At 62.5% G+C, this 56,063-nt stretch carries 53 protein-coding genes and 2 pseudogenes (1 of these 55 running past the window's edge); 29 read left to right on the top strand and 26 right to left on the bottom strand.

The window, feature by feature from the left end; all coding sequences use genetic code 11:
- Together CHB88_RS13325 and CHB88_RS13320 are read left to right on the top strand one after the other, a co-directional pair.
- A protein-coding gene (locus CHB88_RS13325; RefSeq protein ID WP_089399826.1) for a hypothetical protein crosses the window boundary here: on the top strand, positions 1-132 show its 3' end. The gene continues 480 nt to the left of window position 1, outside the view; the window shows 132 of its 612 coding nt (coding positions 481-612); its start codon lies beyond the left edge, outside the window; the stop codon is at positions 130-132.
- Positions 129-317 (top strand): hypothetical protein, encoded by a 189-nt coding sequence (locus CHB88_RS13320; RefSeq protein WP_089399825.1) that lies wholly within the window; start codon positions 129-131, stop codon positions 315-317. The genes CHB88_RS13325 and CHB88_RS13320 overlap by 4 nt, the downstream gene beginning before the upstream one ends.
- Before the next feature lie 202 nt (positions 318-519).
- Here CHB88_RS13320 and CHB88_RS13315 read toward each other — a convergent pair whose 3' ends face one another.
- The 6 genes and pseudogenes from CHB88_RS13315 to CHB88_RS13290 form a co-directional block, all read right to left on the bottom strand.
- Positions 520-1,506 (bottom strand): ABC transporter ATP-binding protein, encoded by a 987-nt coding sequence (locus CHB88_RS13315; protein ID WP_089399940.1) that lies wholly within the window; start codon positions 1,504-1,506, stop codon positions 520-522.
- An 11-nt stretch (positions 1,507-1,517) separates the two neighbouring features.
- Positions 1,518-2,318, bottom strand: a pseudogene (locus tag CHB88_RS13310) (ABC transporter ATP-binding protein); the annotation flags it as partial.
- On the bottom strand, positions 2,318-3,223 hold the full coding sequence (locus tag CHB88_RS13305) for an ABC transporter permease (RefSeq protein ID WP_245844958.1): 906 nt from the start codon (positions 3,221-3,223) through the stop codon (positions 2,318-2,320). The gene CHB88_RS13305 and the pseudogene CHB88_RS13310, both read right to left, overlap by 1 nt.
- Complete coding sequence (locus CHB88_RS13300) at positions 3,220-4,194, bottom strand: ABC transporter permease (protein WP_089399823.1); 975 nt, start codon at positions 4,192-4,194, stop codon at positions 3,220-3,222. Before CHB88_RS13300 ends, CHB88_RS13305 begins: the two co-directional genes overlap by 4 nt.
- A gap of 37 nt (positions 4,195-4,231) precedes the next feature.
- A complete protein-coding gene (locus CHB88_RS13295; protein ID WP_089399822.1) occupies positions 4,232-5,812 on the bottom strand; it encodes an ABC transporter substrate-binding protein in 1,581 nt (526 codons plus the stop codon).
- 144 nt (positions 5,813-5,956) lie between these two features.
- Complete coding sequence (locus CHB88_RS13290) at positions 5,957-7,015, bottom strand: alkene reductase (protein ID WP_089399938.1); 1,059 nt, start codon at positions 7,013-7,015, stop codon at positions 5,957-5,959.
- A gap of 305 nt (positions 7,016-7,320) precedes the next feature.
- Between CHB88_RS13290 and CHB88_RS13285 the strand changes: the two genes are divergently transcribed.
- From CHB88_RS13285 to CHB88_RS13260, 6 genes are all read left to right on the top strand, one after another.
- Positions 7,321-7,824: a hypothetical protein gene (locus CHB88_RS13285; RefSeq protein ID WP_089399821.1), complete on the top strand. Its 504-nt coding sequence runs from the start codon at positions 7,321-7,323 to the stop codon at positions 7,822-7,824.
- Between the two features lie 12 nt (positions 7,825-7,836).
- Complete coding sequence (locus CHB88_RS13280) at positions 7,837-8,346, top strand: DUF421 domain-containing protein (RefSeq protein ID WP_089399820.1); 510 nt, start codon at positions 7,837-7,839, stop codon at positions 8,344-8,346.
- 235 nt (positions 8,347-8,581) lie between these two features.
- Positions 8,582-10,981, top strand: a complete 2,400-nt coding sequence (locus CHB88_RS13275; RefSeq protein ID WP_176442459.1) for a hybrid sensor histidine kinase/response regulator — start codon at positions 8,582-8,584, stop codon at positions 10,979-10,981.
- A 571-nt stretch (positions 10,982-11,552) separates the two neighbouring features.
- Positions 11,553-12,854, top strand: a complete 1,302-nt coding sequence (locus tag CHB88_RS13270) for a dicarboxylate/amino acid:cation symporter (protein WP_089399818.1) — start codon at positions 11,553-11,555, stop codon at positions 12,852-12,854.
- A gap of 108 nt (positions 12,855-12,962) precedes the next feature.
- Positions 12,963-14,777 (top strand): sensor histidine kinase, encoded by a 1,815-nt coding sequence (locus tag CHB88_RS13265; protein WP_089399817.1) that lies wholly within the window; start codon positions 12,963-12,965, stop codon positions 14,775-14,777.
- Complete coding sequence (locus CHB88_RS13260) at positions 14,761-16,113, top strand: sigma-54-dependent transcriptional regulator (protein WP_089399816.1); 1,353 nt, start codon at positions 14,761-14,763, stop codon at positions 16,111-16,113. Before CHB88_RS13265 ends, CHB88_RS13260 begins: the two co-directional genes overlap by 17 nt.
- 188 nt (positions 16,114-16,301) lie before the next feature.
- On the opposite strand, the gene CHB88_RS13255 is transcribed toward CHB88_RS13260, so the two are convergent.
- Positions 16,302-16,775, bottom strand: a complete 474-nt coding sequence (locus tag CHB88_RS13255) for a hypothetical protein (protein ID WP_143131264.1) — start codon at positions 16,773-16,775, stop codon at positions 16,302-16,304.
- A 364-nt stretch (positions 16,776-17,139) separates the two neighbouring features.
- Between CHB88_RS13255 and CHB88_RS13250 the strand changes: the two genes are divergently transcribed.
- The 3 genes from CHB88_RS13250 to CHB88_RS13240 all read left to right on the top strand — a co-directional run bounded on the left by CHB88_RS13250 (position 17,140) and on the right by CHB88_RS13240 (position 19,685).
- Positions 17,140-18,576, top strand: a complete 1,437-nt coding sequence (locus CHB88_RS13250; protein WP_143131263.1) for an SEL1-like repeat protein — start codon at positions 17,140-17,142, stop codon at positions 18,574-18,576.
- An 88-nt stretch (positions 18,577-18,664) separates the two neighbouring features.
- Positions 18,665-19,252 carry a hypothetical protein gene (locus CHB88_RS13245; RefSeq protein ID WP_143131262.1) on the top strand — a complete coding sequence of 196 codons (588 nt, stop codon included), beginning with the start codon at positions 18,665-18,667 and terminating at the stop codon, positions 19,250-19,252.
- 55 nt (positions 19,253-19,307) lie between these two features.
- Complete coding sequence (locus tag CHB88_RS13240) at positions 19,308-19,685, top strand: hypothetical protein (protein WP_143131261.1); 378 nt, start codon at positions 19,308-19,310, stop codon at positions 19,683-19,685.
- A 355-nt stretch (positions 19,686-20,040) separates the two neighbouring features.
- Here CHB88_RS13240 and CHB88_RS13235 read toward each other — a convergent pair whose 3' ends face one another.
- The 5 genes and pseudogenes from CHB88_RS13235 to CHB88_RS25995 form a co-directional block, all read right to left on the bottom strand.
- Positions 20,041-21,192 (bottom strand): zinc ribbon domain-containing protein, encoded by a 1,152-nt coding sequence (locus tag CHB88_RS13235; RefSeq protein ID WP_089399811.1) that lies wholly within the window; start codon positions 21,190-21,192, stop codon positions 20,041-20,043.
- An 8-nt stretch (positions 21,193-21,200) separates the two neighbouring features.
- The gene (locus CHB88_RS13230) at positions 21,201-22,322 is read right to left on the bottom strand and encodes a zinc ribbon domain-containing protein (protein ID WP_143131260.1); all 1,122 of its coding nucleotides are present in this window, start codon (positions 22,320-22,322) and stop codon (positions 21,201-21,203) included.
- A gap of 54 nt (positions 22,323-22,376) precedes the next feature.
- A complete protein-coding gene (locus CHB88_RS13225) occupies positions 22,377-23,072 on the bottom strand; it encodes a hypothetical protein (RefSeq protein ID WP_089399809.1) in 696 nt (231 codons plus the stop codon).
- A gap of 88 nt (positions 23,073-23,160) precedes the next feature.
- A complete protein-coding gene (locus tag CHB88_RS25615; protein ID WP_143131259.1) occupies positions 23,161-23,814 on the bottom strand; it encodes a hypothetical protein in 654 nt (217 codons plus the stop codon).
- A gap of 627 nt (positions 23,815-24,441) precedes the next feature.
- Positions 24,442-24,585 (bottom strand): annotated as a pseudogene (locus CHB88_RS25995) (double zinc ribbon domain-containing protein); the annotation flags it as partial.
- Positions 24,586-25,639: 1,054 nt separating this feature from the next.
- Between CHB88_RS25995 and CHB88_RS24485 the strand changes: the two are divergent.
- Together CHB88_RS24485 and CHB88_RS13215 are read left to right on the top strand one after the other, a co-directional pair.
- Entirely contained in the window at positions 25,640-25,873 is a 234-nt protein-coding gene (locus CHB88_RS24485; RefSeq protein ID WP_143131258.1) for a hypothetical protein, read from the top strand.
- Positions 25,874-25,995: 122 nt separating this feature from the next.
- Positions 25,996-26,664: a hypothetical protein gene (locus CHB88_RS13215; RefSeq protein WP_143131257.1), complete on the top strand. Its 669-nt coding sequence runs from the start codon at positions 25,996-25,998 to the stop codon at positions 26,662-26,664.
- 45 nt (positions 26,665-26,709) lie between these two features.
- Here the strand turns inward: CHB88_RS13215 and CHB88_RS13210 are convergent, their stop codons facing one another.
- The 4 genes from CHB88_RS13210 to CHB88_RS13195 all read right to left on the bottom strand — a co-directional run bounded on the left by CHB88_RS13210 (position 26,710) and on the right by CHB88_RS13195 (position 28,998).
- A complete protein-coding gene (locus tag CHB88_RS13210) occupies positions 26,710-27,369 on the bottom strand; it encodes a hypothetical protein (protein WP_143131256.1) in 660 nt (219 codons plus the stop codon).
- A 79-nt stretch (positions 27,370-27,448) separates the two neighbouring features.
- Positions 27,449-27,865: a secondary thiamine-phosphate synthase enzyme YjbQ gene (locus CHB88_RS13205; RefSeq protein WP_089399805.1), complete on the bottom strand. Its 417-nt coding sequence runs from the start codon at positions 27,863-27,865 to the stop codon at positions 27,449-27,451.
- A 193-nt stretch (positions 27,866-28,058) separates the two neighbouring features.
- Positions 28,059-28,595 (bottom strand): glycine zipper family protein, encoded by a 537-nt coding sequence (locus CHB88_RS13200; RefSeq protein ID WP_089399937.1) that lies wholly within the window; start codon positions 28,593-28,595, stop codon positions 28,059-28,061.
- Positions 28,596-28,617: 22 nt separating this feature from the next.
- Positions 28,618-28,998, bottom strand: a complete 381-nt coding sequence (locus CHB88_RS13195) for a hypothetical protein (protein ID WP_089399804.1) — start codon at positions 28,996-28,998, stop codon at positions 28,618-28,620.
- A gap of 695 nt (positions 28,999-29,693) precedes the next feature.
- On the opposite strand from CHB88_RS13195, the gene CHB88_RS13190 reads away from it, so the two are divergent.
- Entirely contained in the window at positions 29,694-30,218 is a 525-nt protein-coding gene (locus tag CHB88_RS13190) for a chemotaxis protein CheW (protein WP_089399803.1), read from the top strand.
- Positions 30,219-30,250: 32 nt separating this feature from the next.
- Entirely contained in the window at positions 30,251-32,005 is a 1,755-nt protein-coding gene (locus CHB88_RS13185) for a methyl-accepting chemotaxis protein (RefSeq protein ID WP_089399802.1), read from the top strand.
- Between the two features lie 461 nt (positions 32,006-32,466).
- Here CHB88_RS13185 and ilvD read toward each other — a convergent pair whose 3' ends face one another.
- The 3 genes from ilvD to CHB88_RS13170 form a co-directional block, all read right to left on the bottom strand.
- Entirely contained in the window at positions 32,467-34,329 is a 1,863-nt protein-coding gene (gene ilvD / locus CHB88_RS13180) for a dihydroxy-acid dehydratase (protein WP_089399801.1), read from the bottom strand.
- A 1,232-nt stretch (positions 34,330-35,561) separates the two neighbouring features.
- Positions 35,562-36,761, bottom strand: coding sequence for a Gfo/Idh/MocA family protein (locus CHB88_RS13175; protein ID WP_089399800.1), 1,200 nt, complete (start codon positions 36,759-36,761; stop codon positions 35,562-35,564).
- Positions 36,762-36,796: 35 nt separating this feature from the next.
- Positions 36,797-37,327, bottom strand: a complete 531-nt coding sequence (locus CHB88_RS13170; RefSeq protein WP_089399799.1) for a MarR family winged helix-turn-helix transcriptional regulator — start codon at positions 37,325-37,327, stop codon at positions 36,797-36,799.
- A gap of 322 nt (positions 37,328-37,649) precedes the next feature.
- On the opposite strand from CHB88_RS13170, the gene CHB88_RS13165 reads away from it, so the two are divergent.
- Positions 37,650-38,909: a Rieske 2Fe-2S domain-containing protein gene (locus tag CHB88_RS13165; protein ID WP_089399798.1), complete on the top strand. Its 1,260-nt coding sequence runs from the start codon at positions 37,650-37,652 to the stop codon at positions 38,907-38,909.
- Between the two features lie 34 nt (positions 38,910-38,943).
- Complete coding sequence (locus CHB88_RS13160) at positions 38,944-39,666, top strand: class II aldolase/adducin family protein (protein ID WP_245844957.1); 723 nt, start codon at positions 38,944-38,946, stop codon at positions 39,664-39,666.
- Between the two features lie 129 nt (positions 39,667-39,795).
- Here the strand turns inward: CHB88_RS13160 and CHB88_RS13155 are convergent, their stop codons facing one another.
- Positions 39,796-40,227: a DUF1810 domain-containing protein gene (locus tag CHB88_RS13155; protein ID WP_089399797.1), complete on the bottom strand. Its 432-nt coding sequence runs from the start codon at positions 40,225-40,227 to the stop codon at positions 39,796-39,798.
- A 168-nt stretch (positions 40,228-40,395) separates the two neighbouring features.
- Here CHB88_RS13155 and CHB88_RS13150 point away from each other — a divergent pair, with 168 nt between their 5' ends.
- A complete protein-coding gene (locus CHB88_RS13150) occupies positions 40,396-40,980 on the top strand; it encodes an SRPBCC family protein (RefSeq protein ID WP_089399796.1) in 585 nt (194 codons plus the stop codon).
- 1 nt (position 40,981) lies between these two features.
- On the opposite strand, the gene CHB88_RS25175 is transcribed toward CHB88_RS13150, so the two are convergent.
- Together CHB88_RS25175 and CHB88_RS13145 are read right to left on the bottom strand one after the other, a co-directional pair.
- A complete protein-coding gene (locus CHB88_RS25175) occupies positions 40,982-41,149 on the bottom strand; it encodes a hypothetical protein (protein ID WP_176442457.1) in 168 nt (55 codons plus the stop codon).
- A gap of 553 nt (positions 41,150-41,702) precedes the next feature.
- Positions 41,703-42,110: a hypothetical protein gene (locus CHB88_RS13145; RefSeq protein WP_089399795.1), complete on the bottom strand. Its 408-nt coding sequence runs from the start codon at positions 42,108-42,110 to the stop codon at positions 41,703-41,705.
- 231 nt (positions 42,111-42,341) lie between these two features.
- Here CHB88_RS13145 and CHB88_RS13140 point away from each other — a divergent pair, with 231 nt between their 5' ends.
- From CHB88_RS13140 to CHB88_RS13120, 6 genes are all read left to right on the top strand, one after another.
- Positions 42,342-42,965, top strand: a complete 624-nt coding sequence (locus CHB88_RS13140) for a hypothetical protein (RefSeq protein WP_089399794.1) — start codon at positions 42,342-42,344, stop codon at positions 42,963-42,965.
- A gap of 200 nt (positions 42,966-43,165) precedes the next feature.
- Positions 43,166-44,092: an ATP-binding protein gene (locus CHB88_RS13135; protein ID WP_089399935.1), complete on the top strand. Its 927-nt coding sequence runs from the start codon at positions 43,166-43,168 to the stop codon at positions 44,090-44,092.
- Positions 44,089-44,595: a siphovirus Gp157 family protein gene (locus CHB88_RS13130; protein ID WP_089399793.1), complete on the top strand. Its 507-nt coding sequence runs from the start codon at positions 44,089-44,091 to the stop codon at positions 44,593-44,595. Before CHB88_RS13135 ends, CHB88_RS13130 begins: the two co-directional genes overlap by 4 nt.
- An 18-nt stretch (positions 44,596-44,613) precedes the next feature.
- Positions 44,614-45,066, top strand: coding sequence for a single-stranded DNA-binding protein (locus CHB88_RS13125; protein WP_089399792.1), 453 nt, complete (start codon positions 44,614-44,616; stop codon positions 45,064-45,066).
- A 13-nt stretch (positions 45,067-45,079) separates the two neighbouring features.
- The gene (locus tag CHB88_RS24480) at positions 45,080-45,313 is read left to right on the top strand and encodes a hypothetical protein (protein WP_143131255.1); all 234 of its coding nucleotides are present in this window, start codon (positions 45,080-45,082) and stop codon (positions 45,311-45,313) included.
- A 1-nt stretch (position 45,314) separates the two neighbouring features.
- Entirely contained in the window at positions 45,315-45,740 is a 426-nt protein-coding gene (locus CHB88_RS13120) for a c-type cytochrome (RefSeq protein WP_089399791.1), read from the top strand.
- Positions 45,741-45,777: 37 nt separating this feature from the next.
- Here the strand turns inward: CHB88_RS13120 and CHB88_RS13115 are convergent, their stop codons facing one another.
- Positions 45,778-47,520, bottom strand: a complete 1,743-nt coding sequence (locus CHB88_RS13115) for a sensor histidine kinase (RefSeq protein WP_143131254.1) — start codon at positions 47,518-47,520, stop codon at positions 45,778-45,780.
- A 509-nt stretch (positions 47,521-48,029) separates the two neighbouring features.
- Positions 48,030-48,629 (bottom strand): NADAR family protein, encoded by a 600-nt coding sequence (locus tag CHB88_RS24475; protein ID WP_143131253.1) that lies wholly within the window; start codon positions 48,627-48,629, stop codon positions 48,030-48,032.
- Positions 48,630-48,744: 115 nt separating this feature from the next.
- Here CHB88_RS24475 and CHB88_RS13105 point away from each other — a divergent pair, with 115 nt between their 5' ends.
- Entirely contained in the window at positions 48,745-51,459 is a 2,715-nt protein-coding gene (locus CHB88_RS13105) for a UvrD-helicase domain-containing protein (RefSeq protein ID WP_089399788.1), read from the top strand.
- 318 nt (positions 51,460-51,777) lie between these two features.
- Complete coding sequence (locus CHB88_RS13100; protein WP_089399787.1) at positions 51,778-52,107, top strand: hypothetical protein; 330 nt, start codon at positions 51,778-51,780, stop codon at positions 52,105-52,107.
- A gap of 51 nt (positions 52,108-52,158) precedes the next feature.
- Here CHB88_RS13100 and CHB88_RS13095 read toward each other — a convergent pair whose 3' ends face one another.
- Positions 52,159-52,653, bottom strand: coding sequence for an HAD domain-containing protein (locus CHB88_RS13095; protein ID WP_089399786.1), 495 nt, complete (start codon positions 52,651-52,653; stop codon positions 52,159-52,161).
- A gap of 226 nt (positions 52,654-52,879) precedes the next feature.
- Here CHB88_RS13095 and CHB88_RS13090 point away from each other — a divergent pair, with 226 nt between their 5' ends.
- From CHB88_RS13090 to CHB88_RS13080, 3 genes are all read left to right on the top strand, one after another.
- On the top strand, positions 52,880-53,359 hold the full coding sequence (locus CHB88_RS13090) for a hypothetical protein (RefSeq protein ID WP_089399785.1): 480 nt from the start codon (positions 52,880-52,882) through the stop codon (positions 53,357-53,359).
- A 24-nt stretch (positions 53,360-53,383) separates the two neighbouring features.
- Positions 53,384-54,013, top strand: a complete 630-nt coding sequence (locus tag CHB88_RS13085) for a 5' nucleotidase, NT5C type (protein WP_143131252.1) — start codon at positions 53,384-53,386, stop codon at positions 54,011-54,013.
- Between the two features lie 285 nt (positions 54,014-54,298).
- Complete coding sequence (locus tag CHB88_RS13080) at positions 54,299-54,505, top strand: hypothetical protein (protein WP_089399783.1); 207 nt, start codon at positions 54,299-54,301, stop codon at positions 54,503-54,505.
- A gap of 114 nt (positions 54,506-54,619) precedes the next feature.
- Here the strand turns inward: CHB88_RS13080 and CHB88_RS13075 are convergent, their stop codons facing one another.
- The gene (locus CHB88_RS13075; protein WP_089399782.1) at positions 54,620-55,396 is read right to left on the bottom strand and encodes an SDR family NAD(P)-dependent oxidoreductase; all 777 of its coding nucleotides are present in this window, start codon (positions 55,394-55,396) and stop codon (positions 54,620-54,622) included.
- Between the last annotated feature and the right edge of the window lie 667 nt (positions 55,397-56,063).

The raw sequence follows: 56,063 nt of genomic DNA, 5'->3' as shown, positions 1-56,063 counted from the left end.
TTCCTGCGCGACATGATCAGCTGGCGCCTGCTCCGGCGCCAGCCGCAGACTCAGCAGCCGGCCCTGCTCAGGCCGGCGCCGGAATTCAATCAATCCCGTCCGATGTTGAAACGATTCAGGAGAAGTTCATGAACAACGATCTGCAAGGCAACCCCAATCCCTCCAAGGCCGACAAGGCGGGTCCGCGGCCTGCGCGCACCGAGGAGAATGCGATTGGGGTGGATGATATTGGGCTGGAGTCGGGGATTCAGGCGGAGGAGGCGAGGCAAATCGAGGAAATCCGCCCGGAGCAAGCAAAGAGAGAAAGCGGAAATTAATTATTGAAAGCCTGGTCTGTACCAGAGCGGCATCGTTCGAAAAGAGGATGATGCTTTTCTTCAGCGGCATCCAATTCACCGAAGAATATCTACCAAGGGAACATTTTCAATACGCATTGTGACCTAAAACATCCTGGTGTCTTGCGACATCGTTGAAGAGCTGCCTTGAAAAAGCACCTGGCGCGTGAAAAAGGTTCGATAACTATTCGTGCGCGTCAGTGAGATGACATGCCGCCCAATGCCCCGGCCTCACTTCCCTTAGCGCCGGCGCTTCGGCACGGCACCGCGCCATCGCATGCGAACAGCGCGGATGGAAATGGCAGCCCGAGGGTGGCTGCACAGGCGAAGGAATGTCACCCTTGATCGGAACGTAGCTGCGTTTCTTCACTTCCAGCGTCGGCGCAGCCGCCAGCAGCGCCTGGGTATAGGGATGAAACGGCGAGGCGAACAGATCGCGCGTGGGCGCGATCTCGACGATGCGGCCGAGGTACATCACCGCCACCCGATCGCTCAGATGCCGCACCACCGAGAGGTCGTGGCTGATGAAGAGATAGGTCAGGCCGAGATCCTCGCGCAGCTTCAGGAACAGGTTGAGGATCTGCGCCTGGATAGACACATCCAGGGCCGCCACCGCTTCATCGCACACCAGGAATTCGGGATTCACCGCCAGCGCGCGGGCAATGCCGAGGCGGGCGCGCTGGCCGCCGGAGAACTGGTGCGGGAAATTGCGCATCACCGAGGGATCGAGGCCGACGCGCTGCAGCAGCGAGGCCACCAGCGCTTCCTGTTCCCTTGCAGGTATGAGGCCGTGCGCGACCGGCGCTTCGCCGATCAAGTCCCGCACCCGCAGGCGCGGGTTGAGCGAGGCGAACGGGTCCTGGAACACCATCTGCATCGCCAGCCGCATCTCGCCGCTGGCGAGCGCTTGGTCCTTCCACCTGCGCTCGCCGCTACTGGCATCGAGCAGGCCGACGGCAATCCGGCCAAGGGTGGACTTGCCGGAGCCGGATTCACCCACCAGCCCCAGCACTTCGCCGGCATGCACGGTCAGGCTGACGCCATCCACCGCATGCACCACCGTTTCCTTCTCGCCGGCGCCAAGCAGCCGGGCGGCCTTCGCCGCCAGGTCGAGACGGCGCGCGAAGCGCTTCGATACGTTGCGCAGTTCAAGCAGCGGCTTGCTCACGATGCCGCTCCCAGCAGCGGCCGGCCCGGCGTGCCGGCCGAGGGCAGGGCGGCGAGCAGCGCTCGGGTGTAGGGATGCTGCGCATGATTGATCACCGCATCGGTCGTGCCCTGTTCCACGATGCGGCCGGCGCGCATCACCGCCACCTCCTCCGCCAAGCCGGCCACCACGCCGAGGTCGTGGGTGATCCACAGCAGGCTGGTGCCGGATTCGGCGCACAGCTGCTGCATCTGGTTCAGGATCTGCTGCTGGATCGTGACGTCGAGCGCAGTGGTCGGTTCGTCGGCGATGATGAGGTCGGGCTGGTTGATCATGGCGATGGCGATCGCGACGCGCTGACGCATGCCGCCGGAAAACTGGTGCGGGTAGGCGCTCAGCCTTTCCGCCGGCGCCGGAATGCCAACCCGTGCCAGCATGTCGCGCGCGCGTTCACGCGCCGCCGCGCGGCTGACGCGATGATGGGCGCGCACCGCCTCGATCATCTGGGTGTCAATGCGCAGCACCGGATTGAGCGACATCATCGGGTCCTGAAAGATCATGGCGATGCGGTTGCCGCGCAGCCGGCGCATCTGCTCCGCGTTCAACGCCAGCAGATCCTGCCCTTGAAACAGGATGCGGCCGCCGACCACGCTCGCCGGCGGGTCGATCAGGCCCATGATGGAGTTGCCGGTCATGGACTTGCCGGAGCCGGATTCGCCCACCAACCCCAGCACCTGCCCCGGCGCAATAGCAAAGCTCACTCCGTCCACCGCCTTCACCGTGCGCTCGCGGCCGATGAAATGCGTCTGGAGATTTTCGACGACCAGGGTGCGCATCACGACTCCCCGCGCGGATTGAGCACGTCGCGCAGGCGGTCGGCGACGAGGTTGATGGCGACGATGGTGGCCAGCAGCGCCAAGCCGGGGAAGAAGCTAATCCAGTATTTGCCGGTAAGGATGTACTGGAAGCCGTTGGCGATCAGCAGGCCGAGCGAGGGCTCGGTCACCGGCAGGCCGACGCCGAGGAATGACAGCGTCGCTTCCAGGCTGATGGCGGCGGCGATCTGCAGCGTGGCAACCACGATCAGCGGCGGCAGGCAGTTCGGCAGCAGGTGGCGGAACAGGATGCTGGCGCGCGACAGGCCGAGCAGGCGGGCGGCGTCGATGTACTCCTTGTTCCGCTCCACCATGGCGGCGCCGCGCGTGGTGCGTGCGTAGTAAGCCCATTGCACCGCCACCAGGGCGGCGATGATCTTGCCGGTGCCCTTGCCGAGCAGGGCCAGCAGGATCAGCGCGATCAGGATGGCGGGGAAGGAAAGCTGCAGGTCGGCCAGGCGCATCACCGCCGCATCGGCCTTGCCGCCGAAGAAGCCGGCAATGAGGCCCAGGGTGAGGCCGATGGCCAGCGCCAGCAGCGTCGAAGCAACGCCGACCAGCATCGAGACCCGCAGGCCATAGAGGATGGCGGAGAGCATGTCGCGGCCCTGGTCGTCGGTGCCGAGCCAATAGGAGATATGGCCATCGAAAGCGCTGGCGCCGGGCGGCTGCCGTGCATCCATGATGTCGATCTGCGCCAGGTCGTAGGGATTCTGCGGCGCGAGAAACGGCGCCAGCAGCGCGGCCAGCAGGATCAGCAGGAGCACGCCGGCGGCGGCCAGGGCCAGCCGGCTTTCGCCGTAGGCGGCGAGGAAGCGGCGCAGCGGATGTTCCGCGCGCGCGCGCATGGCGGGAATGGCGCTCATTCGGCGCTCCCGAGCCGCACCCGGGGATCGAGCAGCGAGTACAAGATGTCGACCGCGAGGTTGATGGCGAGATAGAGCGTGACGGTGAGCATGAGGTAAGCCACGATCACCGGCCGGTCGAGCTGGTTGATGGAGTCGAGCAGCAGCTTGCCCATACCCGGCCAGGCGAAGATGGATTCGGTCACCACCGCGAAGGCGATCAGGGAGCCGAACTCCATGCCGATCACGGTGATGATGGGAATCAGGATGTTCTTCAGCACATGCACGCCGACGATGCGCGCATTCGACAAACCCTTGGCGCGGGCGAAGCGCACGTATTCCTGCTGCAGCGCTTCCTGGGTGCCGGCGCGGGTGAGGCGGATGATGAGCGCCAGCTTGAACAGCGCCAGGTTCAGCGCCGGCATCAGGATGTGCTTCCAGCCGTCCGCCGAAAGCAGCGACAGCGGCAGGCCAAGCACCTCGACGGTCGGACCGCGGCCGCTGGATGGCAGCCAGCCCAGCTCGACCGAAAACAGCATGATCATCATCAGGCCGACCCAGAAGGTGGGCAGCGAAAAGCCGAGGATGGAGACCGCCATGATGCTCTTGCCGATGACCGAGCGCGGCCGCAGTCCGGCCCACAGGCCGAGGGGGGTGCCGAGCAGCACCGCGATCAGCATGGCGCACACCGCCAGTTCCATCGTCGCCGGCATGTGTTCCAGGATGAGGCCGAGCGCGGGTAGGTTGTGGACGAAGGACTTGCCGAGGTCGCCGGCAAGCGCATGCTGCAGGAAGAGGCCGTATTGCACCCACAGCGGCTTGTCCAGCCCGAGCGCGGCGGTGGCGCGCTCGATCTCGGCCTGGTCCGCCTGCGGATTGATGAAGATGTCCACCGGGTTGCCGATGGCATAGACGCCGGCGAACACCAGCACCGACATCGCCAGCAGCACGAAGCCGGTCTGCAGCAGGCGCCTGAGGATGAAGGTCAGCATCGCTCAGGCATCCTTGAGCCGCCTTTGCCGATGCGCGTCATTCAGGCCGGAACTGGTGGGCGAAGGTGAATTCGTCGGTGCGCGCCGCGTAGCGCACGCCCTTGCGCACCGCCCAGGTCGCCATCTGGTGATGCAGCGGGATCACCGCATAGTCCTTCAGCGCGGCGGCGGCCGCCTCCTTCGCCAGGTCGGCGCGCTTCTTTTCGTCCACCGAGCCGAGCGAGGCGCGCACCTGCTCGTCCAGCTTGGGATTGCTGTACTTGCCCCAGTTCCAGGTGCCCCAGCCGCTGTTCGGATCGGGCGTGCCGACCAGGGAGCGCAGCGCGAAGTCGCCCGCCAGCGAGCCCCAGCCGAGCAGCGCCATGCTGAATTCGCCGGCGCGGGCGCGGCCGAAATAGGAGGAGAGCGGCATGGTCTCGACCTTGGCTTGAATGCCGATGCGCGTCAGGAACTGGGCCACCGTCTGCACCACCTGGTCGTCGTTGACGTAACGGTTGTTCGGGCCGTGCAGGGTGATGCCGAAGCCATCCGGATAGCCGGCGTCGGCGAGCAGTTTCTTGGCGCCGTTGGGATCGTAGGCTTCCGGCTTGATCGCGTCGGCGTGGCCGAGAATGCCGGGCGCGACGATATTGGATGCCGGCACCGCCAGCCCCTCCATGGTCCGTTCCACCATCGCCTGGCGGTTGATCGCCTTGGAGATCGCCTGGCGCACCCGCACATCCTTGAGCGGGTTCTTGTCCAGCGGCTTGCCGGCCTTGTCGGTGATGAAGGGCGACTTGTCGCGCGACTGGTCCATGTGCCAGAAGATGGTGCGCCAGGAAGTCTTCTGCTCCAGCCTGTATTTCGGATTCGTCTTCAGCTTGGCGATGTCGGCGGTGGGCACCGCCTCGATGGCGTCGACGTCGCCCGACAGCAGGGCGGCCAGGCGCGGCGTATCGGAGGTGATGATGCGAAAAGTGACCTTGTCCCAGGCCGGCTTGTCGCCCCAGTACTGGTCGTTGCGGGTGACCTCGATGCGGTCGCCGCGCTTGAAGCTGGCGAACTTGAAGGGGCCTGTGCCGACCAGCGCCTTGCCGCTGTTGAAGTCTTCGGTGGAGGCGCTCTGTGCGGCCTTCTTCGAAACGATGAAGATGGAATTCAGATCCAGCGGCAGCGGGCCGTAGGGCATGGCGGTCTTCAACCGGACGGTATAGGGATCGGTTGCCTTGGCGTCGGTGATCTGCTTGGTATAGCTGGTGAATGGGCCGGGGCTGCTGGTCAGCTGCGCCGGCCGGGCGATGGAAAACACCACGTCGTCGGCGGTCAGTTCGGAGCCGTCGTGGAACTTCACGCCGCGCCGCAGCTTGAATTCCCAGGTGGTCGGGTCGACGGCGCGCCAGGAGGTGGCGAGTCCGGGGATCAGCTTGCCATCCGGATCAACATGCACCAGCGCGTCGAACAGGTGCTGCGAGAACGCGATGTTGGGCGCGATGTTGACGAAATGCGGGTCGAGCGAGGAGACATCGGCCGACAGGCCGAGCTTGAGTTCGGCGGACAGCGCCGCCGGACCGGCCAGCATGGCGGCGGCCAGCGCAAGGCCGGCAGCCCAGGCGGCACGGCGTTTCGGGTTTCCGGGCATGGTGGTACTCCTCGATGGTGCAGGACGATGCGAAGGAAATATACAGCAGGACGGGCGCCCGGCCGGCAGCATGACGCCAGCCGCCTGCGCCAACGCAAGCGGCTGTTCGCCGCCGGAACGGGCGCCGATGACAATCCGGTCCGATCAGGCGGCCAGCGCCGGATAGTCGGTGTAGCCCTCGGCCGTCGAGTGGTAATAGGTTTGCGGGTTTGGTTCGTTCAGCGGCGCATTCAGCTCGAAGCGCTTGGGCAGATCCGGGTTGGCGATGAACAGCTGGCCGAAGGCGACGGCATCGGCTTCGCCTGCCTTCAGCAATCGTTCGGCCGTCTCGCGGGTCATCTTCTCATTGGCGATGTAGGCGCCGCCAAACGCCTGCTTGAGCTGCGGGCCGATGCGGTCGTCGCCAATGGCCTCGCGGGCGCAGATGAAGGCGATGCCGCGCTTGCCGAGTTCGCGCGCCACGTAGGTGAAGGTGGCGAGGCGGTTGGAGTCACCCATGGCATGGGCATCGCCGCGCGGCGCCAGGTGCATGCCGACCCGGCCGGCGCCCCAGACCTCGATGCAGGCATCGGCGACTTCCAGCATCAGCCGGGCGCGGTTTTCTATCGAGCCGCCGTAAGCGTCGGTGCGCTTGTTGGTGCTGTCCTGCAGGAACTGGTCCAGCAGGTAGCCGTTGGCGCCGTGAATTTCCACGCCGTCGAAGCCGGCCCGCTTCGCATTCTCGGCGCCCTTGCGGAAGGCGGCGACGATGCCGGGAATCTCGGCGGTTTCCAGCGCGCGCGGCGTGACGTAGCCGCGCTTCGGGCGCACCAGGCTGACATGGCCTTCGGCGGCAATGGCGCTCGGCGCCACCGGCAGCTCGCCGTTCAGGAAGACCGGGTCGGAAATGCGGCCGACATGCCAGAGCTGCAGGAAGATGCGTCCGCCGGCGGCATGCACGGCATCGGTGATCTGCTTCCAGCCGGCGACCTGCTCCTCGGACCAGATGCCCGGGGTATCGGCATAGCCCACGCCCTGCGGCGTGACGGCGGTGGCTTCGGACAGGATCAGGCCGGCCGAGGCGCGCTGCACATAGTATTCGCGCATCAGCGCGTTCGGCACCCTGCCTTCGCCGACGGCGCGGGCGCGGGTGAGGGGAGCCATGAAAATGCGGTTGGGAAGCTCGAGATCGCCGAGCTTGATCGGATCGAACAATGTGGTCATGGGTCTTTCTGCGGAATGGGATGGCGCGCGGCCATCGTTGAACGAGTGTTGAAGGCATGCATCCATGCTGACGGGCGGACCGGCGCCGGTTGCCTGCCGCATGGAAAGAATTGCATGTCGTTCCCGCTATGGTACGCGATGCCGACGAAGCCTGCAGGCGGGCGGCCGCTTGCGGCGGGCAACGTCCATGGCGGTTTTTGGTGACAAAACGACAAGATTGTTGTCCAAGCTGAAACCGGCGCGGAGGGTTCTGCCCGATGCCGTGCCGCCCAATCATTCACGCATTCACACAGGGGAACCGACGAATGGTCAAACGTACCGATTTTCCGGGGCTGGAACTCGAGGTCGACCCCCGGCAGCAAAGGCTGGAGGGCGTGGTGGAACGCGTCGCCTGGGTTGTGCTGGCCGCCTTCCTGATGGCGATCGCCTTCGGCTTGTTCGGCCGGGGCGGCCCGTTGAGCGACTCGGAGGCGGTCTCCGCCGACCGCGATATCGGCATCGAGTACCAGCGCTTCGTGCGCCACCACACCTCGGATACGCTGCGCATCCGGGTGGATGCGAAAGCCGATACCGTACGCCTGAAAGTCAGCGCGGACTACCTGCGGCGCATCCAGATCGAACAGGTGACGCCGCCGCCGCAGCGGGTGGTGATGGAGAAGGGCGCGCTGGTCTACGAGTTCAACGCCCGGCCGGGAAGCATTCACGACATCACTTTCGACTTCATGCCGGAAGGCATAGGCAGCCTGCCGGGATGGATTGCCCTGGAGGGCCGTTCTCGCCTCTCCTTCGAGCAGTTCGTCTATCCGTAAACGGAGACCGCCATGGAAATCATTCTGCGCGCCGCGGCCATCTATTTCTTCCTGCTTGTCCTGTTCCGCCTCACCGGCACCCGCACCCTGAGCGAGCTGACCACCTTCGACATGATCCTGCTGCTGATCCTCAGCGAGGCGGTGCAGAACGCGCTGGTGGACGAAGACAAGTCGGTGGTGACCGGCATCGCGGTGGTGACGACTTTCGTGATGATGGACCTCGGCTTGTCCATCCTGAAGAAGCGCTTCCGCGGCGTTGAGAGGATCGCCGAAGGCGTGCCGGTGGTGCTGGTGGACCGCGGCAAGCTGCTGGAGGAACAGCTGGCCCGCACCCACGTCACCCGCACCGACATCCTGCAGACGGCGCGCCAGGATCACGGCATCGCCGAAATGAGCCAGATCAAGTACGCCGTGCTCGAAACCAGCGGCGGCATTTCCATCATCCCGGTCGAGAAAGACATGGAACAGATGCTGGAAGAGAAGATCGAGGCGGCGCTGCGCCGGGTGCTGGCGCAAAAATAAGGATGCGCGGCTTGGCAAATTCCTTTGTCCTCGTCCGGGCCGCTCGAGCGCGCGAACGGCCTTGAACCACAGGCGGGCGAGGGATGAAGCCGCGCCAGGTTTGTCGTGCATCAACGCCGGCCATGGCAGCCCGACTAAGATGCCTGCGACATTTGCTCCCGTGCTGTCGTCGCCATGCAGGTCGACTATACTGGCGAGTGACCTATCGGCGCCAGTTCCGCGGAGCAAACCAACAATGAAACAACCCTATGCAGCCGCTTTCCTCAGCGGTGGAGGAGAGACCGGCCAGCTCATGCGCACGCACGACTGGAGCCGTTCCCCGCTCGGCGATCCGTCGGGCTGGCCGCAATCGCTGCGTACCGTGGTCAGCCTGATCCTGAACTCGAAATTTCCGATGTTCGTGGCCTGGGGCAAGGAGCTCATCTTCCTTTACAACGACTCCTATGTCGAAGTCCTGGGCAACAAGCATCCTGCCGCTTTCGGCCGCCGCTTTTATGACATCTGGTCCGAGATATGGGAAGACATCAGTCCCATCATCGACCGCGCCATGGCCGGCGAAGCCAGCTTCCACCAAAACCTGCCCTTGCTCATGCATCGCAAGGGCTTCGACGAGCAGACCTGGTTCACCTTTTCCTATTCGCCCGTGCTGGATGAAACCGGCGCCGTGGCCGGCATGTACTGCGCCTGCACCGAAACCACCCAGCAGGTGCTGCTGGAGCGGCATCAGAAGGAAGAGAACGAGCGGCTGCGCCGGCTGTTCCAGCAGGCGCCCGGCATCATGGCGGTACTGCGCGAGCCGAGGCATGTGTTCGAGCTGGTGAACGATGCCTACCTGCAGCTGGTAGGCCGGCGCGAGCTGATCGGCAGGGAAGTGCGCGATGCGCTGCCGGAAGTTGTCGGCCAGGGCTTCGTCGAGCTGCTGGACAAGGTGTACGCCACCGGCGAGCCCTTCGTCGGGCGCGGCATCCCGGTCAAGCTGCAGCGCCAGGAAGGCGACGTGCTGGAGGAGCGCTTCGTCGACTTCGTCTACCAGCCGATCCGCAACTACACCGGCGAGGTTACCGGCATCTTCGTCGAGGGCCATGACATCACCGAGGCGGTACGCGCCAGCACCGCGCTGCGCGAGAGCGAGCAGCGGCTGCGGCAGCTGGCCAATACCATCCCGCAGCTGGCCTGGATGGCCCATTCCAACGGCCACGTTCACTGGTACAACGATCGATGGTATGAATACACCGGCACCACCAACGAGGAAATGGCTGGGTGGGGCTGGCAAAAGGTGTACGACCCGCAGCAGCTGCCCGAGATACTGGAAGCCTGGAAGCATTCCGTTGCCACCGGCACGCCGTTCGAAGCCACCTTCCCGATGCGCTCGGCCAGCGGCGAGTTCCGCACTTTCTACACCCGGGCCGCGCCGCTGCGCGATGCCCAGGGCGAGATCGTGCAGTGGTTCGGCACCAACACCGACGTCACCCAGATCGAGAAGGCGCAGGAAGAGCTGCGCGCGGCGAACCGGCGCAAGGACGAGTTCCTGGCGATGCTGGCGCATGAGCTGCGCAATCCGCTGGCGCCGATCAGCACCGCCGCGCAGCTGCTGAAGCTGAGCGACTTGGACCCGGAGCGCATACGGCGAACCAGCGCCATCATCACGCGGCAGGTGCAGCACATGACGGAGCTGGTGGATGACTTGCTGGATGTCTCGCGCGTTACGCGCGGCCTGATTTCCCTGCAGAAGGAAAGGATCGGCCTGCGCACCATCCTCAGCGATGCGGTCGAGCAGGTGCATTCGCTGATCGAGACCAAGCGCCAGCAGCTGTCGCTCGAGATTGCGGGCGAGATGCCGTCGGTGATGGCCGACCGCACCCGCCTGATCCAGGTTTTCACCAACATCATCAACAATGCCGCCAAGTACACGCCCGAGCATGGCCGCATCGCCGTGCGGGTGAAACAGGACGCCGACCGGGTGCTGGTCGCGGTGGAGGACAACGGCATCGGCATTTCGCCCGAACTGCTGCCTCATGTGTTCGACCTGTTCACCCAGGCCGAGCGTTCGCCCGATCGGGCTCAGGGTGGCCTCGGCCTTGGCCTGGCGCTGGTCAAAAGCCTGGTGGAGCTGCATGGCGGCACGGTATCGGTGACGAGCGCAGGCACCGGGCGGGGAAGCTGCTTCATCGTCAGCCTGCCGGTGGCGGATGGCGGCGATGCCGGCGGCGAAAAGCTGCGCTCCGAAAGCGCCGAGGCGCGAACCGCCAGCGGCCTGACGCTGCTGGTGGTGGACGACAACGTCGATGCCGCCGAAACCCTGGCCCTGCTGCTCGAAACCCAGGGTCATCGCGTGTTGGTGGAGCACAGCGCCCAGCGCGGACTGGAGCGGCTTCATGAAGCGGCGCCCGACCTGATGTTCCTGGACATCGGCCTGCCCGACATGGACGGTTACGACATGGCGCGCCGCATCCGGTCGCTGCGTCTGCCACGCCAGCCGGTACTGGTGGCGGTCACCGGTTATGGCCAGCCGCAGGACAGGGAACAGGCGCTGGCCGCCGGCTTCGATCATCATCTGGTCAAGCCGGTGCAGTTTTCCGCCATCATGGGGCTGATGGCGCAGCACGCCAGCCCGGCCGATGAGGAGTGTCGATGAACGACGTCCTCGACCAATCCGCTTTTCTTCTTCTCCCTGCTGGCGCATTCGGATAGCCACACCGCGCCGGTGCCCTTTCCGCTGCGGGAAGCGAGCCGGGCGCTGCAAGCGCTGCGGTAGGGGCGCCTCCAGAGCGCTGCGGAGCTCCGGCCCTAAGCCGGATTCCAGAAATCTGGACTTCGGGATGGGGCGATTCCGGCGATCCGGACGTCCTTGTCTCTCTCGAGCGTGAATACCACATATAACTCAAGCACTTAGCGCTCTTCACGCGGCGGGCATGCGGATTGCACAAGCTCCGCTGCGCCGCCATGGCCGCCATTACCAGAAACCAGAGGAAACGCCTTCGCCCAAAGCTTCCGCGCCGTCATGCGGCATCGCCCTGATGCTCCATGTCTGCGATGGAAGCCGGACCATGCAACGGACGCGCCGCGCGGCGCTGCCGGCAATGCCGCGAAGCTTCGCCGGGTGATCAGGATGGCGGCCGCCCCATGCGAATGGGCCGGCGGACCGGCAACGACTGATCCGGCGCGCACCGCGTGCCGTCACCATCCATGAGCGAGGAGGCTCGACAATGCAATCCAAGAAACCCTTTTACCGGATCCTGTACGTGCAGGTCCTGATCGCCATCGCGATCGGCATCCTGCTCGGCCATTTCCGTCCCACCCTCGCCGTCGAGATGAAACCTCTCGGCGACGGCTTCATCAAGCTGATCAAGATGGTGATCGGCCCCATCATCTTCTGCACCGTGGTGGCGGGCATTGCCGGCATGCAGGACATGAAGAAGGTCGGCCGCGTCGGCGCCAAGGCCCTGCTGTACTTCGAGATCGTGTCCACCGTCGCGCTGGTGATCGGCCTGGTGGCGGCGCACCTGTTCCAGCCGGGCGCCGGCTTCAACGTCGACATCTCCACGCTCGACGCCAAGGCCATCGCCCAGTATGCCGAGAAGGCGGCCCACGGCGACAGCATGGTCACCTTCCTGCTGAACCTCATCCCCAACACCTTCGCCGACGCCTTCGTCAAGGGCGACATCCTGCAGATCCTGATCCTGGCGCTGCTGTGCGGCTTCGCGCTGGCCATGGTGGGCGAGCGGGGCAAGCCGGTGCTGGACCTGATCGACCGCATCGCCACCGTGATCTTCCAGGTGGTGCACATCATCACCAAGGTCGCGCCGCTCGGCGCCTTCGGCGCCATGGCCTTCACCATCGGCAAATACGGCATCGGCTCGCTGCTGCCGCTGCTCAAGCTGATGGGCACCTTCTACTTCACCGCCGCGCTGTTCGTGCTCGTGGTGCTGGGCGGCATCGCGCGCATGGCCGGCTTTTCCATCACCCGCTTCATTGCCTACATCAAGGAAGAACTGCTGATCGTGCTCGGCACCAGCTCCTCGGAAGCGGCGCTGCCGCACCTGATGGAAAAGCTGGAGCGCATCGGCTGCTCCAAGTCGGTGGTCGGCCTGGTGGTTCCGACCGGCTATTCCTTCAACCTCGACGGCACCAACATCTACATGACCATGGCGGTGGTGTTCATCGCCCAGGCGACCAACACCGATCTGACCCTGACCCAGCAGCTGACCCTGCTGGCGGTGGCAATGCTTACCTCCAAGGGCGCCAGCGGCGTGACCGGCGCCGGCTTCATCACCCTGGCCGCCACCCTGGCGGTGGTGCCGACCATCCCGGTGGCCGGCATGGTGCTCATCCTCGGCATCGACCGCTTCATGAGCGAATGCCGCGCGCTGACCAACTTCATCGGCAACGGCGTCGCCAGCGTGGTGGTCTCCGCTTGGGAAAAGGAGCTGGACCGCAAGAAGCTCGCGTCGCTGGTCGGCACCCGCGCCTCCCGCACCGACGCCGCCCTGGCGAAGGAAACCGCGTAACGCTACGGCGGGCGCCCGCCCGCCGCGTCTGGCCGGCGCATTCTGCTATGATCGGGCCTCGTCCGTGCCACGCCTCCGGACCTCCGTCTGCGTCCACCTCCATCCAGAATGCGCCGCGCTTTTCCCATCGTCGTCCTTTGCGCCGTTCTCGCCGCAACCGGCGGACTTGCCTACCTGTTGAGCTGGCAATATGGCGTATCGGCGGCGAAGCAGGCGGCAACAGTGGATGTCGCCCGTTATGCAGACAACCTCAAGGGACGCCTGGAGCGCAATGAGCTGTTGCCCTACCTGATCGCGCAGCAAGCGCAGGTGCGCGATGTGCTGCAATCCCCATCCCCGGGCCGCGTGGCTGCTGCCAACGCCTATCTGGCCGAGGTCAATCAGCGCGCCCGGATGACCGCGCTCTATGTCATCGCCGCCGACGGCACCGCCCTGGCCGCCAGCAACTGGAACCGCCCCGACAGCTTCGTCGGCGGTCGCTTTGCCTTCCGCCCCTATTTCCAGGCCGCCATGCAGGGCGGCACCGGCCGCTTCTACGGCATCGGCACCACCGTCGGCGAGCCCGGTTATTTCGTGTCGCAGCCGGTGCGCGACGGGGGCCGCATCATCGGCGTGGTGGCCGCCAAGATCAACCTCGAGTGGTTCCGCAATCTCGGCGACGACCGTTCGGCGCCGCTGGTGGTCAGCGACGAGCACCGCATCATCTTCCTGTCCTCGCTGCCGCAATGGCAATATCGCGCGCAGCAGCCGCTGCCGCCCGACGTGCTGAAAACGGTGCAGTCCACCCGCCAGTACCATTCGCAGCAGATCCGGCCGCTGTCGTTCGACGTGCAGCAGCGGCTCGACGGCCACAGCGACATCGTCGCCATCCCGGCCGGCAGCGGCCGGCATTTCCTCGCCGCCCACCACCAGCTCGATCAACCGGACTGGCAGGTGACCTACTACGTGCCGCTGGCGCAGGTGAGGATGAACGCGCGCATCGCCGCACTGGCGGCCGTCTTTGCCGTCGGCCTGGCCTGCGCGCTGGCGTTCACCTGGCGCCAGCGCCGCCAGCGCACGGCGGCGATGAAGCGCTCGCGAATCGAACTGGAACAGCGGGTGGCGGAACGCACCGCCGACCTGAACGACAGCAACCGGCGCTTGCAGCAGGAAGTACAGGAGCGGGTGCGCGCTGAAAGCGAGCTGCGGGCGGCGCAGAGCGAGCTGGTCCAGGCCAGCAAGCTGGCGGCGCTGGGCCAGATGGCGGCCGGCATTACCCATGAGCTGAACCAGCCGCTGGCCGCCCTGCGCAGCTTTTCCGACAATACCCGCATCCTGCTGGAACGGGGCGAGCAGGCCGAGGTGAAGGAAAACCTGCAGGCCATCGCCGACCTCACCGACCGCATGGGCAAGATCACCGGCCAGCTGCGCCAGTTCGCCGGCAAGTCGCGGCCGCGCGATGTCAGCGCCGATCTCACGCAAGCGATCAACAATTCGCTCTCGCTGCTGCGTGGCCGCCTCCACGGCATCGAAGTCGCCGTCCAGCCAGAAAAGGGGTTGCAAGATGCGCGCGTCTGGTGCGACCCGCTGCAGCTGGAACAGGTGCTCATCAACCTGATCGGCAATGCGGCCGAGGCGCTGCGCGAAGGCCAGTCAGGGCAGAACCTGCGCATCGAAGTCATCGTCGACGCCGAGTTGGAAACGGTGCGCATCCGGGTGCGGGACAATGGACCCGGCATCGCGGCCGATGCGCTGCCGCGCCTGTTCGAGCCTTTCTTCACCACCCGCCAGGGCGGCCTGGGACTGGGCCTTCCCATCTCGTCGAGCATCGCCCAGGAATATGGCGGCCAGCTGGAGGCCCGCAATACCGGAAGCGGCGCCGAATTCATTCTCAGCCTGCGCCGCGCGGCGCTGACGCAAGACCAACATGACATCATCCTATAACGGCCTGCAGATCCTCTTCGTCGAGGACGACCACCTGGTGCGCCGCGCCACCCTGCAAAGCCTGCGCATCGCCGGTTTGCAGGCGCTCGGACTGGAATCGGCGGAAGTGGCGCTGCAGCACCTGCGCGCCGACTTTCCCGGCATCCTCGTCACCGACATCAGGCTCGGCGGCATGGACGGCCTGCAGCTTCTGGCGCATTGCCGGCAATCGGCGCCCGACATGCCGGTCATCCTCATCACCGGCCATGGCGACATCTCCATGGCAGTGCAGGCGATGCGCGCCGGCGCTTATGATTTCATCGAAAAGCCGTTCGCGCCGGATCGCCTGGTGGAGTCGGTCAAGCGCGCGCTCGACAAGCGCGTGCTGACGCTGGAAAACCAGGCGCTGCGGCGCGAACTGGCAGTGCAGGGCGGTAACCCGGTGCCGCGCATCATCGGCCGCAGCCCGGCCATCGACCGGGTGCGCCGACTGGTCGCCAACATCGCCGCCACCGAGGCGCCGGTGCTGATCGACGGCGAGACCGGCGCCGGCAAGGAACTGGTCGCCACCAGCCTGCATGAGCTCTCGCCGCGCCGGGACAAGCCTTTCGTCGCCCTCAACTGCGGCGCGATGCCGGAGCAGCTCTTCGAGAGCGAGATGTTCGGCCATGAGGCCGGCGCCTTCACCGGCGCGGCCAGGCGACGCATCGGCAAGCTCGAATACGCCAGCGGCGGCACCCTCTTCCTCGACGAGGTGGAGAGCATGCCACTGACGCTGCAGGTGAAGCTGCTGCGGGTGCTGCAGGATGGCGTGCTGGAACGTCTCGGCGCCAACGAACCGATCAAGGTGGATGTGCGGGTAGTGGCGGCCGCCAAGGGCGACATGGAAGCGCGCATCCGCGCCGGCAGTTTCCGCGGCGACCTTTACTACCGGCTCAACGTGGTGTCGATTTCGCTGCCGCCGCTGCGCGAACGCCGCGAGGATATTGCGCCGCTGTTCGAGCATTTCCTGCTCGACGCCGCGGTGCGCTACGGCAGGCCGGCGCCCATCCTCACCGACGCCCAGCGGCAGGCGCTGGCGCAGCGCGACTGGCCGGGCAATGTGCGCGAGCTGCGCAATGCGGCCGACCGCATGGTGCTGGGCTTGGCCGAGGCAGAGGAGGGCGGCCCCGACGCGCCGCAGTCGCTGAAGGCACGCCTGGAAACGTTCGAACGGGCGGTGATCCAGGAGGCGCTGCAGAAGCACAAGGGCGCGGTGCTGCAGGCGGCCGAGGCGCTGCAGGTATCAAAGGCGTCGCTGTATGAAAAGATCAAGCGCTATCAGCTGCAGACGAGGGAAGGGCAGGAAGAAGGGTGAGGCCTTATAACCTGCGATGCTAACCAAAGCACGAAACAATATTGGCGGATGCATCGGCCTTTCGCTTACCATGGCCCTGTCTCCTCCAACGCCTGATGTTGGAATTTGCCTGGTCCCATCGCGGGACCAGGCTTTTCTTGTGCCCTCCGCTTCGCAGGCGCCCCAGCAAGAAAACTCGAGCGGCTACATCAGCCATAAACCACTTCATCGAACAGGCCGATCTGCACGATGCAATCCGCCGCTTCCGCATCGATATCGGTCGGATCGCCGGTTTCGACGGCCGCACGGATGATTTCGCGGATGGCCGGCGCGACGTCGGTTTCGCCGCCCAGGATGCGCTCGATCGCATCGGCCACGTCCTCCAGGTCCAGCGTGCCGCCCTGGCTCGGATCCTTGGCTACCAGGAAGGTGGCCTCGGTATAGAAGGTCCCGTCGTCATCGTCATCTTCCTCTTCATCGTCCCGGCCATCCTCGTCCTCGGTATAGTCGGACAGGTCGAAATCGCGAATGCGGTCGCTACCCCCGGCCTCATTGCGCTCGCCGCTGGCATCGGCCCAGTAGGAAGAACCGCCCTCGACGGCAAGCTCCAGGACGTGGGAAAGGAATTCGTCGCTCAGTTCATAGGTATCGCCATCGATCGATACCGTCTTCAACGTAGTCATCGGCTTTTCTCCACATGAGTCCGACTGCTAAGCATGCACTCCGCAAGAATATATGCATGCTGCAAGGCAATCGCGGGATGCGATTGGCAGATATGCATCGTGTCTAGCGCTATGAATGGAAATTCCGCGATTCGTTCTGCTTTTATCTATTGGAAGGGCAATAACACACCGGCTGTAAATCAATGAAGGAGTTCGAAGACACCTGCCTGACTACCCAATAGGCGTTATTGCGTTTAAGAAATTCCATGATAGACTCGTTGCCACTTTAGTCATTAAATTTCAGGAACGAAACCATCGACAGATTTCGTTCCTGATCTACGACGTGACCCACGTGGCGGAAACTTAGACAGTCTTTGATCAATCCATGTCGTCGATGCCAAACAGTTCCCGCGCCAACGAGGCCCGCGCCCCCAGCATCGCGGCGAGCCAAGGCGAAGACATGCCCGGCCGGGCGGAAATCCACCTGGATGCGGCGGATTCCGGCAATGTTGATCGATTGCGGATGAAGCTCGGCGTCGTCGTCGCCGGCGGCGTCTTGGTCATCGCTGCGGCGATGCTGACGGCATGGCCATCCATGCACAAGAAGGGGTTTCTGCACGCGTCCACCAAGGCGGCCGGCCAGACGTCATCAAACGCTCCAGAGGCGACTGACGCACATTTCGACAAGGCACTGCGGTTGGTGCGAACTTTCTTCGACAGGACGCACGAACTCCCCGATCCTAACCCGCTGGCGACCAATCCTGAGCTGGTAGATATACGCAATGCCCTCCAGGAGTCGATGAACCGCAACAGCGGCGAAGCGAAATATCTGATGGGCCTGCTGGCTTATCTTAGCCGTGAGCGGGCGTTGCAGCAGAAAGGGGCTGCCTTGATCCAGGCAGCGGCCGACGAAGGCTTGTTTATTGCCCGCCTCGACAGCGCTATCCTGCTGAAGAAATCGTATCCGCTGGATGATCTGCATTTCCGTGCAGCGCTAAAGGCGGCCAATGCCGGCGTGAAGGTGGCACAGATAGAAGCCGCGCGCTATTTCGCTTCCTTCGGCAGGAAAGATCAGGCTGCCGAATGGGCAATCAAGGCGCTGGCCAACACCCATGTCGGCGATCCGTCCGATCCCCTGTTCGCGTTTCGTATGGCGTTGGGCGGCGCGACGACATCAACTGTGCTGAAGCAGTACGAGGCATTGGCCAAGTACCTGCTTGCGGCGGTGCGGATGGAGAGAGCAAACACCGTCGAACAGCGTAGCCAAGCCTTGGCGCTGCTGGAGGAAGCTTCCCTGGGCGGCATCCGGCAAGCAGGCTTGGATTTGGCAAGGATGAAGCTGTCGGACAAGTCCGAACGCGCGCATCCGGAACAGGCACTTGCGCCGCTGCAGCGGATCGCCGGCAGCCCGCCTGGGCGAAACGGCTGCCTCGTGCATTTCGAAGAGTGCGCCGAAAGCCATCGCCAGGAGGCGATGTACCTGCTGGCGGTGAACCAGATCGGCGGCACGCCCGGATTCGACTCGGTCGGCAATCCCTTCCCCATGCTGGAAGAGCTGACGTCTCTGCAGTTCAATCCGGCCAAGGCCCTGCTTGGCTGGTGCCTGGTCAATGGCATCGGCATTCCCAGGGAAGCGCGCCGGGGGATCGGTCTTCTCAATGAAGCCGCCGCCGCAGGCGACAAGGATGCCAAATACTGGCTCGGCCGCGCTTTCCTGGAAGGCAAAGGCCAGGCGGTCGACAAGGACAAGGGCCGTGCCCTGATCAAGGAAGCAGCCGACCTCGGCAATCCGAATGCCGCCGCATTGCTCGACTCCCATTAACTCTCATGCCGATGCGCCATCCATGAACAAGCACTTCAATCTCCTTCTTTGCCTGCTTTCAAGCATTGTTCTCGCAGCCTGCGCGAACATGAACAATGCCCAGCAGGGCGCCCTTGTCGGCGCTGGCGCCGGCCTCGGTGCCGGCCTGCTCGCCTCGGAAGTCCTGTGCAACAAGAATGATGTCGCCTGCAGGAACAGGACGATGGCGGCTGGCGCTGTCGTCGGCGCATCGGTCGGGTACATCACCGGCCATGAGCGCGATCTGCAAATCGCCGAGCAGCTTGCCGTCAACCTGCGCGGACAGGGCTATACGGTGCGCACCGAAACTCAGGTGGTCGAGGTTGCGGTGCCAGTGGATTCCCGTACCGGCGCGGAAATCCCGAACGCGCAGCTTGCCGGCGTGCCGAAGGAAATGGTGGTGAACAAGCCGAAGAAGGTCAATGCGATCAAGAGCCTGACAGTGGTGCCGAAGAACCCGCACGATGGCAATGAAAGAATGCGCCTGAGCCGGGAACTGCTTGCATCAGCCGGTCGGATGAGCGGCAGGACGCAGCTGATCGTGGCCGTACCCTCCAACAAGCGGGAGCGGCAGGAACTTACGGCGCTCGCACGGGAAAAGAATGCGGTCGTGCGCGAGGACAGGGCAGCCAGCGGTGTGACCCTGGCCGCATTGTGAAGCGCTTCGTCAATCCGCCGGTCGATTGCCGGCGACTTTCGAGGAGGGCATTGCCATGATTGGGCCGAACAGAACCGAACCGGCGGGCAAGGCTAACCTCGGCGACTTCGTGCGCGAATATGTGCTTCCCTACAATACGCTGTTTGCGTTTTCTTCCTTTACCGCTGCCGCCTGCGGTTACCTGTCGTCCGCTTTGCTGGTGTTGCTCGCGCTGACGCTGGCCGTGGCGGTGTGCCAGCTTGTCGTCCTCGATCTGTGGGCTCGCAAGGAAATGGCTGAGCTCATCCATGCCCGCCCGGGACGCGCGGCAAGCGTGGCGCAACTCTTGTGGCGCAGTCCGCAGGCGTCTCTTTTCTCATCGTCGGTCTTCTGGGCGATCGTCGCGATCGCCGGCGGGGTAGGCGTGTACGCCTGGACGACGGCCATCGCCTGAATCTGTCGAGGTTGGCGGGATTGGCGAATCGAGGCCATCATGGGCACGCAATTTATCGAGTCCAGGGAGGAAAGCGTTCAATTTCATTCAACGCGACTTGCCTTGGGATTGCCGGATAAGTCTTGCCGAAGGTTCCCTGGACAAAGGCTGGGAAGTTATTGATGTTTTGATGACGGCGCGAGTTCGCAAATCGCTCAAGTGCGCAATCTCGCCGGCATACGGAAGCCCCGGGTTCTGCCGACCCTGTCAGCGGTCGTTCCGTCATGATTGGCTGCAGAATATTGCGATCGTCAACCCGGAAGAAGCAGATGCGGACCGGCGAAGTGCCGCCTCCTGCCGGCACCCGCCAACCCGCTTACTGTACTCGCGACAGCCTGATGCTGCCGAGGCCCATGTCGAAAGCCACCGTGTCCGAATCGATGATCTTGAAGGTCAGGCCGCCGCCAGGGCCGTTCTCCAGCGTCACTGTCACCAAGTCGCCATTGACTTCATAAGTTGCCTTGGTGGTGCGGCCATTGTCGATGAAGCCATCCCGCGTGAATTCAAGCACGGCGACGCCCGTAGGATCGCGCCACTTGCCGATCAACGGATTGGAGCCGCCAAATGAAAAGAATTTCTTCAAGGTCGCCATGATGCCTCCCGAGGCTGCGGCGGACGAGGTCGCCGTCTCGGCCTTGAAGCCACTCAGCATGCCGCCCATGGGTTCCTTGCCGATGCCTTCGCCTGCAAGCTTGCGCTCCGTGGCATAGTCGACCACTTGCCATTTTTTATCCTTGATGGCCAGCGGCAGTTCCACCCGTCGCTGCAGCACCGGACTTTGCGCCAAGATGGTTTCCCGCTGCGCCGATTTTTGCAGCCAGGCTTCCTCGTCGCTGATCTTCAGTTTGGCGCTGGCATGGGCCATCGGGGTCGATCCGCTTTTATTCACCCGGTCGAAGCCTTGCACTTCCGTGGCGGCCAGTTTTGACCCCAGGCATAGCCGGTCATTGCGCACCGATTTCTTGCCAGTCTCCGACATCGTGTAAACATACTGCGTCTGCGACACAAAGCTGCCGACGACTTCCGCCGCCGGTGGGGCGAACACGCCGGCATTCACCAGCAGGTCCATCCACTTGCGGGTGACGGCATCGTATTCGGCCACCCGGATCGGCTTGCCGGGATTGTATGGAAGGTTCCCGAGGCAGAGCACCTGATCGTTGGCGACGCCGCGACCCGCATAGAACGCATCGATTGCACGCGTGAAGGCGGCCTCCGAAGCACCCTCCGGTGCGAGCAGGTAGGCCGCTGCGCCGCCGCCTGCGCCGAGCACCGCCAGCGCAATGCCGCCGATGATCAGCCCGCGACGGCCGACGGTAACAGGAAGCCGCGTTGCGGCCACCGCGGATGCAGAAGAGGGCGAGGCGGCTGCCGGGCCAACGGCGGACCGGTTGAGCGCATTGCCGCAGCCGTCGCAGAACGCGGCGTCTTCAGCCGCGGGGGTGCCGCATCGAGTGCAGAAGCTGGCCATGGCTGCTCCTACTTCAGCTTGTGGCCGCAATGGCCGCAGAACACATCATCGGGCGTCACCATGCCGTGGCAGGAAGGGCAGGCCGGTAAGCCGGCTGCGGCCGGTCCGGCAGCGGCGGTAGCCAGCGGTGCTTGGGGCGCCAACTGGCGCGCCCGCTCGCGCGCTTCCTCTGCCTTGCGGCGTACCGTCTGCAGCCCGCCCTCAAGCTGGGCTTCGGCCTTTGAAAAATCGATTCCATTGGCTGCGCCGACATAAATCACGCACAGGCCCTTGGTGTACATCAGCACCGGCACCACCGCCGCCAGCGCCAGCAGAAAGCCGCCGCCGATGCCGCCGGCAATCAGGTAACCCGAACCGCCGCCCATGCCCGACATGCCGCCCACCAGACCGGCAACGAAATTCATGCCGCCGATGTTGAGGATGCCGGCCGACATGCCGGAGACGCTCATCATGCCGCTGGAGACGATACCCATCAGCACGGCGGCGACGAACATCACGATCATGCCGAGAATGAACTGCTGGATGATCACCGGCACCAGCTTGTGTCGGGCAATTCCATTGAGCCGGGCCACCACCTGCATCAGGCTGCTGCCGGACCAGACGGCGGGACCCGCCAGCGGGAACATAATGAAGAACAGGGCGAACAGGCAAACGCCCATGATGATGGCTGTTACCGGCAGAACGACAGTGAACAGGATCGGCCCGAGGAAAGGAATCTTGCAGACGAACAGGACGACGGCGATGACCAACACGATCCCCAGCAGGATCAGCCCCTCCAGCAGCATCACGCCAGCCAGCCGGTGGCTGCTGAACAACGAAAGCAGCACCGCGTCCTTCATCGACACGGCCGGCTGCTGCTCCACCTGCCGCATCAGCAGGATGCCGACGGCGTTCAGTCCATAGAAGGTAACGACCATCGCGAGCAGCCCGCCGATGGCGCCGAGGCCGAAGCTGCCGGCGCTGGCCCCCATCGCGCTGAACAGCCCGAAGAGGGCGATGGCGGCGATAAAGGTAATGCCAAGCAGGCCGATGGCCCGCACGTTGCGATAGGCGTCGGTGACGCCGAGCAGGGAATCGAACACGGACATTAGCGCGCCGGAGGGCTGAGTGCTGGCGTTTTCAGTAGACATGGCTTTCCTCGGTTGGGTGGGGTTTCTGAGCATGGGCAGCGGATATTGCGGGCATCAGCGAGCCAATGCCAAGGTCGCAGCGCCTTCCTCCTGCGCCCGGACGATCTGCAGACGGCCCTCCCTGGCATTCACTTTCTCGCCGTTCAGATAAAGCGCCGTCTTCACCGGATACACGCCTTGCGGTACACCCTGCGGCATCGGGATGGTGAAGCCGCCCTGGAAGGCGCCGCTGCCGCTAGTGCCGGCGACCGGCTTGCGCACCGTCTTGAGCAGCTTGCCGTCCGGATGGTAGAGCGACATTTCTTCTTCAAGCTTGGGCGCGGCGTCATTGCGGCCTTGAATGATCTCGATGTAGGAAACCGTCTTGGCCTGCTGGCCCGGCCTGATCGCCTTCGGGTTCACTTGGGTGTCGTACTTCACCAGCGTGCTCTTTTCCGGCAGTTGGCCCTTGTTAGCCGTCTTGTAGTCGTCTTGAACCTGCTTGGCCGATTTCACCTGTTCCGCCTGGTAGTTCACCACCATGCAGGCAATGGCGCCCAAGCCGGCGCCGATGGCTGCTCCCTTCGCAGAATCGCCGATCAGCACGCCGAGCGCGGCGCCGATGCCGGCGGTGACGGCGGCATTGCATTCTGAACCGTTGACGACGCTGCCAACTTCGCTGCTGCCATTTGGCGTGGCGCAGCCGGCGGCGAGCATCGCCACGGCGATGATGGTTGCGACCGGCTTGCTTGTCGCGGCGAATGGTTTCATGAATCCTCCTGTTGGATGAGTGAGCGCTCCGGGCGGCAGCCAATGCGGCATCTGCCGGCGGAGCGTTGTCTTGTTGTTTTGATTGGGGCTACTTGATCTCGATTTCGCTGAGCGCCTTCTCCTGTGCTTCCCTGGCGCGGCGCTGCAGGTCGAGCGCCTGACCATTGCGCGGATCGAGGCGAAGGGCTGCCTTGGCGCTGCTGATGCTGCAGTCAAACTTCTTGCGCTTGAAGCAGTCCGCCCCTTCGTCGAGACTCGCTTGCACGGCCGCGAGTGTCTCCGGGGATTTACCTGCGGTCTCCTTGCCTGTCATCGGCTTTGCGGGCGCGGTTGGCAAGGATGGTACGGGTACCGGCTTGGCCGCCGCTGGCGCCTTCTCAAGGGATGGAGCGGATGGCGCTGCGGTTGCGGTCGGCGTGGATTCGGGTGCGGCCTTCGGGGAGGCAAGCTTTTCGCCGGATGCCGGGGCTGTGGGAGCGGCTTCCGCGGCAGGTGCGGCGGGTGCGGCAGGCGTAGCAGGTGCGATAGCCGGCATGGCGGGTTCAAGCTCCGTCGGCGCCTTGGCTTCCGCAGGAGACGGCGACAACGTGCCGCCGGGCGGCGTGCTGTCCACGGCCGGCGAGGCCGCGGGGACGGCGGCAGCCTCCGTCGCGGCAGGCTTTCCAGCGGTGCCGCGCATCTTCCAGATCGCACCGCCCGCCGCGCCGGCGATGACGACAGCGATCAGGATGCCCTTGACCATCCGGCCGCTGCCCCCAGGTCGAGACGGTCCCGTTGCGGACGGCACTTCGCCGGGCGACGGCTGGGCAGCGGCGGCAGAAGATTCGGCCATAGCGGCGGCATCCCGGGATTCTATTGACTCTGGAGCTTCCGGGGCTTCTGGAGCTTCCGGGGCTTCTGGGGCTTCCGGGGCTTCCGGGGCTTCCGGGGCTTCCGGGGCTTCCGGGGCTTCCGGGGCTTCCGGGGCTTCCGGGGCTTCCGGGGCTTCTGAGACCTCTAGGGTTTCTGGGGCTTCTGTGAGGGGAGCCTCGGCGGCGGCGTTTGTTGTCTCCGGCTCCAGCGCGGTAGGTACCACAGGTGGCTGTTCCGGCGCCGTTTCAGGCGCAATGTCGGCCACTGATCGCGCGAACATCGTCGCGTCCGCAAGCGATGCTTCCGCTGGCCGCGCTGGTGTAGGCTCTTTGAGGGCAACTGTCTCCGTGATTGCCTCCGCAACCACGCCTGCAGGCTCGGTCACAACGTCGGCGACAGCGCCATGTCTACCCTGGATCGGAGCGGCCTGCCAGGAGCCAGCATCGACATGGGGCTCGGTCGGTTCGGCTGCCTTGGCACGACTCAGGGTGTCGGCAAATGAATGACCGCATTTACCGCAGAATTTGCTCTCCGCCCTGCAGCCGTTTCCGCAATCGGGACAAACTTTCTCCGGCACCGGCCTCGCAGCCATGGCCGCTCCGCATCCGCGGCAGAACTTCGCGTCCTCCCGGTTTTCACTTGCACATGACTCACATTTCACACGCTTTCCCTTCCCTGAAATTGCAGACCGAAGAACGTTTGCCGAGCGACCAGCCGAAGAACATCCCGGTGTTTTCAAGGCCTTTATCGCACTTAGGCAAGTGCGTGCAGCGGCTAACGATGTTGCATAATATAAATTACTTTATTGCATTTTTGCGAAAACGCAATTATCCATAAGGTAATTTCTTTTTGGAAATACTTAGTTCAGGGTATTTTTACTTCTCCATCGGCAGAAATTGGAACGTAAATATGGCTGGCTTTCCGTCATCTTCGACTAAGCGGCCATCTCTAAACGGGAATTACCGATACTCCGCTTGGCAGAGCGCGTTCGGTTGAAGATGGCAATGGGAGCGGCAAGACGCGCCGGAGGCTGAGGCGGTTCCGATGCAATCTCGACGGATTGAGCGGTACAGAAGGAGGTGAAGGAAGTGAAGCGGCTGGTTGCGCCAGAAGCACACGGTGGGCAGGGCCGGGACACAAGGCTGTCTCGATGACGGCTCCCTGGTACGCAGCCTGTACAGTCATGCAATTAGGGGGGTCTTTCCTTGCCGGTGCCAAGGTCGCTTTCTGCCTAATGATGGCAAGCAGATCCGGAGCACCAGCGGTGCGTTTCCGCGGGGTCAACGGTGCGGATCAATTGCCTTTCTCCTGGTCGGGCTGCGAACGCGCTGGGCGGGAACGTCTCAACAAGACCCGGCTCATGTGTAGTCAGTAATGAGACTATCAATGTGAGCGGATTGTTGAATCCTCGGCCATTGGGAAAATCGTGAATGCGGTGGCGGCCGGCAGCTGAATGTAACCGCATATCCGTAGCGGTGCTGCAATAGGGTCTCAACGCAGGAAGCGCATTGCAGACGAATGGTCTTGGCAGCCCCTTCACTTTCCCGGCATTGCCCTCTTGTCGGGCAATGCAGACATCAAATTTTCCTCTTTCGCCTTGAACACCGCGTCATAAGATCAATCGGTTGCCTGGTTGCCACGCGCTGAGTTGAACCCACCCTTTGACATGGTAGATTGGTCTCAATCAATGCATCGCAAGGGACCCAATGAGCTTGATGGCCTTCGCACAATCTCAATATTCGGTACCGTTTTCGTATGGATTTTGGGCCTTGGGCGATCGCGGATCGATCAGCGGAAGAAGATCAGCCGTTTTTTCAGCTCAATCAGGGCGACATCATCATCAAACGGCGCAGCGTTGGCACTTGGATACTTTCAAAGTTCTAGCGCAGCAACGGGCGATGTTCCAGAAGCGCCTCGCCATGACCCCGGCTGAAAGGATCAAAGATTGAGTCTGAACGAAATTATGGGAAAGTGGTGGAAAGCCAATTCCGAGCATCTTGAAAATCGATGCTTCAACCTACCCGCCTTCCTGCCGCAGGTCGCAGCAACGCTCTGGTAAGACGGAATTCCCATGCCGACCATCACCGCTGCGATTGACGAACTCTACGCTGCCTTTTCGTCGGTGCCCAAGCCCCGCAAGATAAACGCATGTCCATGCTGCGTGCCGGGCGCAACGGTTTGTATATTGCTTTCAACTTCATTGCGCAACCTGACCCCGGCAGCACTTTCTGGCTATGCGGCGTCAGCACTGTTGACTTCGGGATCCAAGGAAGACTTTCAATATTTTTTCCCGCGCCTGCTTGACATGGCCATCGTGAAAGAAGATTGGTGGATGGATCGCGAAATGATATTGAGCAGGCTTGCGCTCGCGTCGTGGGAGACTTGGAGTCCAGGCCAGAAGCTCGCCGTCACCAATGCCATCAATGCGGCGTTTGAACTAGACCTGCGAGAAGCTGCCAGCGCCGCTCACGACGCGGATGCTTGGCTTTGCGGTCTCTCGCTGGCCAAGGCAGACGTCCTGCCTTTTCTGGAAATATTGCTCCGCCCCGAAAACGAAAGAACGCTCCTGGCTTATTACGAACTTAATGCATTTCATCTTCAAAAGGGAAAGCTCCAGAATGCCTTTTGGGATGGAAACCGCGATGCCCAGACCGTCATCCTCCGATGGTTTGGGTCGAAGGAAGTGCTGCACGCCGTCGATAACCAACATCAGCGGTGCTACGGAATGCCTTTAAAGTGAGGCGGTTTGTGTAGCCGTCGTCCTGTGCGAACGTCGTTTGCATTGTCATTCATTCGTCAAAGCATCCAGATCGAGCGGCCTTGCACGTATGGTGTAAGCCAGCCCTGCATCCCTCGCTTGCGCCAGTCCCTGCTGGACCGCCGCCGTCGCCCACCGCAAGCTCAGCTCATCCGACTTGCCGGACAGGGTGGCATGCCCCTCCTTGGCATAGAGTTCCTTCATCCCGGCGCAATGCGGCGGCAAGCTGGCTGCCATGTTTCCGCTGTACTCCTTCATTGCGGCCGCGAACTTTGCGAGGCAGTTGGCGGTGCCCGGCATGGCGCTGCGCGCGGCCAGTTTCTGCAGGCGCTCCAGGGCGGCTCCCGAGCTGTAATTGGCTGCCATGCGGCCGCTGCCGGGCGCATCCGAAATCAGCGTGGCTGGCAGCGCGGAGGTCAGCAGCATCATGCGTTCGAAAGCCGCTGCGCGCATCGGGACCGGCAGGCGCATTACCTGGTTTTCCAGCGTTTCGATTCGGGGCGGCTGGTTGGCGCGGGAGGTGGGCGCCGCTTTCCCGTGATGTTTGTTTCCCTTGGCCGATGCGCTCTTGGTGGCGCCGTGGGAAACAGCAGACGTGTGCCGTACCGACGGCGAGGCCGTAGCGGCCGGACCGGCGACGATCGACAGGGCAAGCAGACTGCCCAGAAACGCTGCGGGAATTGGCATGGCGAACATTCGATTCGAATCGACGCGTGTTCAAGCTTCGACCCGTCCTGCCATCGACAGTTGCCGACATCCGCTGCCTTCAAGTCCCAATCACGGTGACGACGACACTGCGTCGCTGGGATGACGTCCGGTGTTCCCACAAAAAAATCCCCTGCCAAGTGCCGAGCAGCAACCGGCCCGCACCGACCGGCACGGTCAATCCGGTGTCGGTCAACACGCTACGGATATGCGCCGCCATGTCGTCCGGCCCTTCGAGGTCATGCCGGTATTGCGGATCGCCATCCGGGGCAAGGCGCTTCAGCACGTCTTCCAGGTCCCGCCGCACATCCGGATCGGCATTCTCGGTAATGGCGAGGGAGCAGCTTGTGTGCTGCACGAAGACATGGACGAGTCCGCATTGAACGCCGGACTGCGCAACGACGTCAGCGACGGCACTGCTGATGTCGCGGGTGCTGCGTCCCGCGGTCTTGAATTCAAGGATGCGTTGATGTGTCATGCCCAACCTTGTTGATTCCGGATGTGTCAGGGCTGAGCCGGCGGCGTTGCCCCCGTCCGGCTTCGGGGTCGATTCGACCGCGCATTGCAGGAAACCGATTTCCAGGTCCGCTGCCGGCCGCCGGCAGCGCGTCTCGAAACGTTATGAGCGCGACACGATCAGCCCAGCGGGGACATCGATAGCCGCGTTCGTTTCAGCTCCTGGGCGCCGGCGTGCCCGGCGGCGGTGGGGGAATCGGCACACCGGCGCCTGCCGGTGGCGTCGGCGCGTACCGGGGCGCATACAAGCCTCCGGCCGAGGCGCGCTCATAGACCGGGATGCGGTGTCCCTTGGCATACATGCATTGGGAGTAAGCCATGTCGTATCGGCGCTGGGTGCCGTAATACGATTGGCTTGCCGTCCCGGTGCCGGCCAGACTGCCCATGAGCAGTCCGGCGCCCGCGCCGACGCCGGCTCCCTGGCCGCCGTTGATGGCGGCGCCTGCCACTGCGCCGATGGCGGTGCCGGCAACGGCGCTGCGCACGCCGCTGTCGTTCGCATTGGCGGACGGACCCGTGCCGCCGAGTTGCGCGATCACGTACTGGCGGCACTCGCCGTCGTCGGCGCGGAACTGGTCAAGGCTCTTGCCGGTGCCGGGCAGGACCATGATGCTGGGGCCGTCAGGAACGGTGGCGCAACCGGCCACCAGGCTTGCAAGCAGAAATGGAAACAGCGATACAGGTATCTTCATGGTCATCCTTCAATGCCTTGCTTCAAGGCTGGGCCGGAGCGGGCGTTACCGCCCGCCAGCCGCCGGAACATTCCTTGACATAAGGGTAGTAGCCATCGGGGCTGCCGCAGTAGTACCAGTATCCCGGCTGCATGCCGGGTGGCGCGCTGGACACATCCCCGGCGGCGCCCGGCGCGGTCTGAGCTTGTTCGACATACACCGGCGGCGTGGCGGGCAGGACCGCCACGGGCGGGTAAACATAGGCATAGGGGTAATAGGGCCGCGGATACCATCCCCAGCCGTAGGCAGGGCCGACATAGACGCCGACCCGTGCTCCATGGCGGTGTCCGTGCGCCCATGTTGGGCCCGGCAAACTCGCCAGCAGCGGTACCCCAAGCAGTAATGCAGCAAATCTCTTTTTCATGGCAGTTGATCTCAAGTTCAAATATCCGGCGGGCTTGCGCCGGAAAGAGCGAGCCAGCATTGGGTTGCCGACTTGGCCGACCGAAGACGAAACCCTTTCGATTCGGTCCGGTGATTTTTAGGACTCTCTAAAGAAGATTAGACGAGCGCAATGTAACAACATGTTGTGGACTATGTAACCGCCGGAAAATCGTGTAACGATTTGTAAGTAAGGTCTGTTGTCGTTTAGAGGCGATATGAAACACGCCTTGATCCATCTTATGGAATTGGCTGGTATGAGCAACATTGCAGTGCAAGGCGTTTCAACATGTTGCAAGAATCTAACAGATTGATGCCAGCCATGTACTCTGTCAGACAGGTGCAAAGCAGGGGCGCGTCAGCGCGCATGGCACCTCGGCTTCCTCACAAGGATGCTGCCGCCACGCTGGGTACCAGCGTGTTCAAGGAAAACAGGAGTGTAGTAAATGCATAAAGATGGCTTTTCCTAATTCCAACACCACCCTATAATCACCCAAGTTTCCCAAAGGAAACTTGGGTGATTTCGATACGATCGGCAAAACATTCCGGTTCTTCCGAAAACGTAGCTGTTGAACGCCCAATGTGACCCGCGGAAGGCCCTAACTTTTGCATTTCTGTACGACGGCGGACCACCACGGCACCGGTTTCCGGGGCTGACCCTTTAATTTTAGGTCTCACATGGCAAACCATCCTAAACAGCAAGAATCGGCAACCCAAGGCCAGGACGCCTTATCGGGGTCGACGGAGCGGCATGACGGCGAGTTTCTCGCCTTCACCCTCGGCGCCGAAGAATACGGCATCGCCATTCTCAAGGTGCAGGAGATCCGCGGCTATGAAAGCGTGACCCGGATCGCGAATGCCCCCGACTACATCAAGGGGGTCATCAATCTGCGGGGCCTGATTGTGCCCATTCTCGACATGCGCATCCGGTTCGGCATCGGCACGCCGAGCTACGACCAGTTCACGGTCGTCATCATTCTCAACATCGGGCAGCGCGTGGTCGGAATGGTGGTGGACAGCGTTTCCGACGTCATCACGCTGAGCCCGGAGCACATCAAGCCCGCGCCGGAAATGGGCGGCGCCCTGAATACCGATTACCTGATCGGACTTGGCACCCTGGATGAGCGCATGCTCATTCTGGTCGACATCGACCGGCTGATATCCGAATCCGAACTTGGCCAGCCCCAGCAGCTGGCCGCCTGACGCATCACCGTGTACAACCAAGGGGAGCAAACATGAAACTGTCCGATCTGAAAATCGGTACCCGCCTTTATGCCGGCTTTGGCGCCATCGTCGTGATCCTGGCGATCCTGATCGTTGCCGCCTACGTCAATTTCGCCAAACTGGGCGAGGCCAATGGCATCAACATCCATACCTACCAGGTGCTGGGTGAAGTGAATGGCGCGCTGGAGAGCCTGATCAACATCGAAACCGGCGAACGCGGCTTCGCGCTCACCGGCAAGGATGCGTCGCTCGAGCCCTACAATAACGGCAAGTCCAACTTTCTCAAGCATATCGAAAAGGCCAAGTCGCTGACTGCCGACAATCCCAAGCAACAGGAACGGCTGAAGCAGCTGGCCGATGCCCAGCAGAAGTGGCTAGCGGATGCGATCGATCCGGTCATCAAGCTGCGCCGCGCGTCGGGCGATGCCAACATGGCGCCCGTGGTCGCCGCCGAGCAGGAAGGCAAGGGCAAGTCGGGCATGGACCGCATGCGTGGCCTGATCAATGACATCGAAAGCGAGGAAGCCTCGCTGCTCGATCAGCGCGCCAAGCACGCGGCCGAACTGCAGTCCACGATGTCGGCCACCTTGATCGGCGGCGGCGTGGTCGCCGCGATGCTGGCTGCCCTTCTGGCCTTCTGGCTGGCACGGAACATCACCGGTCCGCTGCGAGAAGCGGTGGCACTGGCCAAGCAAGTGGCGCAGGGCGACCTCACGGCGCGCCTGGAAGTGAAATCCAAGGATGAAACCGGCGAGTTGCTCGCCTCGTTCAAAGAAATGAACGAGTCCCTGGTGCGCGTCGTTTCCCAAGTGCGGTCCGGCACCGACACCATCGCCACCGCCTCGACGCAGATCGCCTCCGGCAACCAGGATCTGTCGTCGCGCACCGAAGAGCAGGCCAGCTCGCTGGAAGAGACCGCATCGTCGATGGAAGAACTGACCTCGACGGTCAAGCAGAACGCCGACAATGCGCGTCAGGCGAATGCGCTGGCAAGTTCCGCTTCCGACGTTGCCATCCGCGGCGGCGCGGTGGTGTCCAAGGTGGTCGACACGATGGGCTCGATCAACGAGTCGGCGAAGAAGATCGTCGACATCATCGGCGTCATCGACGGCATCGCCTTCCAGACCAACATCCTGGCCTTGAATGCGGCGGTGGAAGCGGCCCGCGCCGGCGAGCAGGGCCGCGGCTTCGCGGTGGTAGCGTCCGAAGTGCGCAGTCTGGCCCAGCGCTCGGCCAATGCCGCCAAGGAGATCAAGGCGCTGATCAACGACTCGGTGGAAAAAGTGGAAGTCGGCAGCCAGCTGGTCGATGAAGCCGGAAACACCATGGAAGAGGTGGTGTCCAGCGTCAAGCGCGTGTCCGACATCATCGGTGAAATCGCCGCGGCCAGCGATGAGCAGCGCGCCGGCATTGAACAGGTGAACCAAGCCATCACCCAGATGGATCAAGTGACCCAGCAGAATGCGGCCCTGGTGGAACAGGCAGCGGCGGCGGCGGAGTCGCTGCAGGAGCAGGCGGGCAGCCTGTCGCGGGTGGTCAGCGTGTTCAAGCTCGATGCCAGCCAGGCAGCGATGATCAAGCCGGCTCAGCCAAAACGTCAGCCGGTGGTGAAAGCGCCGGCCGCGCCGACCCGCGCCGTTGCCACCACGCCGACCCGTGCCGTCCGCAGTGCACCGGCGGCGGGCGAGCGGGCGCCGCGTGCGCTGGCCAATCCCGAGCGTACCCCGCCGGCTGCCGGTTCCGGCGAAGATTGGGAAAGCTTCTAAAAAGGATCACCCGCGCCGGAAAGCTGTTCTAAGCCGACGCGGGCAAGATCGGTTCACATAAAGGAGGCGCGCGCCGCCTCCTGCCGTCTCCAACCCTGCAGGCGCGGGATTAAGACCTCGACGGTCGGCGCAGCGGGCACATCCCAGGTTTTCGCGAGCGGGAAGCTGGACCTTCCGATAGCGCGCCGGCCAGTCATCACCCGGTAGCCGGCGACTCACCCAACGGGTTCCTGCCGGGATCCTTCAACGACGAGCAGGCAGTGCCATCAGCTCGGCAAAATCGCCGCAAATCGCCGCAAGCTGGGTCGCCGGCCAGGTGGCCGTAGTCGCCGTTTTCTCGAAGATCGCAAGTATTCCACGCAGATTCGGGTGCATCACACCGGCGGATCTGCGAGTCTCATTCAGAACCGGTGGACCGGCACCCTCGCTCCGGTTAGGAAAGAGGGTGCCGACTGCCGTGCTCAGCGCTTCAGCTGGGACAGATCGCGCACCGCGCCGCGATCCGCGGAGGTGGTCAGCGCCGCATACGCTTGCAGCGCCTGCGAGACGACGCGCTCGCGCTTCACCGGCTGCCAGGCATCGCGGCCGAGGGCTTCCATCGCTGCTCGGCGGCGGGCGAGTTCCTCGCTCGAGACGCGCAGGTTGATGGTGCGCGCCGGGATGTCGATGTCGATCAGGTCGCCTTCCTCCACCAGGCCGATGGCGCCGCCTTCCGCCGCCTCGGGCGAGGCATGGCCGATCACGAGGCCGGACGAGCCGCCGGAGAAGCGGCCGTCGGTGAACAGCGCGCAGGCCTTGCCGAGGCCCTTGGACTTGATGTACGAGGTCGGATAGAGCATTTCCTGCATGCCCGGGCCGCCCTTCGGACCTTCGTAGCGGATCACCACGACGTCGCCCGCCTGCACCGTATCGCCGAGAATGCCTTCGACCGCCGCATCCTGGCTTTCGAACACCCGCGCCTTGCCGGAGAACTTCAGGATGCTTTCATCCACGCCCGCCGTTTTCACGATGCAGCCCTTCTCCGCGATGTTCCCGTACAGCACGGCGAGGCCGCCATCTTGTGAGTACGCATGCTCGCGGTTGCGGATGCAGCCTTCCTTGCGGTCGAGGTCGGCCTGCTCGTAGCGCTCGGATTGCGAGAAGGCGACCTGGGTCGGTACGCCGCCCGGCGCGGCGCGGAACAGCTTGTGCACCGCCGGATCGTCGCTGCGCAGGATGTCGTACTTTTCGATGGCTTCAGCCAGCGACTTGCTGTGCACCGTCGGCAGCGATGTGTCGAGCAAGCCGGCGCGCGCCAGTTCGCCGAGGATGGCGATGATGCCGCCGGCGCGGTGCACGTCCTCGATGTGATACTTGTTCGTCATCGGCGCCACCTTGCACAGGCAGGGCACCTTGCGCGAGATGCGGTCGATGTCGGCCATCGTGAATTCGACCTGCGCTTCATGCGCCGCCGCCAGCAGGTGCAGCACGGTATTGGTGGAGCCGCCCATGGACACGTCCAGCGTCATCGCATTCTCGAAGGCCGCCTTGCTGGCGATGCTGCGGGGCAGGACGGAGTAGTCATCCTGCTCGTAATGGCGCTTCGCCAGTTCGACGATGAGCCGGCCGGCTTTCAGGAACAGTTCCTTGCGGTCGGCATGGGTGGCGACGATGGTGCCGTTGCCCGGCAGCGAAAGGCCCAGGGCTTCCGTCAGGCAGTTCATCGAGTTCGCGGTGAACATGCCGGAGCAGGAACCGCAGGTAGGGCAGGCCGAACGCTCGGCCTCGGCCACGTCGGCGTCCGAAACGGTCGGGTCGCCGGCCTTGATCATCGCGTCGATCAGGTCGAGCTTGATGACCTTCTTGTCATCGTTGACGACCTTCAGCACTTTGCCCGCTTCCATCGGGCCGCCCGACACGAACACCACCGGAATGTTCAGGCGCATCGCGGCCATCAGCATGCCTGGCGTGATCTTGTCGCAGTTGGAGATGCACACCATCGCATCGGCGCAGTGGGCGTTGACCATGTACTCGACCGAATCGGCGATCAGGTCGCGCGAGGGCAGCGAGTACAGCATGCCGCCATGACCCATCGCGATGCCGTCGTCCACGGCGATGGTATTGAATTCCTTCGCCACGCCGCCGGCCGCCTCGATCTCGCGCGCCACCAGCTGCCCGAGGTCTTTCAGGTGCACATGACCCGGAACGAACTGGGTGAAGGAGTTGACGACGGCGATGATGGGCTTGTCGAAGTCGCCATCCTTCATGCCGGTGGCGCGCCACAAGGCGCGCGCGCCGGCCATGTTGCGGCCTTGGGTGGTGGTGTGGGAGCGGTAGGTGGGCATCTTGGGGTTCCTGGAGTTAGCAGAAGTGGGAAGTCCAGGAGGGTGCCGTTGGATGGTAGATTTGTCCAATATATTATTTAATAGTCTGTGATTTGGTATGCATATCAAATCCATTCTGACGTTAAATGATATTCATTGAAGAGAAAGGCTGTTGTGAAGGCAAGCCTAGTGAATAGCAGTCGTCCCTTTTACCTCAAGGCGGCTGAAACTGAGCGTGTTTATGTAAGAAGGCCAGATAAAGGAAAGGCTGCTGCAGCGGTATGACTTTCGGACTATTGGCGAGATGCCCTGCCTGTGAATTCCAAATATGGTCTACTGCTGTAGTTGCGTGGAGTACGCGCGTCCAGTCAATACGCATGACGTCGCATCCATGACGGCGCTTGCAATACCCGTTGTTGCTCGGGAGGTTTGACGTTTGGCTGCAGCAACGTCGAATGAGTGCTGAAAGTCGAAAGAGAAACCCTTTATATGAATCGAATGATCAGCAGATTGCAGCCTTTCTAGCTAAACGTTGTTGGTTGAAATAGCACTAATAATTTCGACCATGCAGAGGGGCGCCTAGAAGCGTTTATCTCGGCGCCACCCCGATTGTTCAACGCGTGAGCCGTCTCTCCATTTCTAGAGAAAGCGGATTAATAACGAGTCAAAGCAAGTTAGAGATCTCTAGAATTGAAACGTGACACGAACTTACGTCAGCGGGTGGGACCACTGCCACGGTTCGTAGGAGCCCTTAAATTAAGCCCACTTACAGGCTGCTTTTTTTGCTGAATTCCTGCTTTATGTTTAGGTTGTGTTTGGGTTGACTGATTCGAAGAGGTCTGAGGAGTAGTATGAGTTGCTTTTTTCTGAGTTTGACTTTGAATATGTACGGGAAGAGAGGGGGTATCTTTAGGTTTTGTGGTTGAATGCGGTTGGTTGTGCGAAGTGGCATTAACGCTTGACATTGTTATCTCCAGGAAGAGAGGTTGACTTTTAAGTTCGCGCTTTCGCCCATCGTCACAATAAGTAACGCTTGACTGTCTAGCGCTTAATCTCTCGGTAAGCTATTTCCATGCCAATCCTTCATTGGTTGCAGCAAACCACTAGTATTGGCTAAATGGCTTATTTCGGAAATTAAAAGTCCTTTTGTCGATTTAATTGAAGTTTGATTTGGCCTGAACAGTGAATGAGCCTATGAGCTATCACCTGTAGCAATCGAAAGTTCCAGTATTAACGTCTCGTTTGAAACCTCATTAACCAAATTTGTGATTTTCCCGGTTCTCACAAATCGATCGTTGCTCCCTCAAAGGCACTTCTTTAGCAGTATCTGAGGAAAGCGCTGCCGCTTCACACAGCTCCAGGTTCGCGACTCCCCAACGGCCATCATGCAACGCATCCATTTTGCCAATGATGGCGTCGCAAAATTCCTGCAGCACCAGATCACGCGGACTGTAATCCGTTGGCAGATTAATGTGCTCCGTTCCATCCCGCGTATGAACAGCCAACCCAGTCGGCGTCTGCCGAATTTCGCCCCGCTCGCAGCTGACGATCGTCAACCCGAAAAACGGCTGAAACGGCGCCGCCTCCGGGATGGCATGCCTAGCGCGCCGCTGCTTGGCCAGCAGTTCATCTTCAGGCGACGCGCCGATTGAAGAAGCCTTCGCGGGCACCCGGCTCGCCGCCGGCTGATGAAACCCCCACTCGCTGATATCGAAGCAAAGATCCATGCTGGAAAACCGCCCGTAGCCGTTATAGACGGCCGTCGCTACCGCCCCATTGGCGAAGGTGATGAAGGCGGTATGCGCGCCGATGCCGCGGCGTTCCGGGTCCCAGTCGAAGGTCTTGGCGCGCACGCTGACTGCCTCGCCGCCGCACAGCAGGCGCAGGATGTCGAACTGGTGGGAGCCCTGCCGGAAGGTGACGCCGCCGCCGAGTTCGGTCTTGAGTTCGTCCGGGCGGCGCGGGCGGTACATCCAGTCGGTATAGCACCATGTGTGCACCATGGCGACCGGACCGAGACTGCCTTCATCGATGATCTGTTTCATGCGCTGGATGGGCAGGTCGTAGCTGTGCGAGTGGCCGACGAGCAGGATGACGCCCGCCCGCTCCGCTGCCTCGACCATTCCCTTTGCCTGCGCCACCGATTTGGCCATCGGCTTTTCCACCAGCACATGCTTGCCGGCGGCGCAGGCGAGGGCGACATGCTCGGGATGCAGCTCGGTTGGGGTGGCGATGTAGACCGCGTCGAGGTCGGCTTGCGCAAGCATTGTTGCCAGATCCGGAAAGGCGGGAATGGCCAGTTCGCTTTGGATTTCCGTCCGGATTTGCACGGCCGGCTCGGCAATGGCAACGAGCTCGAACCCGGAATGCTTGCGGAATGCAGGGACGAAGGCTCGTCCGGCGGCGCCGTAGCCGGCCATCCCGATGCGAATGGGTTTGTTGGATTGCTGCATGCTGTCGCTCTCCCGCGATGGAGGTTGTGTGGATATCAGGCCGCCTCATCCGGCAGATCCGCCGCCTGCACGGCGGCTTCATCGACGCCGAGGTTGTGCATGATGGCCAGCAGGGTGCGCCGGGTGGCGGCAAGGTCTTCCGGCGGAATGCCGGCGAGGGCGACCTGGTTGACCTCCTCGGCGGCCGGCACGATCAGGTTGCGCAAGGCGGCTCCCTTGGCTGTCAGGAAAACGCGAACCTGCTTGCCGTTGCCGGCGATTTTCTGCCGCGAAACGTAGCCCAGTTTTTCCATGGCTTGCAAGGCGGCAAAGGTTGTGGGCTCCATCACGCCGGCTTGTTCGCTCAACTGGCGTTGCGTCATGCCGTCGGTCTGCCACAGGATGCGCAGCAAGGTCCAGTGGCCGTACAGCACCGACTGCTTGCGCAGCCGCAGCTGCAGCGCCCGCGAGAGGCCGCGATAGGTGAGCTTGACGAGATGGGCCAGGCGTTCGCTCGACAGGGTCTCGCGCCAATCGGGGCCTGCGGGCTGGGAATCCTGGGGAATCTTTTTGGCGGAAGCGCTCATGTGGGTTTGGTCCGGTTGTCAAGGCATCGAAAATCGTCCGGATATCTTACCTGATCTTGTGGCTTAGGCATCTAAGTATCGTAAAGGAGTATGGTCCTCGGAGCCCGGCGTAGCGTGGCGGCGCTACCGGGGTGAGTGGCGCTGTACGCGTCAGGAGAATGTGCGGAAGCGCCCTCGTCGCGACGTCACCATTGACAACTTAGGTAGCTAAGTTTAATCTTGCGCCATGCCTTCCAACCGAGGGCGCTTTACTGACCCGCCCGGGACATCAAAAACAACATCAGACCGGGTGCCATTGCCGATTCGAAACGAGGAGACACCCATGCTGACGAAAGAGCAAAACGACCTGCTTACCCAGATTACCCCCGGCACCCCGATGGGCAATCTGATGCGGCGTTACTGGCAGCCCATTGCCGCCGCGGTCGAATTGAAGGACAAATGGACCAAGCGGGTGCGCCTGCTGGGCGAGGACCTGGTGCTGTTTCGGGACCGCGAGGGCAAGCTCGGTCTCATCAAGGAGCAGTGTCCACACCGCCGCGCCTCCTTCGCCCACGGCATCCCGACGCAGAACGGCATCCGCTGCCCTTACCATGGCTGGGAATTCAACGCCGAAGGCAAGTGCCTGGACCAGCCGAACGAACCCGACAATCCCGCCTTCCGCGCCCGCGTGGCGACCGATGCCTACCCGGTGGAAGAACTCGGCGGCCTGCTGTTCGCCTACCTCGGCCCCAAGCCGGCGCCGCTGCTGCCGCGCTTCGACGGCTTCGTGCAGGAGGGCACCATCCGCATGATGGGGCGCACCATCCTGCCGGTGAACTGGCTGCAGATCATGGAAAACTCGCTCGATCCCATCCATACCGAATGGCTGCACGGGCACCACTATGAATTCCAGAAGGAGCAGGAAGGCGTCAAGGTGGCGATCAGCGCCAAGCACGAGAAGATCGATTTCCGCGAGTTCGAATTCGGCATCACCAAGCACCGCCTGCTGGCCGGCCATTCGGAGGATGGCGACGACTGGCGCATCGGCCATCCGATCGTGTTCCCGAACATGCTGGCGGTGGGCAATGGCGACGAGAAGTCGCGCTACTACTCCTTCCAGATCCGGGTGCCGGTGGACAACGAGCACACCATGCACCTCTGGTACAACGCCTACGTGCCGCCGCAGGGCATGAAGGTGCCGCAGCACCTGCTCGATACCGTGCATGTGTACGAGGTGCCCTATCTCGACGAGAAAGGCGAATTCATCGTCGACAACGTCGATGGCCAGGACATGATGGCCTGGGTGACGCAGGGCCCGATCGCCGACCGCACCATTGAGAATCTGGGCGGCTCCGACATGGGCATCGCCATCTACCGCCGCACGCTGAAGCGCGAGCTGAAGAAGATGGAGCAGGGCCAGGATACGATGGGCTTGGTGCGGGACCCGGCGCGCAACCAGCGCATCGACCTGCCGAACGAGCGCAAGAAGCACCACAACAGCGACGGCTTCTCCAGCTTCATGCTGCGCACCCATGCGAAGTACTCGCCGATCGCGCAGGACCTGGTGAAGATTTTCGAACCCAACCTGATCAAGGCCGCGTGAGCCGGCCCAACCAACCCGACAACCAGGAGACAGCATGAAAAGCGAAGCGGAAATCATGACGGTGGAAGAGGCCAAGCAGAAGGTGATCGACGGCGGCCTCATCCTCGAGCACAACGGCCAGGCCGACCTGACGCGCGGCCACCTGTCGGTGCGTGTGCCGGGCGACCCGAACCATTTCTTCATGAAGCCGCACAGCTACGGCTTCGATGAAATCACCATGGACAACATCGTTATCTGCAATCTCGATGGCGAGAAGGTCGGCGGCGGCGGCCGGCGTCACAGCGAAGTCTTCATCCACTCGGAAATCTACAAGGCCCGGCCGGATGTGAACAGCGTGATCCACTCCCATCCCGACAATGCCGTGGCGTTGTCGGCCACCGGCAAGCAGTTGAAGATGATCAGCCAGCCGAGCGTGGCCTTCGCCGACGGCCTGCCGTATTACACCGACACCATCGACCTGATCCGCTCCAAGGACATGGGCGAAGGCGTGGCCAAGGCGCTCGGCCAATGCAAGGCGGTGCTGATGCGGAACCACGGCGTGGCGGTGGTGGGCAGGAGCGTGGAGGAAACGGTGATTCTCGCCATCATGCTGGAGAACGCCTGCCGCATTCAGCTGCTGGCGGAAGCCGCGGGCGGCATCGGCGACACCTTCGATGCGGAGTACATCGAGCGGCTGCACTACAACATCAGCCGGCCGGAGCAGTACAGCATCAACTTCGAGTATTTGAAGCGGAAGGTGATGCGCGGGCGCGGCTGACTCGCTGCGGACAAGCTGTGATCGACGGGCGGCCAAGTGCCGCCCGTTTTCTTGTGCGCCGGCGGATGAAGCCGTGTCCATTGCCTGGCCGTGATCGACCAGCAAGGATGCGCCAGTCATGGCAACCGATCATTGCTGCGCCCGCAGCGCCTCAAGAGTCGCTGCGTCCGGTCGTCCGTCGAAGAACTTCCTTAGGCAGGCAGCAAACACCAATTCCTGCGGCGCAGCTTCAGCAAACAGCGTCATGCACGACCGAAACTTCATATCATCGGGCGGCCCGAACAGCGCGAGCGCCGATGGCTGCGGCGAGTTCAGCGCCAGCGTCGCGCATTCGCGCAGACGGGCGCCGAGCACCGGGTGAGCGAGATAGGCGCGGGCTTCGTCCAGCGAGGCAATCGCATAGTGATTCGCCATCGCGCTGCGGCCGAGTCCCGTGATCTGCGGAAAGACGAACCACATCCAGTGGCTGCGCTTGCGCCCCTGGCGCAGTTCCTCCACGACATCGTCATACACCGGCGCCTGGGCCAGTAGAAAGCGGTCGAGATGGTATTCGTCTTGCATGGGTGGCTCCAGTTACTGGTGAAGGTGAGTGTCGCTGCGGCATTGCCATCGATACGCCAGGAAATTTTCCGGCCGGCTTGCAATCCAAGCAAAGTACGCTTCCTCCGCGGAAGACTTTTCGGTTTGACTGGATAGGCCGACGAACGACTGCATTCGGCACATGATGTGATGATCGAGTCCTCCATCTTGAACACCTTGAACATCTTGCGCCGGCTTTGCTGGCCGCTGGCGCTTGCCCTGGCGTTGGTCCTGGATGCAGGCGCGGCCGATCTGGAGCCGCCGGCGGTGCAGGTGCGCCGGATCGGTGAGTCGGTGGTGGTGGAGGCGAGTGTGCTGGTGCCGGCCAGCGTCGGCGAAGTCTGGAGCGTGCTTATCGACTACGATCACATGGCGGACATGTTTCCGGACATCGAATCGAGCCGGGTGCTGAAGCGCAGTGGCAACCAGCTGCAAGTGGAACAGAAAGGTGCCGTCCGCTTCGGCCCGTTTTCCGTTCCCTTCGAATCGATCAGGGACATCCAGCTCTTTCCACCGAGGGAAGTGCGTTCCAGCGTGGCCGGGGGCAGCCTGCGCAGCGGCACCGCCCTGACGCGCCTGGTGCAGGAGGAGGGTGGCGTGCGTGTGGTTTATTACAGCGAGTCCGTGCCCAACGTCTGGACGCCGCCCGGCCTCGGGCCCCACTTCATCGCGAGACAAACCCGGACGCAGTTCGAGAACCTGCGCGCCGAAATTCTCAGGAGAAAAGCGGGTTAGCTCAGCTTCGGGGTGCCGCGATGCTGGTGCCCGGCCCTGCCGTGTTGCCGCTTCCCTGAACTGCGGACGAGTGCCGCACCTGATTGATGCCATAAGGCTCGGCCGGATCGAACGAACAGGCAGATACCAGCAAGCCAGCGAGTACCGCAAGGAACACCGAGCGCTTCATGATGCCTCCTGAAGTTGACCATTCTGCACACTTCCCATTTTACGGAAGCTGCCGATACGCCAAATCCCTAAGCCGATATCTTCTGCTCGCCATCAATGGCGGGAAGGGTCCAGGATCCAGTTCATGCAATTAATGAAAAGAACCAAAAAGGTTGCAATAATTCCATCGTCCGGATCTCGGCAAGCCGTGGCGGAGGCGTGATACGCAGTTTGAGGCCAAGTACTCTCCGTGCCCGGACTTCTCGCATAAAAACGCCATAAAACTATTGAAAAACAAAGGTATAGCCTCATATCGTCTCAAGGGACGATGCAACGTTCCGGTTTCGGAAACAGCGTGCGGCCGGAAGCGGGATTGATCTTTACGTTGCTACCTGTTGGCTAGAAATGCAACCAAAAAAGTATTGATATTTCGCCTGCAGCTGTTTAAGATGTACTGTGCTTATATACAGTATTCACAGTGGTTTCGAGACTTCCGTGCTGCAAGAATGGATCGATGGAAAGGTCGGCGGAGGCGTGTAGCCGGCACCGCCCGGAACCTGTCGATGCGGGAACGGTCAGCCAGCTTTCCGGCGCTGCGTCTTGATGGAAGGGGCGGGAGCCTGCAGCCTCTGGCGCAGCAGGTCCAGCATCAGCTCACGGGCGTCGGTAGGCTGGGCGCGGAACAGGGTGAGCGCGGTTTCGACGAAGAGTTTTTCCTTTTCATCGGCCGGCATCATGTTCAACGTGTCGTGCTCGCGATCCATCCAGCCGCGCGGCAGTTGCAGCTGGGCTTCGATCGCGCGGGCGACCGCGTTGCCGATGTTCTTGCGGTTGCACTTGATGTGGCTGAGGTAGCGGTCGGAGAGATTGAGGCGCTGCGCGAACAGCTTGAGCATGCCGCGCTGGGGCAAACCGGCGTTCTGATTGATGAAGTCGTCGAACAGTTTCTGGAAGTTCTTATGCCGTATTTGTGTACTGTCCATCAGCCATCCATGGTTCTCGTTGATTGATCCCGCCTAACGTCATCCGCAGGCAGCCATCCGCGCAAAAAGTGGCGGGAGGCCGACCTCCTCGAAGTGTAACTCAGGCAAGGCGTGTTTTGTTGATTATTTGCAACCAAAAGAGTCGCCGATCTCGGCCGCCGCCCACGCTGGCGGAACGGAATCGGCTTCCCAGTGATCTGCAGCAGTCCAGCTGCCCAACGAAGGAAAACGATGCGTTATCTCGAATCCGCCCACCTGTTGCCAAGCCTGCTCGATGCCAAACCGAGCCGGAAGCTGATGGAGGCGATCGCGCTGAGCGCGGAAGTCTGCGGCCAGCCCTTGTCGTCCGCGGCGGTGGAAATGCTGGCAGGCGATCTGGCGGCATTCGACGAGGCCCAGGTGCTCTCGGCGCTCGGCCGCTGCCGGCTGGAGCTCACCGGACCGCTGAAGCTGGCGGATGTCCTGGTCCGCATCGAGGATGGCCGGCCTGATGCGGAAGAAGCCTGGAACATGATTCCTCAGGACGAGAGCGGCTCGGTGGTGTGGACGGAAGAAATGGCCCGGGCCTGGGGCGAGATATTGTCGCAGCTGCGCGCCGGCGACATGGCGGCTGCGCGTTCGGCATTTCGCCAGGCGTATGAAAAGCGCGTCCTGGAAGCGCGCAGCCGCCAGCAGCCGGTGCGTTGGACGCCGTCGCTGGGAAGCGATGCCGCCGGCCGCGAGCGCGTGCTGCGTGATGCGTTGGCGCGGCGCCGCCTTCCGCCCGACCATGTGGCCGATCTGCTGCCGTCCCATGGCATTTCGGCCGAGGCGAAGGACGTGCTGGCGCAATTGAAGATCAAGCGCCTGCATTGAGGCGCCGGCAGCGAAGGAAAACCGTCTGCGGCGGCATCCTGAAAGGCTACCGAAAAGGTGGTGACCGGGAATGCGTCGCCCTCTGTCGAGGATGATGAATGGATGAACAGGCAGGTATGGATGATGGCGGCATGCAATGGTACGAAGAGGTTGGCCGCCGGGAGCAGTTCGAACACGACGACAATGAAAGGAAGCGTCACATGAGCAAATTTGAAATTCACCGCGCGACCAAGCGCCGTGCCAAACTGCGCCTCGGCATGTCCGGCCCCGCCGGCAGCGGCAAGACCTATTCGGCCCTGCTGATCGCCAGCGGCCTAGGCGGGCGCATCGGCATGATCGATACCGAGCATGGCAGCGGCGACCTGTATGCCGACCTGCTTCCGGATGGCTACGACGTGCTGACACTCAGCCCGCCGTACACCCCGGCGCGCTATATCGAAGCCATCCGCGCTTTCGAGGAAGCCGGCGTGTCGACCATCATCATCGACAGCCTGTCGCATGCCTGGAGCGGGGAGGGCGGCTCGCTCGACCGCCACGGCAAGATCGCCGACAAGACCGGCAACAGCTGGCAAGCCTGGCGCCAAGTCACGCCGGAGCACAATGCGCTGGTCGAAGCCATGCTGCGCAGCCCCTGCCACATCATCGGCACCATGCGCGCCAAGACCGAGTACGTGCAGGAGAAGGATGAGCGAACCGGCAAGCAGACGGTGCGCAAGATCGGCCTGGCGCCGGTGATGCGCGACGGCATCGAGTACGAGTTCACCACGTTCTTCGAGATCGACGTGCAGCACATGGCCTACGTCGGCAAGGACCGCACCCGGCTGTTCGACGGCGAGATCTTCAAGCCGGATGCCGAGATCGGCCGCCGCCTGCTGGGCTGGCTGGATGCGGGCGAGGAACCGGTGTCGACCCAGCGCGAAATGCCGCGCGAGCAGAAGGCGGAATTGATGGATGCCATCGACCATGCCAACACGCTCGACGATTTGTTCAAGGCGTTCTCCACGGCCTACCGGGTGGCGACCACGCTGCCGGATACCGACGCGCTGTCGGAGCTGACCATCGCCAAGGACAAGCGCAAGGCGGTGCTCGAGTCGCATAACGACGATGCCTTCGGAGTGGCTGCATGAATCCGGTGTTCGAAGCCTTCGAGCTGGCGGCGCAATATCGCCAGCTGGCCGAGCTTCTGGCCGAGCGCCACGACGATGAACGCCTGATCGCCGACACGCTGGAAAGCATCTCCGGCCCGCTCGATGAGCGGCTGGAAAACCTGGCGAAGATGGTGCGCAACGTCGAGGCCGCCGCTGCCGGCGTGGAGCAGACCATCGCCAGCCTGCAGTCGCGGCAGGCGGCGCTGCAGCGCTCCGCCGAGCGCGGCCGGCGCCTGATCCTGGAACTGATGCAGGCGGCGCAGCGGGAACGCGCTACGACCGCGCTGTTCTCGCTGGCGATCAAGCGCAATCCGCCGCAGGTGGTAGTGGACAGCGAAGCCGAGCTGCCGCCGGAATTCCTGACGCGGCATGAAGCGCCGCCGCCCACGCCCAACAAGAAGGCGATCGCGGCGGCATTGAAGGCCGGGAAGGAAGTGCCCGGCGCCCATGCCGAGCAGGGCGTACGGCTCGACATACTTTAATCATCGAGGAGATTTGCCATGGCAACACTGAACAAAGTCACTCTGATCGGCTATCTCGGCCATGCGCCGGAACTGCGCTACACCAACGGCGGCGACCCGGTCGCCCACTTCACGCTCGCCACCACCGAAACCTGGAAGGACAAGGCGACGGGCGAGAAGAAGGAAGCCACCGAGTGGCACCGCATCGTCATGTATCGCAAGCTGGCCGAGATTTCCGGTGAATTCCTGAAAAAGGGATCGCTGGTCTACATCGAAGGCAAGCTGCAGAGCCGGAAGTGGACCGGCAAGGATGGCGTGGAGCGCGTGACGGTGGAGATCATCGCCGACGACATGCGCATGCTCGGCGGCCGCCACGCCGGTCATGAGGACGGCCAGCAGGCGGCGCATGATGCCGAGCCGCGCCATCAGTCCGCACCCGCCAAGGGGCGCCAGCCGCAGTTCGAATACGAGGATGACGCCATCCCGTTCTGAACCGGCGGTTCGAATGCAAAAGCCCCGTTCGGCCTGCCCGAGCGGGGCTTTTGTTTTAGGACTGGAAAATCGGGAGCCGCTGCCGTGTGATGAGCATGGAATTCCTGCTTTCGCGGATAGCCGCGTATCATCTGCTGCCGCGTCATCCGAACCCATTATGGAAACATTCCCGCCACCGGAATATACGGCGAATCTCAAGGTCATTCCGCTGAGCAGATGGCGCCTGCATGACGAAAAATGGGCCTGACATGAATCGCTTCATCTTGATCTGGCTGGCGCCGATGTTGGCGACGGCGATGCCCTCGGCACGTGCTGGCGGCGACCCGGCCGCCGGCAAGGCTGTCTTCGCCAGATGCGCTTCATGCCATCAGGTCGGACCGTCGGCGCGCGGCGCTTTCGGCCCGCAGCTGAACGGCATCGTTGGCCGCCCGGCGGCCGAAGCCGGCGATTTCAAGTATTCGGAAGCGATGCGGCGCTCCGGCATCGTGTGGTCGGAACAGACGCTCGCTGCCTTCATCCGCTCGCCCGGCAATGTGGTTCCCGGCACGGCAATGCGGTTCTTCGGCCTCGGCAGCGAAGGCCGGATCGAGGATCTGATCGCTTATCTGAAATCCTTCGATGCCGACGGCAATCCTGCCGGTGCGGTCCCGTCCGGCGCGGCGCGGCGCCCATGAACGCGCGGCCGCCGACCGAATCGGTCCACGAGGCGGGCTACGCCACGGCCTGCTGTTGAGCCGGCTCGGCAGGCAGACGCCATTGCAACCTGCAACCAGTCCCTCCGGGCTGCAGTGTAAGGGTTGCGTTCATCGCTTCTGCACGCCGCTCCATCCGTTGCTGAACCGCCGCGGAAATGCCCGGGACGATGCTCGATACCGGGTGTTCGGAACCCTGGATCTGCAATTCAAGCCACTCGGGCTGATGAATGATGCAGATGGACAGCGGCCGCGCGGCGCCTGCGCGGATGAAGCTGTTGACGGCATCGTTCAGAACGCTCAGTACGTGCATGCCGTTGTAGGGATTGACCAGCAGGCAATCGGGAAGATTTTCGGTGCGCCAGGAGAGCTTGCCGCCGGCCCGCGTCAGGCGCGCGATGAGCCGGTAGCGGAATTCCCCCAGCGCAGCCACCAGGTCGGGATTGCTCGAAGCCAGGGAGCCGATGACCATCCGCATTTCGTCCAGCGCCTCTTCCAGCACGGGCGCCACGCCGGCACCCGGAGCGTCGAGATCGACTGCCAGCTCGCGCGCTTCCACCAGCTTCGCCCCGAGGCCATCGTGCATTTCCTGCATGATGCGCTGGCGCTCATGATTGGCCGCATGCTGGTAGGCGAGCTGCTTCTGTTTCTCATACTGGAGCAGCAGTTCCTTTTCGCGCTGATGAGCCAGCGCCGTCAGCCTGTCATTCACGTTCTCGGTGGCTTCCAGCGAAAGCAGCAGACGATCCATGATCGAGCACAGCATCGCCAGCAGCAGGGCCGGAACGCCGACGTGGAGCAGAAACACCGGCGCGGTGCCGAACCAGCCGTTCATGGCAATCAGGTCATGCAATGACAGGCCGATGACGCCGATGGCGGTGAGCAGCATGGCCACATGCGTGGTGCTCGGCTTGCGCCATGCGTTCAGCGCCACCTGCCAGAACATGAAGAATGCAAACGGCAGGAAGGCAGCGTGCCATGCGGTGTCGATGAACAGCTGCAGCCGCTTGCCGAAGAGAGCGAATGCGGCGACGCCCAGGATCCAGTGCGCGAGCAGAACCCGATCCAGCAGGCGGCTGCGAAACCCTACCAGCCGGAGCGGCGCCAGGATGATGCACACCAGGAAGGCTCCCGTCGTCAGATAGCAGGTGGTTCGCCATAGCGGCCAGTATTCCGCCGGAAATTGCGGGATGAAGGCGACCACGGTGCGCAGCCCCCACAGCAATGCGCAGATGCCGAAGTAGAGATGGGCCCGCTCGGCGCGCCGGCGCAGCCAGAAAACCAGCGCAAAGGCGCCCATGAAAAAGCAAAGCGTATTGGTGTATTGATAGCTGCCGATCTTCCAGAAGTGAACGGTATCGAACGTTTCCTGAAGCGCGGCGCGCGGGCCAAGCCGGATCTCGCCCAGCGCCACAAAGGGATCGTGCACGGCGAAGCGAATGGCAATCGTGTTGCTGCCTTGACGCAGCACGCCGGGCGCCACGTTGATCATGAAGGGACGCAGACGCCTTGACCAGACCTGCGGCGTGGAGGTACCGAGATCCGCGGCAAGGGCGCCATTGATGTAGATCTTGCCGCCATTGGGCAGGCTCGAGAACACCACGCTCGATGGGCTGTCGCCGCTATCGACGAGGCGGAACGGAGCAAGGAACCAGTATGTCTGGAGGCCCGCATCTGCCGGGCGCGGCTGACGGTAAGGCAGGGCCGCGGCACGCCAGTTCGGGGTGCCGGTCGGCGGCAGCGCCGCGTCGGATTGAATCAACAGTCCGGCGCCGATCCTTATTGGCGCCGTTTCGGCGGCATGCAGGGGCAGACATGCCGCCAGACTCAACATGAAGCAGGCAAGCAAGCGGCAAACGAGGAAAGCGGAAAGTGCCCTGACATGATGGCGGGCGCGGTGGAACAGCATTCAAATCCAGTATTGTCATGAAACCAATCGCGGCACTTGGCCGCGGGCGCCCATTATAGGGAAGCGCAAAGGGGCCGTCATGTTTCGCAGACGGCGCATCAGGAAAATGAATCGTCCAAACCATGGACGCGACACGCACTGAAAGTCCTGTTGTCAAAGTGGAAAAGACCGCCGTGGAAGCGGCAGGCATATGAACTCGACGCCGGGCGCGGAGGTGGCGGGAAGTGAACACGCTGGCCATGAGCGTAGCCAGCAAGCCAACGAACAACGGAGCCTTGCGCATCAGACTTTCAAGCCTCGGCGCAGTCCCGCCCAAAATTTGATCAGCGATTCTTGCGCGTGAATGGCGGGTGCGCTGCGATTCAAGCCGCCAGCTGCTGCTTCAGCCGCAGGAGCGCGGTACCAAGAGGACTTTCTCCCTTCCGCATGGCGCCCTCGCTGCCGGCGTCGCAGTCAAGGAAGTCGGCGCTGCTGACATCCCAGAATTCGTCCGCCGCCAGCAACTCGACATCCGGTCGGCCAAGCAGCCATGCGCGCATGCCGGCATGCTGCATGACTTTGGCCTTCAATCCATCGAACAGGACATCGGATCCCACGCGGCGCCAGGCGGCCTGGACGCAGCCCCGTATTTTGCGGCCAAGCTCGCGCTGCTTGGCGATGGCCCGTGTCTTGAGGATTCGGTCCGCCATGCGGATGTCGCCGAACAGCAGCGCCTTCTGGTACATCACATATTGCAGAAAGCCGCTGTACTGAATGCCATTGTGAACGAACGACGATGAGGCGAGGGGAAGCGCTGGTTGATGGGCGCCGGAGAAAATCAAGATGGATCCTGTAGTTGATATTGATTGGAGACGATGGAACGGAGGGACGGCTTGCCCGTCACGCCGTTTCTTCAACGCTTCTTCCGGCAAACGGGCCGACAGATTTTTTGGCTCTTTGTAATGAGTTGTAACTCTGTTCACCTGCCTGCGTCGGCGCCATGGCCCGCATTGTAGGGCGCGCCAAATCTTGGTATAAGACACGGCCACCAGCGCTGTTTGAGTCCATAACCCGCTCTAGTCCGTGACCCGCAGAAGAATGATGAAGAGATTCAGTTCCGGCTTGATCGGACAATGGCTTACCGGCACAACGGAATGGACGCTTGCGCTCACCGATGAAGGCATGATCTTCAACGGCGGCGCGCCGATTGCCTATGGCGATTTGCAGCAAGTGGTGGTCGACGAAGGCGTCGTGTGGGATACCTTGGCCTTCGGCTTTGCCGGCGGCATCTGGCACCGGGTAGAGGCGATAAAAGCCGATGCAATTCAAATTCAGCGTGCCGTAAATGCCTTCGCGGCGTCTCATTCGGATGCAGCCAGGCCCAAGCCGCAGCGACGTCAAGAGGCGCCGTCCGGAACGCTCGCCGGCCTGCTCTATCGACCGCTTTACTTGTCGGCGTGGGAAGTGGATCGCTGGGCGCGCGAGCAGTCCGCCGACGGCGCGCAGGCGGGCGGGGCGGGGACGATGCCTGCGGATTTGGAAGCGGCCGTGGCCCAGCGCAACCGTCAGTTCGTCGATGACGAGTTGGAGCGCTATGCGGGATTTTTCGATGGCGTCGAGAGCGCGCCCCTGACTCTCGAGCAGCGGCGGGCTTGCGTGGTGATGGAGGACCGCAATCTGCTCGTCGCTTCCGCAGGCTCGGGAAAGACCTCGGTCATCGTCGGCAAGGTGGGCTACGCAATCGACCGCGGCTATGCCCGGCCGGAGGAAATCCTGGTGCTGGCTTTCAACAACTTCGCGGCTGCCGAAATCCGGGACCGGATCGCTGCGCGGCTCGGCAATCTGCTGGAGGGCGCTGCCGTTCGGGTGCAGACCTTTCATGCCCTTGGCCAATCCATCGGCGCTGCTGCGGGTACAAGGGCCGTGCCCGCGCCGGCCGCCGTCCTCGACGAAGGCGCCATTGATGGAATGATGGGCGACATCATTGCGGCGCTGCGCAAGGAAAACGCCGGCTTCGATTCAGCCTGGATCGAGCTTTCCGCGCTTTACTTGAAGCCTTCGCCGCGTCCGGCCGATCTGCAGTCGCCGCACGCCTGGGAACGCCATCTGCTGCGCAGCGGCACGCGACAGGGTGGACGCCGAGGCTATCTCACCCTGAACGGAGAGATGGTTGCCAGCCAGGGCGAATTGGCGATTGCCAACTGGCTGTTCCTGCATGGGGTCGATTATGCCTACGAAAAGCCGGTGCACTATGTTTCGCCGGACGGCAGGCGGTGCCAGTACCGGCCCAGCTTCCATCTGCGCGAGCTCGACGCCCATGTCGACCATCTGATGCAGGACGCCCATGGCCGGCCTGCTCCGGTATTCTCGGTCAAGCACCGCGACAGCCTGGCGTGGCAGCAATCGGCCGGCGCGGAGCTGGCGGTCTGTCTATGCACCACCTCTAACGAGTACGCCAGCGGACAGCTGTTGCGCCGACTCGCCGCCTGGATGCAGAAGGGCGGCCACGTCGTGGCAAGCCGTCCCGGCAGGCAAGCGCAGGAAGCGCTCGACGCCTGGATCAGGACGGAGAGCAGTCCTTTCCTCACGGGGCTGCTGCGCGCATTCATCCGGCACGCGAAGTCGAATCGGATCGGCGGCACGGAACTGATCCGGCGGACCGGGCAGTGCGCGGACCCGCATCGGGCTGCATTGTTCGCCCGCGTGGCCGATGCCATCGGCGCGCGCTATGCGGAAAGGCTGGCCACGCGCGGCGAGATCGATTTCGACGACATGATCATCAAGGCGGAAAGCGCGATCCGGGATGGGAGCCATCGGCATCGTTTCAAGCTAATCCTGGTGGACGAATTCCAGGATATTTCGCAGGGACGGGCGCGCCTGCTGCGCGCCATGCTTGACGCCCGTCCGGGCTGCAAGCTGTTTTGCGTCGGAGATGATTGGCAGTCGATCTACCGCTTTGCCGGCGCCGACGTATCCCTGTTCAAGAACTTCGAAGCTAGCTTCGGCCGCGCCGCCTTGCTGCGCCTCGATTCAACTTTTCGATCCTGCCAGGGCATTGCCGACGTCGCTTCGCGCTATGTCGATTTCGATGGCAACCCCTTCGGCAAGAAGGTGCGCGCCGCCGATCCGTCGGTCCGCGGCAGCGTCACCGTGATGCAGTACCCGGCCAGGGACAAGGCGGGCGCGGGCCTGAATTACGTACTGCAGCGCTTGCACCGGGAAGCCGCCGACGCTGGCGCGAAGCGTTCGGTATTCATCCTTGCCCGGTACAAGCGGCTGCTCGAACAGGTGCCTGCTCCTTCAAATTTCTCCGACTGGCTGGATATCGAGAGCCGCACCATCCATGGCGCCAAGGGGCTGCAGGCGGACTGCGTGATCGTGCTTGGCCTGATGGAAGGCGGACCGCATGCCTTCCCCTCGATGCAGACGGACGATCCCATGCTCGACCTGGTCATGCCGCATGCGGAAGCGGAACCGTACGCCGAGGAAAGAAGGCTGATGTACGTGGCGCTCACCCGCGCACGCCGCAGGGCCATCCTGATGTCATGCGAGGCAAATCCTTCGATGTTCGTCACCGAACTGCTGCACGATCCTGCCAGCCGCGCGGCGCTCGACATCTGGAAGCTCAACGCTGCGTCCGCGTCGGCCCCGGCAACTGCAGCGAATCGGAAAATGCGGGCACGCGACGGCACCGCCGGCTGCCCGGCATGCGGCGACGGGCAGCTGGTGCAGCGCAGCGGCAAATATGGCGACTTCCGCGGCTGCTCCTCCTATCCGGACTGCCGCTACACCGAAAAGGTTCGTGCCGCTTAGGGCCGTCCATGCAGGATCAAGACGGCGATCAGCGCTGAACAAAGAACTGCCTCCTTTCGCCGGCGCTTGCGAGCGGCTGATCCACTCCTCGCTGCCAGCGCATGGGCACATTGACGCCGGCCTTCCCTCGCCGCGTCGAACTTGAGCGTCTTTCCTCGAAATCGCGGCCGGTGAAATAATTTTCGTCTATTCGGGAAAAGCTTGGGCAAGGTTAAGATTCCTGCATTTTTACCCTGCTAGATTGAAATCAGCCGCCGCAAGCGTCATCAGCGAGCGCTGGATTCCAACGCCCTGCGGCGCCTTAAATGGAGGGCCGCCATGCGCGCACTTTTATCCCAGTTCATCCGCGGCGTGCTGACGCTGCCTCATGACGTCTTCGTGCGTCTTTACGATACTTATCTGCATTACTACGGCGCGGCCGGCGTCGTCGTACTCAATCGCTACCTGAGGCTGGTGCTGGCTGCTAACGTGGCGCTCAATCTCGTCACGCTGCTGCATTTCGGAGAATTGCTCGCGCATGAAAACCGGGGATCATGGCTGGCGCTGCTGTTGCTGCTGAATTATCTCTGCTGGAGCAAGGTGCAGGCGCTGCGCCGTGTGCTGATGCTGCATGCGTCCCGTCAAAATTCATCTGGCCGCGAGCAGTGATCCGATGCCGCAAGGCGTGCCTCGCGCGGGCGTCGCAGTTATTGCATGGCGCTACCCGCGCAGCGGTAGACGATCATCGGCATGGTCCTTTTCCAGCCATGCCTGCAGCCTTTGTCGAACGCCCTCGTTGTAGGCCCCGCTTTCGGCATCGCAGGCAATCAGTTGCTCCAACGCCGGCGGGAAGGATGCGGTAAAGCTGTCGAGAATGCGGAAATCTTTCCAGGCCCGGCACCGGACCACGTCGTCGATCCCTTGCCACCGGCTGAAGCGGCGGTCGACCATGCCTTCATAGCGGGAGGCGAGCGGCCCGAGCAAGGCGGCGAGCTGCCGTTCCGAATTCCAGAAACGCCAGCCGGCATGAATCATGATCGAGACGTCCGGATGAGATCCCAACATGTCAGCCAGGACCCAGGCCCAGCGAAACAGACGGCCTTGGCGGCATGCGGTTTCAAGCGATACGCCCATGCCTATCCAATGCAGGGCGCTCAGGGGATGCAATACCCCGTCGAATTCCAGGAAAAGCACGCGCTGCCGGCTTGCTGCCATCTCGCACCTCCGAGACACGCCCATGGGGCTTGACTTCCATTGTGGCCGGAAAATCGGCTGCTTCTCTGGGATAGCTCAGGCTTTCGCATTTTGTCCGGCGCGGGCGCATGCTGGCGCCCGAGGGGCAATCCGTGGCTCCGCAGGGATACGGTTTACATGGTACAAAACGAGTTTTCGATTCGCGCTTACTGCGCCCTTTCTCATGCAAATGAATGCAGTCATACCGATGCTCATCGGCATCGTCATGCGCGCCCCGAAAGCTGCGCTTGCCGGTTTCCTGCTGGCACTGATCTTTCTGGCGATGATGCTTACCCACGCCGGCGTGGTGGTGGTCGGCATGATCGCCGAAGGCCTCGGCATCAGCCGCTTCTTCGCCGGCCTGCTGTTGGGTTTTCTATTTATGCGATTGCCTCGCTTGCGCGAAGGCCGGCTCGGGACCGTGGGCATTCTGCCAATCGCCGTTCGGCGACCGACCATGCTGGCGCTGCTTGCATTGGGTTTCACCGTCCACCTCGTGCGGGGTGACGCGATCGGGGCATGCACCACCGGATTCGCGCTCGCATTCATGATCGCTTATCAGCGCGTCAAGCGCCTCCTGCTCCAACGGTGGGCCGCTTCCTTTTCCATGCAGCCGTCAGCGCCACACGGTCGGCCTCAATCGGATCCGGGCGTCATCGATGTCGAATTTCGGGAAAGGCGCGACTGATGCCGTCGCCTGGCGCCGCGTCCCTTGAACCGCACGGGATATTCCCGATCAATCCTGTATCCCCAACCGGGAAGGCGATGTCCCCAATGGGCAGTCGTCTTCCCCCACATGCAAGCGACATTCATGTCCCATCCACCGAAACTGCAAGTCTTCCTTGATCTCGATGGCGTGTTCGCCGATTTCGATGCGCGCGTGAAGCGCCTCAGCGGCAAGCACCCGAACCAGCTTGAACGCAGCAGATTGTGGAAGATCATCAATGCCGACAAGCGCTTCTTCGCCGAGCTTGAGCTGATCGAAGGATGCCTGGCGCTTTGGGAAGCCACCAAGGATCTCGAGCCGGTATTTCTTACCGGCGCGCCGTCTTCCAAGGTGTTTCAGGAGCAGAAGCGGGAATGGGTCAGCCGGATTTTCGGTCCGGAATTCACCGTGCATGTCGTGCCCAAGAAGCGCAAGCAGGAATTCAGCGGCAAGCACAAGGTGCTGATCGACGATACGCCGGAAAACATCGAGCAATGGATTGCTGCGGGTGGCCATGGCATCCTGCACAAGGGCGACCACGCGTCTACCGTGCAGGCCTTGCGGCAGCTGGTGGAGCTTTACGAAAAAGAGAAGGCCGCAGACGAGCGCGAGCAGAGACAGGGGGCGGCACCTTAGGCTCGAAGGGTTTGGGCAAAGCGGTTTGGACTCGCCTCCCAGCGAAGAGCCCCGTTTTCCATTTGAAGAACGGAAAGGCACGCCGTCGGCCTGTTCAATTGCGTTCCACCTGGTAAATAGAAGCAGTGGACGCATTGCAAAAAGCATAACCATATTGTTTTGGCGCAGAGAGGTTCGAACTGCTATTCGCCCGAATGATGACTGGTAACACGAGATGAAATTGGGAAATGCCTGGAGGAAGGCGTACATTGATCACACCAAGAGATCAATTGAAGAAAGCAAGCCATGACGACTTCCACCCTGAATTACGCCAATGTCCTTCCTGTTATCGCCGGCACCACATCCACTGCCAAGCGGTCGTCGAATGCGTCCACCAGCCGCCTCCTCGACGTAGTGGCCAAGACGCTGCAGATGGTGCAGGCAGTGCCTTCCCTCGGCCGTGTAAACGCTGCCCAGGTGGAAAGAGTGCGCACCATCACCCGCACCCTCTGATGCACGTGTGCATCGCCGCCGGCCGTCCGCAAGGTGGCCGCGAATGACAAAGGCCAGCGTCTAGCTGGCCTTTTGTTTATGTTTTGTTTATGAATGCATGAATTTGCTGTAAGTCTAGCGCCCGGTTCTCAAGGTCGGCAAACCGATGCCGGTGGCGTCGAAGCCGCCATCGACCGCGAGCGTTTGCCCATTCACATAAGCGGCTCCCGGACTGCACAGGAAATACACCGCATTGGCGATTTCCTCTTCCGTTCCATAGCGTGCCAGCGGAATGGCATCATGGTAATCGGCGCGTATCGCCGCCGAATGGACTTGCTTGGCCATGGCGGTTTCCACCGGCCCTGGCGCGATCGCATTTACCCGAATGCCGACATTGCCGAGTTCAGCTGCCTGCTGTTTCGTCAGATGCATCAATCCCGCCTTGCTGGTGCCATAAGCCACGCGCAGCGTGCTCGCGCGCAGTCCTGAAATGGACGCGATATTTACCACGCTGCCCCCGCCATGCTTCAACATGATGGGAGCGACAGCCTGGGTGCAGATGAAGGGGCCGCCCAGGTTCACCGCCATGACCCTTTCCCATTCTTCGTAAGTGGTATCGAGCAAGGGCTTGAATACCGCGATGCCGGCATTGTTGACGAGGGCATCGATGCGGCCGAAACGCCGTTCCACTTGGCTCACGGCCGCGCCGACTTCAGATGGGAGCGAAACATCGCAATGGATGGTCAACACCGAGTCGCTCGGCTGCAGCTGTGTAGCGGCATGATTGAGTTCCGCGTCATCGATGTCGAACAGCGCTACCCGATATCCCTCTTGAAGAAAACGACGCGCCACTGCGAGACCGATCCCTCGTGCCGCGCCGGTGACGATCGCCACCCTTGCTTCCTGATTCATTGTGCTCCTCTCGAAATTCGAATGACGCGTTGTCCGTCCTGATCCCGCGCCGGAAGTCGCCATTCCGTGCCGTTGGCTGACCTACATCGCGGGGAGGGAGATTATAGCGTTGGCAATTCGAGTCGAAGTATCCAGTCCATTGCAAGAATTCTCTGCCGCATGTCGTCTATTGTTCGACACGCGGCTAGTTTTTGGCGCCCTTCAGGGCCGCCATGTGGACAACGAAAGCTTGTTTGACACAGTTCCCGTTTTCAATTTGTTCATGTTTCGAGGGATCGAAAAATATTTGCGCATTTTTTCGAAAACCCTCTAGGCAGCGCGCAATCTCGTTTGCTATAGTTCGCCTCCCGTCGCGCAACGCAGCAAACGAAGCGAAGCGAGACAGAGCGACATCGAAAGAGGCGCGCTCTTGAAAATGATGGAGAAGGCTCAATATGGATTGAGTACCGCTGACGAACACAACGCTTCGCAGCAAGTTGAAATAACGAGTGGAAATTCGGTGTTTCAGCGAAAGCAGGATCTTTAACAATCAGACAATCGATAGATGTGGGCGCTTGGTAGCGTGCGGCGGCGTCAGCGGTAGGGCAGCGATGCCTGTGCTGCTGATGCTGCAAAACGAAATAGCAAGTGCTCATATGGAAATACCGGTTCATCTGCCCGCTATGGG

The sequence above is a fragment of the Noviherbaspirillum humi genome, assembly GCF_900188095.1.
In the GTDB taxonomy this organism is placed as follows: domain Bacteria; phylum Pseudomonadota; class Gammaproteobacteria; order Burkholderiales; family Burkholderiaceae_D; genus Noviherbaspirillum; species Noviherbaspirillum humi.
This window is presented reverse-complemented; position numbering and strand designations above follow the sequence as displayed.

Bases quoted from the DNA above. Each gene is read 5' to 3' on its own strand.
- CHB88_RS13320 (WP_089399825.1), top strand. From the start codon at position 129: ATGAACAACGATCTGCAAGGCAACCCCAATCCCTCCAAGGCCGACAAG.
- CHB88_RS13305 (WP_245844958.1), bottom strand. From the start codon at position 3,223: ATGAGCGCCATTCCCGCCATGCGCGCGCGCGCGGAACATCCGCTGCGC.
- CHB88_RS13300 (WP_089399823.1), bottom strand. From the start codon at position 4,194: ATGCTGACCTTCATCCTCAGGCGCCTGCTGCAGACCGGCTTCGTGCTG.
- CHB88_RS13295 (WP_089399822.1), bottom strand. From the start codon at position 5,812: ATGCCCGGAAACCCGAAACGCCGTGCCGCCTGGGCTGCCGGCCTTGCG.
- CHB88_RS13290 (WP_089399938.1), bottom strand. From the start codon at position 7,015: ATGACCACATTGTTCGATCCGATCAAGCTCGGCGATCTCGAGCTTCCC.
- CHB88_RS13285 (WP_089399821.1), top strand. From the start codon at position 7,321: ATGGTCAAACGTACCGATTTTCCGGGGCTGGAACTCGAGGTCGACCCC.
- CHB88_RS13280 (WP_089399820.1), top strand. From the start codon at position 7,837: ATGGAAATCATTCTGCGCGCCGCGGCCATCTATTTCTTCCTGCTTGTC.
- CHB88_RS13275 (WP_176442459.1), top strand. From the start codon at position 8,582: ATGAAACAACCCTATGCAGCCGCTTTCCTCAGCGGTGGAGGAGAGACC.
- CHB88_RS13270 (WP_089399818.1), top strand. From the start codon at position 11,553: ATGCAATCCAAGAAACCCTTTTACCGGATCCTGTACGTGCAGGTCCTG.
- CHB88_RS13265 (WP_089399817.1), top strand. From the start codon at position 12,963: ATGCGCCGCGCTTTTCCCATCGTCGTCCTTTGCGCCGTTCTCGCCGCA.
- CHB88_RS13260 (WP_089399816.1), top strand. From the start codon at position 14,761: ATGACATCATCCTATAACGGCCTGCAGATCCTCTTCGTCGAGGACGAC.
- CHB88_RS13255 (WP_143131264.1), bottom strand. From the start codon at position 16,775: ATGACTACGTTGAAGACGGTATCGATCGATGGCGATACCTATGAACTG.
- CHB88_RS13250 (WP_143131263.1), top strand. From the start codon at position 17,140: ATGTCGTCGATGCCAAACAGTTCCCGCGCCAACGAGGCCCGCGCCCCC.
- CHB88_RS13245 (WP_143131262.1), top strand. From the start codon at position 18,665: ATGAACAATGCCCAGCAGGGCGCCCTTGTCGGCGCTGGCGCCGGCCTC.
- CHB88_RS13240 (WP_143131261.1), top strand. From the start codon at position 19,308: ATGATTGGGCCGAACAGAACCGAACCGGCGGGCAAGGCTAACCTCGGC.
- CHB88_RS13235 (WP_089399811.1), bottom strand. From the start codon at position 21,192: ATGGCCAGCTTCTGCACTCGATGCGGCACCCCCGCGGCTGAAGACGCC.
- CHB88_RS13230 (WP_143131260.1), bottom strand. From the start codon at position 22,322: ATGTCTACTGAAAACGCCAGCACTCAGCCCTCCGGCGCGCTAATGTCC.
- CHB88_RS13225 (WP_089399809.1), bottom strand. From the start codon at position 23,072: ATGAAACCATTCGCCGCGACAAGCAAGCCGGTCGCAACCATCATCGCC.
- CHB88_RS25615 (WP_143131259.1), bottom strand. From the start codon at position 23,814: ATGGTCAAGGGCATCCTGATCGCTGTCGTCATCGCCGGCGCGGCGGGC.
- CHB88_RS24485 (WP_143131258.1), top strand. From the start codon at position 25,640: ATGGCCTTCGCACAATCTCAATATTCGGTACCGTTTTCGTATGGATTT.
- CHB88_RS13215 (WP_143131257.1), top strand. From the start codon at position 25,996: ATGCCGACCATCACCGCTGCGATTGACGAACTCTACGCTGCCTTTTCG.
- CHB88_RS13210 (WP_143131256.1), bottom strand. From the start codon at position 27,369: ATGCCAATTCCCGCAGCGTTTCTGGGCAGTCTGCTTGCCCTGTCGATC.
- CHB88_RS13205 (WP_089399805.1), bottom strand. From the start codon at position 27,865: ATGACACATCAACGCATCCTTGAATTCAAGACCGCGGGACGCAGCACC.
- CHB88_RS13200 (WP_089399937.1), bottom strand. From the start codon at position 28,595: ATGAAGATACCTGTATCGCTGTTTCCATTTCTGCTTGCAAGCCTGGTG.
- CHB88_RS13195 (WP_089399804.1), bottom strand. From the start codon at position 28,998: ATGAAAAAGAGATTTGCTGCATTACTGCTTGGGGTACCGCTGCTGGCG.
- CHB88_RS13190 (WP_089399803.1), top strand. From the start codon at position 29,694: ATGGCAAACCATCCTAAACAGCAAGAATCGGCAACCCAAGGCCAGGAC.
- CHB88_RS13185 (WP_089399802.1), top strand. From the start codon at position 30,251: ATGAAACTGTCCGATCTGAAAATCGGTACCCGCCTTTATGCCGGCTTT.
- ilvD (WP_089399801.1), bottom strand. From the start codon at position 34,329: ATGCCCACCTACCGCTCCCACACCACCACCCAAGGCCGCAACATGGCC.
- CHB88_RS13175 (WP_089399800.1), bottom strand. From the start codon at position 36,761: ATGCAGCAATCCAACAAACCCATTCGCATCGGGATGGCCGGCTACGGC.
- CHB88_RS13170 (WP_089399799.1), bottom strand. From the start codon at position 37,327: ATGAGCGCTTCCGCCAAAAAGATTCCCCAGGATTCCCAGCCCGCAGGC.
- CHB88_RS13165 (WP_089399798.1), top strand. From the start codon at position 37,650: ATGCTGACGAAAGAGCAAAACGACCTGCTTACCCAGATTACCCCCGGC.
- CHB88_RS13160 (WP_245844957.1), top strand. From the start codon at position 38,944: ATGAAAAGCGAAGCGGAAATCATGACGGTGGAAGAGGCCAAGCAGAAG.
- CHB88_RS13155 (WP_089399797.1), bottom strand. From the start codon at position 40,227: ATGCAAGACGAATACCATCTCGACCGCTTTCTACTGGCCCAGGCGCCG.
- CHB88_RS13150 (WP_089399796.1), top strand. From the start codon at position 40,396: ATGATCGAGTCCTCCATCTTGAACACCTTGAACATCTTGCGCCGGCTT.
- CHB88_RS25175 (WP_176442457.1), bottom strand. From the start codon at position 41,149: ATGAAGCGCTCGGTGTTCCTTGCGGTACTCGCTGGCTTGCTGGTATCT.
- CHB88_RS13145 (WP_089399795.1), bottom strand. From the start codon at position 42,110: ATGGACAGTACACAAATACGGCATAAGAACTTCCAGAAACTGTTCGAC.
- CHB88_RS13140 (WP_089399794.1), top strand. From the start codon at position 42,342: ATGCGTTATCTCGAATCCGCCCACCTGTTGCCAAGCCTGCTCGATGCC.
- CHB88_RS13135 (WP_089399935.1), top strand. From the start codon at position 43,166: ATGAGCAAATTTGAAATTCACCGCGCGACCAAGCGCCGTGCCAAACTG.
- CHB88_RS13130 (WP_089399793.1), top strand. From the start codon at position 44,089: ATGAATCCGGTGTTCGAAGCCTTCGAGCTGGCGGCGCAATATCGCCAG.
- CHB88_RS13125 (WP_089399792.1), top strand. From the start codon at position 44,614: ATGGCAACACTGAACAAAGTCACTCTGATCGGCTATCTCGGCCATGCG.
- CHB88_RS24480 (WP_143131255.1), top strand. From the start codon at position 45,080: ATGCAAAAGCCCCGTTCGGCCTGCCCGAGCGGGGCTTTTGTTTTAGGA.
- CHB88_RS13120 (WP_089399791.1), top strand. From the start codon at position 45,315: ATGAATCGCTTCATCTTGATCTGGCTGGCGCCGATGTTGGCGACGGCG.
- CHB88_RS13105 (WP_089399788.1), top strand. From the start codon at position 48,745: ATGATGAAGAGATTCAGTTCCGGCTTGATCGGACAATGGCTTACCGGC.
- CHB88_RS13100 (WP_089399787.1), top strand. From the start codon at position 51,778: ATGCGCGCACTTTTATCCCAGTTCATCCGCGGCGTGCTGACGCTGCCT.
- CHB88_RS13095 (WP_089399786.1), bottom strand. From the start codon at position 52,653: ATGGCAGCAAGCCGGCAGCGCGTGCTTTTCCTGGAATTCGACGGGGTA.
- CHB88_RS13090 (WP_089399785.1), top strand. From the start codon at position 52,880: ATGCTCATCGGCATCGTCATGCGCGCCCCGAAAGCTGCGCTTGCCGGT.
- CHB88_RS13080 (WP_089399783.1), top strand. From the start codon at position 54,299: ATGACGACTTCCACCCTGAATTACGCCAATGTCCTTCCTGTTATCGCC.
- CHB88_RS13075 (WP_089399782.1), bottom strand. From the start codon at position 55,396: ATGAATCAGGAAGCAAGGGTGGCGATCGTCACCGGCGCGGCACGAGGG.